Source organism: Halomonas sp. DP1Y21-3 (genome assembly GCF_019801245.1).
Taxonomy (GTDB): Bacteria; Pseudomonadota; Gammaproteobacteria; order Pseudomonadales; family Halomonadaceae; genus Halomonas; species Halomonas litopenaei.
Window position 1 is genome coordinate 402,468 of sequence record NZ_JAHVJM010000005.1, and the last position, 47,400, is coordinate 449,867.

General features: G+C 63.9%; 29 protein-coding genes (1 of these 29 cut by a window edge). 19 read left to right on the forward strand and 10 right to left on the reverse strand.

The genetic code is table 11. The annotated features are described in order from the left end of the window. The 6 genes from xdhA to KUV74_RS16505 all read left to right on the forward strand — a co-directional run. A protein-coding gene (gene xdhA, locus KUV74_RS16480; protein WP_222516874.1) for a xanthine dehydrogenase small subunit crosses the window boundary here: on the forward strand, window positions 1-1,472 show its 3' portion. It extends 7 nt beyond the left edge of the window; the window shows 1,472 of its 1,479 coding nt (coding positions 8-1,479); its start codon lies off the left edge, out of view; it ends in the stop codon at window positions 1,470-1,472. After that, window positions 1,456-3,864 carry a xanthine dehydrogenase molybdopterin binding subunit gene (xdhB, locus tag KUV74_RS16485; protein WP_222516875.1) on the forward strand — a complete coding sequence of 803 codons (2,409 nt, stop codon included), beginning with the start codon at window positions 1,456-1,458 and terminating at the stop codon, window positions 3,862-3,864. The genes xdhA and xdhB overlap by 17 nt, the downstream gene beginning before the upstream one ends. Further along, window positions 3,861-4,700, forward strand: coding sequence for a xanthine dehydrogenase accessory protein XdhC (gene xdhC, locus KUV74_RS16490; RefSeq protein ID WP_222516876.1), 840 nt, complete (start codon window positions 3,861-3,863; stop codon window positions 4,698-4,700). Before xdhB ends, xdhC begins: the two co-directional genes overlap by 4 nt. A gap of 322 nt (window positions 4,701-5,022) precedes the next feature. Beyond that, complete coding sequence (gene guaD, locus KUV74_RS16495) at window positions 5,023-6,318, forward strand: guanine deaminase (protein ID WP_222516895.1); 1,296 nt, start codon at window positions 5,023-5,025, stop codon at window positions 6,316-6,318. Window positions 6,319-6,470: 152 nt separating this feature from the next. Then, window positions 6,471-7,517, forward strand: coding sequence for a rhodanese-related sulfurtransferase (locus KUV74_RS16500; RefSeq protein ID WP_222516877.1), 1,047 nt, complete (start codon window positions 6,471-6,473; stop codon window positions 7,515-7,517). Window positions 7,518-8,153: 636 nt separating this feature from the next. Beyond that, a complete protein-coding gene (locus tag KUV74_RS16505) occupies window positions 8,154-9,116 on the forward strand; it encodes a cytochrome-c peroxidase (protein WP_222516878.1) in 963 nt (320 codons plus the stop codon). Window positions 9,117-9,289: 173 nt separating this feature from the next. Here the strand turns inward: KUV74_RS16505 and KUV74_RS16510 are convergent, their stop codons facing one another. The 6 genes from KUV74_RS16510 to KUV74_RS16535 form a co-directional block, all read right to left on the reverse strand. Continuing rightward, entirely contained in the window at window positions 9,290-10,285 is a 996-nt protein-coding gene (locus KUV74_RS16510; protein WP_222516879.1) for an adenosine deaminase, read from the reverse strand. A gap of 47 nt (window positions 10,286-10,332) precedes the next feature. Further along, window positions 10,333-12,138: a thiol reductant ABC exporter subunit CydC gene (gene cydC, locus KUV74_RS16515; RefSeq protein ID WP_222516880.1), complete on the reverse strand. Its 1,806-nt coding sequence runs from the start codon at window positions 12,136-12,138 to the stop codon at window positions 10,333-10,335. Beyond that, window positions 12,122-13,894: a thiol reductant ABC exporter subunit CydD gene (cydD, locus tag KUV74_RS16520; protein WP_315900847.1), complete on the reverse strand. Its 1,773-nt coding sequence runs from the start codon at window positions 13,892-13,894 to the stop codon at window positions 12,122-12,124. Before cydD ends, cydC begins: the two co-directional genes overlap by 17 nt. Continuing rightward, window positions 13,887-14,885 carry a cytochrome d ubiquinol oxidase subunit II gene (cydB, locus tag KUV74_RS16525; RefSeq protein WP_108133771.1) on the reverse strand — a complete coding sequence of 333 codons (999 nt, stop codon included), beginning with the start codon at window positions 14,883-14,885 and terminating at the stop codon, window positions 13,887-13,889. Before cydB ends, cydD begins: the two co-directional genes overlap by 8 nt. A gap of 4 nt (window positions 14,886-14,889) precedes the next feature. Continuing rightward, a complete protein-coding gene (locus KUV74_RS16530; protein WP_108133772.1) occupies window positions 14,890-16,299 on the reverse strand; it encodes a cytochrome ubiquinol oxidase subunit I in 1,410 nt (469 codons plus the stop codon). A 306-nt stretch (window positions 16,300-16,605) separates the two neighbouring features. After that, entirely contained in the window at window positions 16,606-17,595 is a 990-nt protein-coding gene (locus tag KUV74_RS16535; protein ID WP_108133773.1) for a calcium/sodium antiporter, read from the reverse strand. A 170-nt stretch (window positions 17,596-17,765) separates the two neighbouring features. Between KUV74_RS16535 and KUV74_RS16540 the strand changes: the two genes are divergently transcribed. The 9 genes from KUV74_RS16540 (at window position 17,766) to KUV74_RS16580 (ending at window position 28,300) form a co-directional block, all read left to right on the forward strand. Then, window positions 17,766-19,205, forward strand: a complete 1,440-nt coding sequence (locus tag KUV74_RS16540; protein ID WP_409996591.1) for a PqiA/YebS family transporter subunit — start codon at window positions 17,766-17,768, stop codon at window positions 19,203-19,205. Further along, the gene (gene pqiB, locus KUV74_RS16545; protein ID WP_108133774.1) at window positions 19,202-20,890 is read left to right on the forward strand and encodes an intermembrane transport protein PqiB; all 1,689 of its coding nucleotides are present in this window, start codon (window positions 19,202-19,204) and stop codon (window positions 20,888-20,890) included. The genes KUV74_RS16540 and pqiB overlap by 4 nt, the downstream gene beginning before the upstream one ends. 82 nt (window positions 20,891-20,972) lie before the next feature. Continuing rightward, window positions 20,973-21,554 (forward strand): membrane integrity-associated transporter subunit PqiC, encoded by a 582-nt coding sequence (locus KUV74_RS16550; RefSeq protein ID WP_124804685.1) that lies wholly within the window; start codon window positions 20,973-20,975, stop codon window positions 21,552-21,554. 218 nt (window positions 21,555-21,772) lie between these two features. After that, complete coding sequence (locus KUV74_RS16555; RefSeq protein ID WP_108447837.1) at window positions 21,773-23,125, forward strand: DEAD/DEAH box helicase; 1,353 nt, start codon at window positions 21,773-21,775, stop codon at window positions 23,123-23,125. 121 nt (window positions 23,126-23,246) lie between these two features. Continuing rightward, window positions 23,247-23,747: a hypothetical protein gene (locus KUV74_RS16560; RefSeq protein WP_045994329.1), complete on the forward strand. Its 501-nt coding sequence runs from the start codon at window positions 23,247-23,249 to the stop codon at window positions 23,745-23,747. A gap of 82 nt (window positions 23,748-23,829) precedes the next feature. Next, window positions 23,830-25,059, forward strand: a complete 1,230-nt coding sequence (locus KUV74_RS16565) for an MFS transporter (RefSeq protein WP_261395495.1) — start codon at window positions 23,830-23,832, stop codon at window positions 25,057-25,059. Window positions 25,060-25,102: 43 nt separating this feature from the next. Then, entirely contained in the window at window positions 25,103-26,149 is a 1,047-nt protein-coding gene (locus tag KUV74_RS16570; RefSeq protein WP_222516881.1) for an asparaginase, read from the forward strand. A 98-nt stretch (window positions 26,150-26,247) separates the two neighbouring features. Next, the gene (locus KUV74_RS16575; RefSeq protein ID WP_045994332.1) at window positions 26,248-26,484 is read left to right on the forward strand and encodes a DUF2789 domain-containing protein; all 237 of its coding nucleotides are present in this window, start codon (window positions 26,248-26,250) and stop codon (window positions 26,482-26,484) included. Window positions 26,485-26,794: 310 nt separating this feature from the next. After that, window positions 26,795-28,300, forward strand: a complete 1,506-nt coding sequence (locus KUV74_RS16580) for a sensor domain-containing diguanylate cyclase (RefSeq protein WP_108133777.1) — start codon at window positions 26,795-26,797, stop codon at window positions 28,298-28,300. Between the two features lie 64 nt (window positions 28,301-28,364). Here the strand turns inward: KUV74_RS16580 and KUV74_RS16585 are convergent, their stop codons facing one another. Next, on the reverse strand, window positions 28,365-28,775 hold the full coding sequence (locus KUV74_RS16585; protein ID WP_045990888.1) for an SRPBCC family protein: 411 nt from the start codon (window positions 28,773-28,775) through the stop codon (window positions 28,365-28,367). A 98-nt stretch (window positions 28,776-28,873) separates the two neighbouring features. Continuing rightward, window positions 28,874-30,190, reverse strand: coding sequence for a tRNA 5-hydroxyuridine modification protein YegQ (gene yegQ / locus KUV74_RS16590; RefSeq protein WP_222516882.1), 1,317 nt, complete (start codon window positions 30,188-30,190; stop codon window positions 28,874-28,876). Between the two features lie 235 nt (window positions 30,191-30,425). Between yegQ and queC the strand changes: the two genes are divergently transcribed. The 4 genes from queC to KUV74_RS16610 all read left to right on the forward strand — a co-directional run bounded on the left by queC (window position 30,426) and on the right by KUV74_RS16610 (window position 33,076). After that, a complete protein-coding gene (gene queC / locus KUV74_RS16595; protein ID WP_108133779.1) occupies window positions 30,426-31,157 on the forward strand; it encodes a 7-cyano-7-deazaguanine synthase QueC in 732 nt (243 codons plus the stop codon). Then, complete coding sequence (gene queE / locus KUV74_RS16600; protein ID WP_222516883.1) at window positions 31,150-31,803, forward strand: 7-carboxy-7-deazaguanine synthase; 654 nt, start codon at window positions 31,150-31,152, stop codon at window positions 31,801-31,803. Before queC ends, queE begins: the two co-directional genes overlap by 8 nt. Beyond that, window positions 31,803-32,648: a 6-carboxytetrahydropterin synthase gene (locus KUV74_RS16605; protein ID WP_124804678.1), complete on the forward strand. Its 846-nt coding sequence runs from the start codon at window positions 31,803-31,805 to the stop codon at window positions 32,646-32,648. Before queE ends, KUV74_RS16605 begins: the two co-directional genes overlap by 1 nt. 122 nt (window positions 32,649-32,770) lie before the next feature. Further along, the gene (locus KUV74_RS16610; protein WP_124804677.1) at window positions 32,771-33,076 is read left to right on the forward strand and encodes a YkgJ family cysteine cluster protein; all 306 of its coding nucleotides are present in this window, start codon (window positions 32,771-32,773) and stop codon (window positions 33,074-33,076) included. A 209-nt stretch (window positions 33,077-33,285) separates the two neighbouring features. On the opposite strand, the gene KUV74_RS16615 is transcribed toward KUV74_RS16610, so the two are convergent. Further along, window positions 33,286-38,847 carry a retention module-containing protein gene (locus KUV74_RS16615; protein WP_222516884.1) on the reverse strand — a complete coding sequence of 1,854 codons (5,562 nt, stop codon included), beginning with the start codon at window positions 38,845-38,847 and terminating at the stop codon, window positions 33,286-33,288. Window positions 38,848-39,481: 634 nt separating this feature from the next. After that, window positions 39,482-47,365, reverse strand: coding sequence for an Ig-like domain-containing protein (locus tag KUV74_RS16620; protein WP_409996592.1), 7,884 nt, complete (start codon window positions 47,363-47,365; stop codon window positions 39,482-39,484). Between the last annotated feature and the right edge of the window lie 35 nt (window positions 47,366-47,400).

Below are 47,400 nucleotides of genomic sequence, written 5' to 3' on the forward strand. Positions count from 1 at the left end.
AGTTCTTCCTCAACGGGCGGCCACGGCGCGTCGACGCCGAGGCCCACCTCAGCGTGCTCGACCTGCTGCGCGAGCGCCTCAACCAGACCGGCACCAAGGAAGGCTGCGCCTCCGGCGACTGCGGTGCCTGCACCGTGGCGATCGGCGAGCCCGATGCCGACGGCAACCTGCGCTATCACAGCGCCAACGCCTGCATCATGCCGGCCCACCAGCTCAATGGATGCCACCTGGTCACCGTCGAGGGGTTGTCCCGGGGGGACGAGCTGCATCCTTGCCAGGCCGCCATGGTGGAACACCACGGCAGCCAATGCGGCTTCTGCACCCCGGGTATCGTCATGTCGCTGTTCACCCTTCATGAAGATGACCGCGCGCGGCCCGCGCCACTGACGCCTGAGCGACTGGAAGCGGCGCTGGGCGGCAACCTGTGTCGCTGCACCGGCTATCGCCCGATCCGCGACGCCGCCCTGGCCATGGGCGACACCCCGGGCTTCCGGCCCGAATGGCTCGACGATGACGCCCTTGCCCAAACGCTTGCCACCAATGTGGGTGAGCCTGCTACCCACAGCGGCTTTTACCAGCCGCGCCGCCTCGATGAGCTGGTCGAACTGCGCGCCCGCCACCCCGACGCCCGCCTGGTGGCCGGCGGCACCGATCTCTGGCTCGAAGTCACCCAGAATCTGGCGGACTTCGCCGAGGTCATCGATGTCACCCGGGTAGAACAGCTCAAGGTGCTGGAAGCGGGCCACGACGCCAGCGGTCGACCAGGGATGTGGGTCGGTGCTGCCGTCACCTACACGCAACTGGAACCGCTGTTTGCCGAGCGCTATCCCGCCTTCCATCACCTCCTGCATCGACTGGGCTCTGGTCAGGTGCGCAACCGCGGCACCCTGGGTGGCAACGTGGCCAACGCCTCGCCCATCGGCGACACCCCACCGGTACTGCTGGCACTCGACGCCTGCCTGCGCCTGACCGGACCCGGCGGCAGTCGCGAACTCGCCGCGGCGGACTTCTTCATCGACTACAAGAAGACCGCCCTGGCGCCGGACGAGTGCCTGGAAGCGATCTTCCTGCCGACGCTGGCAGCTGACCGCCAGCTCAAGGTCTGGAAACTGTCAAAACGGCGTGAGGACGACATCTCGGCGGTACTCGGTGCCTTTAGCTGGGCCCTGAAGGACGGCGCCCTGGCCGAGGTCCGCCTGGCCTTCGGCGGCATGGCTGCGATCCCGGCCCGGGCAACCGGCGCCGAGGCGGCACTGGAAGGCCATGCCCCTTCACCCGAGCGGTTCGCCGCCGCCATCGATGCGCTGGCCGAAGACTTTCAGCCCATGAGCGATGTGCGTGGCAGCAGCGACTATCGTCGGCACGCCGCCGCTGCACTGATCGAACGCCTGCGCCTGGTCGTCGCCGACGCGGCATCCCAGGACTCTCAGCACCCGACCCAGGAGGTGATGCTCCATGCGTACGCTCACTGATCTGACCACACCTGCCTCCGCGGCCAGCGATACTGCCGATACTCCCCGCCACGCGCCGGCGGCCAAGGGCTTCTCGGGCAGCGCCGCTCGCCACGAAAGCGCGGTCAAGCACGTCACCGGGCGCGCCGCCTACATCGACGACCTGGCGCTGCCGGCGGACGCGCTGCACCTGGCGGTGGGACTCTCGCCGGTCGCCAGCGGACGCATCACCGGGCTGGACCTGTCCGCCGTGCGCAGCGCCCCGGGCGTGGTCGACGTGATCAGCGTCGCCGACGTCCCGGGCCACACCGATATCGGCCCGGTCTTTCCCGGCGATCCGATCATGGCCGACGGCGAGGTACTCTACGCCGGCCAGGTGATCTTCTGCGTCGCCGCCACCAGCCATCGTGCGGCGCGTCAGGCGGTCAAGAAGGCGCGCCTGGAGATCGATGAGGTCGAGGCGAGCCTCGACCCAGTGGCCGCCGCCGAGGCCGGCGACGTGGTGCGCCCGACCCACCGCCAGCAGAGCGGTGACTGGGAGGCCGCCCTGGCCGGGGCGACACACGTCATCGAGGACGAGCAGTTCGTCGGTGGCCAGGAGCACTTCTATCTGGAGGGGCAGGCCTGCGTGGTCCACCCCACCGAAGACGAAGGCGTGATGGTCCACACCTCCAATCAGCATCCCAGCGAGACCCAGAAGCTGATCGCCGAGGTGCTGGGCATCCCCTTCCACGCGGTCACCGTGGAGGTACGCCGCATGGGCGGCGGCTTCGGCGGCAAGGAAACCCAGGCCTCGCCCTGGGCCTGCCTGGCGGCGCTGATCGCCCGCCGCACCGGCAAGAGCTGCCGTGTTCGCCTGCCCCGGGCCGAGGACATGAAGGTCACCGGCAAGCGCCACCCCTTCCACAACCGCTATCGGCTCGGTGTCGATGAACAGGGCGTGATCCAGGGCGGTGACATCACCGTCATCGGCGACTGCGGATACTCGCCGGATCTGTCCGAAGCCATCGTCGACCGCGCCATGTTCCACGCCGACAACGCCTATTCACTGGGCCAGGCTCGGGTCACCGGTCATCGCGCCCGTACCAGCACCGCGTCAAACACCGCCTTTCGTGGCTTCGGTGGTCCCCAGGGCATGATGGTGATCGAAGCCGCCATGGAGGACATCGCCCGCCGCGTGGGCGAGGATCCCCTGACGGTGCGCAAACGCAACCTGTATCGCCAAGGCCGCGACCAGACCCACTATGGCCAGACGGTGGACCAGATCACGCTGCTGCATGACCTGATCGAGCGGCTCGAGACCTCGAGCGACTACTGGTCCCGGCGCCAGGCAATCACCGAGTTCAACGCCGACAGCCCGGTCATCCGCAGGGGCCTGGCGCTGACCCCGGTGAAGTTCGGCATCTCCTTCACCGCCCAGCACCTCAACCAGGCCGGTGCCCTGCTGCACGTCTACACCGACGGCAGCGTGATGATCAATCACGGCGGCATCGAGATGGGCCAGGGCCTGCACACCAAGGTGTGCCAGGTGGTCGCCCGCGAGCTGGGGCTCGACCTCGAAGCGGTACGCATCAGCGCCAGCCGTACCGACAAGGTACCCAACACCTCACCCACGGCGGCCTCCAGCGGGGCCGACCTGAACGGCCAGGCGGCACGCGACGCGGCCAGCAAGCTGAAATCGCGGCTGTTCGACTTCGCCGCCGAACGCTACCAGCTCGACCGTCAGGACATGCGTCTGGAACAGGGCGAGCTGATCGCCGGCATCGGTGGCAGCGAACGACGTATCGCCTGGGGCGAGCTCATCCAGGACGCCTACCTCGGTCGGGTGTCGCTGTCCGAGAAAGGCTTCTACGCAACGCCGTTGATCCACTACGATCGGGCCAGCGGCAGCGGACGCCCCTTCTACTACTTCGCCTATGGCGCCGCCGTCGCCGAGGTGGCACTGGACACCCTCACCGGTGAGTACCAGGTGGATCGGGTCGACATCCTCCACGACGTGGGCGACTCGCTCAATCCGGCCATCGACGTGGGCCAGGTGGAAGGCGGCTTTATCCAGGGCATGGGGTGGCTGACCAGCGAGGAACTGAAGTGGAACGAGCGGGGCCAGTTGACCTCGTTCGGCCCGGCCACCTACAAGATCCCCGCCTACGGCGATCTGCCGGCCACCTTCAACGTCGAGCTGATGCAGGGCCACCCCAACTCCATGGCCAGCATCTACCGCTCCAAGGCGGTGGGTGAGCCGCCCTTCATGCTGGGGATGTCGGTGTGGTGCGCGCTGCGCGACGCCCTGGCGAGCCTCACCGACTACCGCCAGGCGGTACGGCTGGACACCCCGGCAACACCTGAGCGGGTCATGGCGGCGGCACGCCTGGCACGCCGGGTGAATGAGAGTCGTGCAGGAGGCACCCCATGAGCGGCGAGCGCTGGTACGACGCCCTGGCCCGCCTCCGACGCGCCGGCCTGCCCCATGTGCTGGCCACCCAGGTGACCAGCCAGGGGTCGACCCCACGTGAGCCTGGCGCCAGGATGGTGATCACCGCCGACGCCATCATCGACACCCTGGGCGGCGGCACCTTCGAATGGCAACTGATCGCCTGCGCCCGGGAACGCCTCGAGCGCGGTGAGGCCGGCCTCAGCCTGGAGGCCTTTTCGCTGGGTGGCCGCAGTGGCCAGTGCTGCGGCGGCTTCGTCAACGTGCTGCTCGAAACGGATCTCGGTACGGCCACGCGCCTGGCGCTGTTCGGCGCCGGCCACGTGGGCCGCGCGGTGGCCTCATTGGCGGCGCCGCTTGGCTGGCGACTCGACTGGTACGATAGCCGCGAGGACGCCTTCAGCGGGCTCAACCCGGCACCAGGCCAGCACCACCACCGGCTGGACGACTGCAACACCAGCGCCGAGTCGCTGCCTGGCGGCAGCCACGTGCTGGTGCTGACCCACGACCACGCCGAGGACTACGCCCTGGTGGAGGCACTGCTCAGGCGCGGCGACATGGCCTCGATCGGGCTGATCGGCTCGCGCAGCAAGTGGGCCAGCTTCCGCGGGCGACTGGAGCGTGCCGGCATCCCGCAAGATCGCATCGACGCCGTGCGCTGCCCGATCGGCGACTCCGGCGGCGACAAGACGCCCTACGCCGTCGCCCTGGCCGCCCTGGCCGAGCTGCTGCCACTGGCAAGCCCCAGGCCGGAGGGGGCACGTCGCGACGCGCTGCGCGGCCTGGAAAGCGCAGAAGTACGACGCCTGTTTTCCTGAACCTGTCCTGGCCCGACCGTTACCCGTCTGGCCGGGTAGCACCAGGCGTCTGCCTCCCTGGCCGCCGCGCCTGCCGCCTGATCAAGCCGCCTGATCAAGTCGCCAGGCCAGCCGTCAGGCCAGTCGCCACCCATGACCACAACGTCACCGCCATAGTGCGATGACGCGATGACCCTATAAGCGACGACCCGATAAAGAGTGCCCCATGACCGAGACCCGTAACGCCTCTGCCAGCACCGCGCCCAAGCCCGAGGCTTTCTCCGGAACTTCCGCCGGCGCCTCCACCAGCCCCGCTGGCAGCCCCTGCTCATCGAGCTGGGTCATGCGCGCGCGCATCCTCAGCTTCAATGCCGATCCCGGCGACGGCGACACCCCGCTCGAGGGCAGCGTCAGCTACTTCGCCGACGGCGTGCTGTGGTGGGCCGAGGGTGTCGTTCAGGCGGTGGGCGACTATACAGAGCTCGCCCCCCACCTGCCCGCCGACGCCAGCGTCATCGACCACCGCGACAAGCTGGTGATGCCAGGCTTCATCGACAGCCATGTGCACTATGTGCAGCTCGAGATCATGGCCTCCTACGGACGCCAGCTGCTCGACTGGCTCAACGAGTACACCTTCCCCGAGGAATGTCGCTTTGCCCAGCGCGAACACGCCGAGCAGATGGCCGACGTCTTCCTCGACGAACTAATGCGAGTAGGCACCACCACCGCCCAGGTGTTCTGCTCGAGCCACCCGGCCTCGACCGACGCCTTCTTCAGCGCGGCCCAACGCCGCGACCTGTGCATGCTGGCCGGCAAGGTACTGATGGACCGCCATGCCCCCGACGCGCTCACCGACGACACCTACGGCGGCATCCGCGACAGCGAGCGCCTGATCAGTGACTGGCACGGCACCGCGCGTCTCGGCTACAGCGTCACCCCACGCTTCGCGCCTACCTCCACCCGCGCCCAGCTCGACGCCGCCGGTGGCCTTCTGCGCAATGATCCGAGCCTGTGGCTGCAGACCCACCTGTCGGAGAACCTGGGTGAGCTCGACTGGGTGGCCGAGCTGTTTCCGGGCAGCCGCGACTACCTGGCGGTCTACGAGGAATCCGGGCTGGTGGGGCCGCGCAGCACCTTTGCCCACGGCATCCACCTGGACGACGAGATGCGTACCCGAATGGCCGAGCGCGGCGCCAACATCGCCTTCTGTCCCAGCTCCAACCTGTTTCTCGGCAGTGGCCTGTTCGACCGGGCCGGCGCCCGGGCCCAGGGGCTGAATCTGACGCTGGCCAGCGACATCGGCGCCGGTACCGACCTGTCGGGACTTGCCACCCTCAAGGCGGCCTATCAGGTCGGCCAGCTCAGGGGCACGCCACTGACCGCCTGGGCAGGCTTTCATGACCTGACCCGAGGCAACGCCGTATCGCTGTCACTGGACGATCGGATCGGCAGCCTGACCCCCGGGCGCGACGCCGACTTCGTGGTTATCGACCTGTTCGCTTCGCCGCTGCTGGCCCGACGCATGGGGCGCACCCAGTCGCTGGCGGAGGAGCTGTTTACCCTGATGATGCTGGGGGACGACCGCGCCATCTACGAGACCTGGGCGGGGGGACGCCTGCAGCACCGCCGCCAGACCTGAAGAACCCGACGACAGGCGCCGGCGACCGGCGCTTGCACGGGGTGATGGCTGGCCGGGAAATTCCTCGGCGAGTGCGCTAGAATGCGCGCCTTGAATACCACACGCTGCCAACGCTGCTCCGGATTTACGCTCCGGCTCGCACGAGGACAACCATGAGTCACGATACTTCACCCCCTGACACAGCCACCGAAACCGCCACTTCTGGTCCAGACACCCTGGTGGTGTGCGCCCTGTATAAGTTCGTCACCCTCGACGACTACGAGGCGCTGCGCGAGCCGCTGCTCGACACCCTGCTCGAGCATCAGGTGCGCGGCACCCTGCTGCTGGCCCGTGAAGGCATCAATGGCACCGTCGCCGGCACCCGCCAGGGCATCGACGCGGTGCTCGCCTGGCTACGCGCCGACCCGCGCCTGGCCGAGCTCGACACCAAGGAGTCACTGACCCGTCGTGCGCCCTTCATGCGTACCAAGGTCAAGCTCAAGCGCGAGATCGTGACCATGGGCGTCGAGGGCATCGACCCGCGCCATACCGTCGGCACCTACGTGGACCCCAAGGACTGGAACGAGCTGATCCAGGACCCCGAGGTGCTGCTGATCGACACCCGCAACGACTACGAAGTCGAGGTAGGCACCTTCGAGGGCGCGGTCAACCCGGCCACCAGCGCCTTTCGCGATTTCCCCGAGTACGTGAAGAAGACCCTGGACCCGAGTCGCCACAAGAAGGTGGCGATGTTCTGTACCGGCGGCATCCGTTGCGAGAAGTCCACCGCCTATCTCAAGGAGCAGGGATTCGAGGACGTCTACCACCTCAAGGGCGGCATCCTGAAGTACCTGGAGGACGTACCGAGGGACAAGACCCTGTGGCGTGGCGAGTGCTTCGTGTTCGACGACAGGGTGACCGTCGACCATGATCTCAAGCCCGGGCGCTATGACCAGTGCCACGCCTGCCGCATGCCGATCACCGAGCAGGACAAGCAGAGCGAGTACTACCAGAAAGGCGTCTGTTGCCCGCGCTGCTACGACCGCCTGAGCGACGAGCAGAAGGCCCGCTTCGCCGAGCGCGAGCGCCAGATGCGCCTCGCCCGGGAGCGCGGCGAAGCCCATCTGGGTGCCGACGCGGTGGCACGCATGGAAGAGCGTCGCGAGGCCAAGCGACGCGCCAGGGAAGCGGCGCGCGAGGCCAATCGCCAACAGGGCTGATGCACGGCTTCTGGTGTTGCACGCCCGTTGATGCATGCCGGCTCATGCACGCCGGCCCTCCAGCCACAACACCTGCCAGACCAACCGCCAGACCAAAAAAGAGGCGCCCTGGGATTTATACCAGAGACGGGCGCCTCTTTTGCGTGTCACCGAGGACTTCGCCGGTAGCGAAGGGCGCGCCGAAGCGCCCCCAGGTGTGCTGAAAGAAAGGACGACCGCCTGCTCGATATCTTCCTCGACTCGGTCGGCGATCACGCCGAAAACACCTTAGATTCCGACGTTTTCGCTTCGACATCATGCCTCAGCAATCTTCCACACAGCCCGTTGCCCGAAAAGCGGCCGCTGCACACACAGGATCACCTATTACTAACACCAGCGCGGGCAAGCCTCAGTGCCATCTGGTGACATGAAGCACGCCTTGAGCATCAGGGTTCGCCATCAACCTGTGCCGCTACTGATTCCCGCTGTCGCTCGCCGGACAGCGGCAGGCTCAGATCGCCCGCCTGGACGGCAAACCGTGACGTGACGCAACGAAGGGAATACATGATGCGACCTTGGCCCAACTACCTTCCCCCTGTTCTGGCCGGCACTTTCTTGGCCAGCACTTTTTTGACCGGCACTTTTTTGGCCTGCAGCATGGCCGTCGCCTCCCAGGCGTCGGCGGCAACCACATCAGACACCGAATCCGACGAGCAACAGGACTATCGACAGTATTTCACCCCTCTGCCTTCGCTTCCCCCCATCCCCGCCGACAACAGCCTCACCGCTGAGAAGGTAGCGCTTGGCAAGATGCTGTTCTTCGAACCCCGGCTGTCAAAGAGCAGCAACATCAGCTGCGCTTCCTGTCACAACCCGGCCCTGGCCTGGACGGACCGGCTGCCGACGGCGGTCGGCCACGATGGCCAGGTGGGAGAACGAAACTCCCCCACCGCGCTCAACTCGGGTTTTCTTGGCTCACAGTTCTGGGACGGTCGCGAACCCGACCTGGAAGGCCAGGCGTTGGGTCCTATCCAGAACAGCATCGAGATGGCCCACGACCTGGACGGCGCCCTTGCCCGCCTTTCCGCCGTCGACGGCTATTCCGATCACTTCCAGACGGCATTTCCCGATGACGAGGCTCCGCTGTCCTCCGGCAACCTGGCCGACGCCATCGCCAGCTTCGAGCGCACGCTGAATACGCCGAACGCCCCGCTCGATCGCTACCTGCTCGGTGACGAGGATGCCCTCACCGATCAGCAGAAGGCTGGCATGAAGGACTTCGTGGACGTCGGGTGCATCAGCTGTCACCGCGGTGCCAACTTCAGCGACAGCCTGTTCCATCCGATTCAGGTGCCGGGATCGGATGATCCCGGGCGCTTCGCGGTCACCAACAAGGAAAGCGATCGACAGGCCTTCAGGACGGCATCACTGCGCAATGTCGCCCTCACCTACCCCTACTTTCACGACGGCTCGGCCGAGACGCTTGAAGACGTCGTGCCCATCATGGGCGAGCAGATGCTCAAGCGGGAGCTTGATGAAGCGACCGTCGAACGTCTGGTCAGCTTCCTGCATGCCCTGACAGGAGAGCAACCGGTGGTCACGGTGCCTGCTCTGCCCTGATCCAGTCCTGATCCAGCCCCGGGCCAGGCCTGACCCGGTACTATCACCAATTGCCCCCTGCAAACGCCAGCGCCGCCTCCCCCGACAAGGGGCAAGGCGGCGCTTGACGTGCCAATCCCGGCGTCCGGCATTGTCTGAAACGTCGACGTATGCAGGCACTTTTACGGCAAGGCCTAGGATTCCACCAGCCGCTGTCTCAGCGCCTGCCTCCTGTCCTCATCCATGAAGGCCGCCTCGATGGCGTTGCCGGCCAGCCACTTGAGGGTCTCGTTGGACCAGCCGAAGGCCCGCTGACAGGCGGCGAAGTTGTCGCGCATGCCACCGCCGAAGTAGGCCGGGTCATCGGAGTTGATGGTTACCACCAGTCCTGCGTCGATCAGCGTCGGCAGGCCATGATCTTCGAGCCGTTCCACCACTTTCAGGCGCACATTGGACAGCGGACACACCGTCAGCACGGTGCCTTCGTCGGCCAGCCGCTCCATCAGCTCGATGTCCTCGATCGCCCTTACGCCATGGTCGATGCGACACACCTGAAGCTCATCCAGTGCCTCGCGGATATAGCTCGGTGGCCCCTCCTCACCTGCGTGGGCCACGCGCTCGAGGCCCAGCTCCCGCGCCCGGGCAAAGACCTCCTGGAATTTGCTCGGCGGATTGCCTCGCTCAGCGCTGTCCAGCCCCACGGCACTGAAGTGGTCATGCCAGGGCGTGCTGTCCTCGAGCAGCTGCATGGCATCGGCGGCGGGCTGATCACGCAGAAAGGCGAGGATCATGGCGGTGGAAATATCCAGCTCGGAGCGGGCCTTGGCGCAGGCGGCCGTCAGGCCTTCCATCACCTCGGACAGCGCCACGCCACGGGACAGGTGGGCCTGGGGGTCCACGTGCATCTCGATATGCACCACCCCCTCGGCGGCGGCGCGCCGGAAGTAGTCCATCGCCAGGTCCTCGAAGTCCCGGGCGCGGACCAGCACGCTCATGCCCTGATAGTAAAGATCGAGAAAGGACTGCAGGTCGCTGAAGTCGTAAGCCTGTCGGGCCGCCTCGATATCGGCGTAAGGCAGGCTGACCCCGTTACGCTCGGCCAGCGCAAACATCAGCTCCGGCTCCAGCGTACCCTCGATGTGCAGATGCAGTTCCGCCTTGGGCAGGCGGGTCAGAAAGTCGTCGGTCATGGTGTCTGGCCCTGTGGCATCGAACCGTAGAAATCAGGTGTCGTCGTTTACATGGTGACGCATTCGCCCCGGGCTTGCCATGGCGTACCGGCCGCCATGTCGATGACCCTGGGGATGTGCTCCATGCCGGGCGACGGCGAGTCGGGATCATGATGGTGCAACAGCATGAGCACCGTGCGTCCGGCCAGCCAGGGGCCGATGCCCTCGGCCACCCGCCGCGCGGTGGCCGCATCCAGCGAGGCAAAAGGCTCATCGAGCACTACCAGGGCGGGATCGGTCAGCCACAGACGCGCCAGACCCAGACGTCGCGCCTGGCCGCCGGAAAGCTGTCGCCCCCCTTCCCCCACGCGTGTCTCGAGCCCGCCGGGCAGACCCTGCGCCCAGTCGGCCAGGTCTACCGCAACAAGCGCCTGCCACAGCCGCTCCGGGCTCGCCTCGGGGGCGCCCAGACGCAGATTCTCGGCAAGGCTTGCGTCAAACAGCTCCACCCGCTGGGTCAGACAGCCCACTTTGCAGCTCAACCACTGCGGGTCCAGGGCTTCCACCGCCTGGCCGTCCAGGGTCAAGCGACCATGGTGGCCTCGCAGCTCCCCGGCAAGCAGCGCCAGCAGCGTCGACTTGCCACTGCCGGAGGGGCCACAGATCGCGGCCCTCTCCCCCGGCGCCAGCCGGAAGCTCAGGGGCGACAGCGCCTGATCGAGCGCCTGCGGATAACGAAAACTCAGCGACGTTGCGCAGACCTCCAGCCCTCCACACTCGGCAGTCCCGCTTCGAGGCGCAGCGTGCACTGCAACAGCTCGGGTGGTGTCTGATGAGACATTTGCAGGCGCTGCACGCTGCTGGTCGATGGCATTGAGCCGCTCGGCGGCGGCGAGGCTTGCGCCGGCCTGGGTGAAGGCGGCGGGCAGACTTGCCAACCCCTCGGCCAGGGCCAGCGAGGCCAACGGCAGCATCACCAGCACGGCGGCGCCCAACTGGCCGCCACCGAAGGCGGCGAGGCCACCGATCAATACAAGCCACCAGGCGCCCCCCATCACCAGCGTCGTCAGAACATTGCCAAACCCGGTGATCAGTGACAGTCGCCACTGAGCCGCCAGCAGCTCGTCCTCGAGGGCTTCAAGCTCGCCACGGCGGCGCGCCAATGCGCCGTAGGATTCGAGTTCACTCAGACCGCCAAGGGTTTCGATCATGGCCGAGCGCAGTCGCTCCAGCCCGACGACGCGGCGACGACAGGCCGCAAGACCCAGGCGGGCCTGTCCGAGGGTCAGCCAGCTCCAGCCGAACAGCAGCAAGACACCCAGCACCAGCGCGGCCTGGGGCAGCCACACCGCTACCAACGCTACCAGCGCCGCCCCCAGCACCAGCGCCATCGCCGCCGGCGCCAGCAGCCGCAGGTAAAGCGCGTCCAGGGTATCGATATCGGCGGTCAGACGGTTGAGCCAGTCGCCGGATCGCCTTGCCCCGAGGCTGGCGCCGTCCATCGCCACCAGGCCCGAGAAGCAGCGCGCCCTCAGGCGAGCCAGCAGTCGCAGGATGGTGTCGTGGTTGTAGAGGCGTTCGACGTAGCGTGACACGGTACGGGACACCGCAAACAGACGAATGCCCGCCCCTGGGGTGTAGACGTCCAGGGTCGCCGCCATACCCGCGGCCAAGGCCGCGCCGGTCAGCGCGCTGGCGGTGATGAACCAACCCGACACCGCCAGCAGCCCCAGCGCCGACAGCGCGGTCAGCACCATCAGCACCACGCCAAGCACCAGGCGCCGACGAAACGACGCATGCACCTCGATCCACGGACGCAGACTGGCAATCCCCGCAGCGAATCCCGTATCCGTGCGCTCAGTCGACGACGCCATGGGCCACCTCTTGCTGTTCTCTTCCACTCGCGGTGACTCGCCCATCGAGCAGCTCCACACGCCGGTCCCCCATGGCCAGGATGGCCGGGTGATGGCTGGCGATGACCAGCGCCCGGCCCTGGCCGGCCAGACGCCGAAAGCCGCGAATCAGTACCGCTTCGGTCTCTCGATCCAGACTCGCCGTCGGCTCGTCCAGCAGCACCAGCGCGGCATCACTCAGGAACACCCGCGCCAGCGCCAGGCGCTGGGCCTGCCCGCCGGACAGGCCCAGGCCATTTTCGCCGATCCGGGTATCGAGTCCCTCGGGCAGAGCCGCGACCAGCGGCTCAAGGCCCGCCTGCTCGAGCGCAGTGCGCAGGTCGTCATCGCCAGCGTTCGGCGCCGTCAGGCGAAGATTGTCGGCGAGGCTGCCCTGGATCAGCAGCGGGCGCTGGTCCATCCAGGCAAAGGCGATGCCCGGTGCCGATCGGCGCGTCCCCTCGCCAGGCCCGACAAACCCCGCCAGCATCGCCAGCAGGCTCGACTTGCCGGCACCCGATGGGCCGCTGATCACCACCACTTCACCGGCGTCCACCCGGAAGTCCAGCGGACCCAGCACGCGGCCACGCCCAGGGTGATCCAGGCAGGCGCCTTCGAGCCGCGCAAGCTGGCCACCGGACAACACTGAAGAAGCGGGACTTTCCGCAGTGCCAGGCGACGAGACGGGCGACACTCGCGACGGATCGATGGGTTCATCGAGCAGTTCCGTCAGGGCCCGGGCGGCGGCCAGCGCCGAGGCACGATCGTGGTAGTGCTGGGACAGTGTGCGCAGCGGCTGAAAGAACTCCGGGGCCAGCAGCAGGATGGCCAGGCCACTGCCCAGCGTCAGCGAATCGGCCACCTCCAGCGGCAGATCCCCGAGCAGGCCAAAGCCGATGTAGATGGCCAGCACCGCAATCGCCACCGAGGAGAAGAATTCGAGCACTGCCGATGACAGAAAGGCCAGTCGCAAGGGCTTCAGGGTGCGCCGGCGATAGTCGTCGGCGACCTGGGCAACCTCGTCGGTGACCCTGTCGCCGGCACCGAACAGTCGAATGGTGGCGATGCCACGCACCCGATCGACGAAGTGCCCGGACAGTCGCGTCACCGCCGCGAACTGGTCGCGATTGAGCGATTCGGCACCCATGCCCACCAGCGCCATGAACAAGGGAATCAGCGGCGCGGTGATCGCCAGCAGCAGCGCCGCCAGCCAGTTGTGCCAGGCGATGATGGCGAAGATGACCAGCGGCACCACCATCACCACTCGAAGCTGCACCCAGAAGCGTGAGGTGTAGCCGTCCAGTGCCTCGACCTGCTCGACAAGGCGATGGGCCAGCCCGGCACTGTGATGGCGACCGGCACGCACCGGTCCCAGCGCAAACAGATGCTCGAGCAACTCGTGGCGTACCGCGCGGCGAAGGCGCTGGCTGGCTCGCTGGGCCAGACACTCCTGAGCAAAGCCAGCCCCGGCACGCAGGGCCAGAAGCCCCAGTAGAGAGACAAGCCAGGGCCATAGCTGGCTCAGGGAACGGTCACCCTCGATCGCCAGTACCAGCACCTTGGCCAGCAGTACCCATTGGACCACACCCGCGAGTCCTGCCAGCACCGCGAAGGCCGCGGCCAGGGTCAGCGGACGACGCTGAGCCCCGGTGTGCTGGTTGAGCCACCGCCGCGCCCTGGTGGCCTCGCCGCGAGACGACTCAGAACGAGGCGACTCAGCACCAGACGACTTAGTGATAGCCGCCCCCTCTTACCTTGCCGCGGAACACCCAGTAGGACCAGGCGGTGTAGCCCAGTACCACCGGGATCACGAACAGCACCCCGAGCAGCAGAAACAGCTGGCTCTCCGGAGCCGAGGCGGCGTCCCACAGGGTGATGTCCGGCGGGATCAGGTAGGGCCACTTGCTGGCCACCAGCCCCAGGTAGGTGAAGAAGAACAGTCCCAGGGTAGCCACGAACGGCTGGCCCTCACGGCGACGGGCCACCGAACGCCACACCATGGCGGCGCACAGCAACGCCAGTGCCGGGAACACCCAGAACAGGGTCAGGTGGCCGAACCAGCGCTCACGCACGAAGTCGTCGACGAACGGCGTCCAGATACTGATCACGGCAAAGCCCGCCAGCACCAGTCCCAGCAGCCTGGGCGTGATGCGGTAGGCCCATTCCTGCACCTGCCCCTCGGACTTCAAAATCGTCCAGGTCGCCCCCAGCAGCGCATAGCCCGCCATCAGTGCAAGGCCGGTGATCACGGTGAAAGGCGTCAGCCAGTCGAAAGGACCGCCTACGTAGACATTGTTGGCGACCTCGAAGCCCTCGATGTAGGCGCCGACCACGACCCCCTGACAGAAGGTGGCGACCATCGAGCCCCAGCAGAAGGCACGGTTCCACCAGTGGCGATTACGTACCGACTTGAAGCGGAACTCGAAGGCGATGCCACGGAAAATCAGGCCGGCCAACATCAGGAAGACCCCAAGATAGAGCGCCGGCAGCAGGATGGTGTAGACCAGCGGAAAGGCCGCCAGAAGTCCCGCCCCGCCGAGCACCAGCCAGGTCTCGTTGCCGTCCCATATCGGCGCTACCGAGTTCATCATCACATCCCGGGCGTGCTCGTCCGGAGCGAAGGGGTAGAGGATACCCACCCCGAGATCGAAGCCATCCATCAGGATGTACATCATCACGCCGAACCCGATGATCAGCGCCCAGATGGCAGAAAGGTTGATCAATTCCATGTCATCAACTCCCGAACTGGCGGCCGGCGTCGGCCTCGAGGGTGGCGTGGGCGGCGGACAGCGGGCGCTTGGCCGTCTCGACCTCGTCGTCGTGGGGCTCCTCGGCCAGCATGCCCTGGCGCACCACCCGGGTGAGGTAGTAGCCCCCGGTCAGGAACACCACCGCGTAGACCAGCACATAGCCGATCAGGGTAGCGAGCACCATCCAGCCACTGAGCGACGGCGTCACCCCCTCGGCCTGGGTCATCATGCCGTACACCAGCCAGGGCGCGCGGCCCGCTTCGGTGACAAACCAGCCACCCAGCACCGCGATAAAGGGCGCCACACTCATCAGCCTCAGCGTCTGCAGGAAGGGACGACTCTTGTACAGACGACCGCCACGGCGCAACCACAGGCCGGTGAAGGCCACCGCGATCATCAGCATGCCCATGCCGACCATGGCGCGGAATGACCAGAACACGAACCACACCGGAGGTTGCTCCTCTACCGGGACCTCCTTGAGCCCGGGTACCTCACCGTCCAGGTCATGGGTCAGGATCAGGCTGGCCAGGCGCGGAATGCCGATCTCGAAGTGATTTTCCTGGGCCTCCTTGTCCGGCCAGGCGAACAACAGCAGCGGCACCCCGGACTGGGTCTCCCAGTTGGCCTCCATCGCCGCCACCTTGGTCGGCTGATGCTCAAGCGTATTGAGACCGTGGGCGTCGCCGACCACCGCCTGTACCGGCGCCAGCACCAGCAACAGCCACATGCACATGGACAGGGCCTTGCGGTTGGCCTCGACGTCGCGACCGATCAGCAGATACCAGGCGCTGACGCCGGCCACCACGAAGCCGCCGGTCAGGAAGGAAGCCAGCGCCATGTGGGCAAAGCGATAAGGGAAGGAGGCATTGAACATGGCCTCGCCCCAACTGGTGACGCTGAAGTGGCCGTCGATCATTTCCACCCCGGCGGGGGTCTGCATCCAGCTATTGGTGGACAGGATCCAGAAGGCCGAGATGAAGGTGCCCACCGCGACCATGATGGCGGCGAACAGGTGAACCCCCTCGGCCACCTTGCCACGCCCAAACAGCAGCACCCCGAGGAAGCCGGCTTCCAGGAAGAAGGCGGTGACCACCTCATAACTCAGCATGGGGCCGAGGAAGTTGGACGTCGCCTGACTGAAGTTGCTCCAGTTGGTTCCGAACTGGAAGGCCATGACGATCCCGGAGACCACGCCCATGCCGAAGACCACGGCGAAGACCTTGACCCAGAAGGCGGCCAGTCGATCCCAGGCGGGATTGCCGGTCTTGTAGAAGAGTCCATGCAGGACAGCGACATAGGACGCCAGCCCTATGGTAAAGACGGGGAAGATGGCGTGGAAGGATACGACGAAGGCGAACTGTATACGTGACAGAAGCACGGGATCCAGTTCCATGAGCGACTCCTCGAGGCAGGGATGACCGACGGCACCGCCCTGCCTCGGGAACACAACCCGACCCTGGCAGGACAGCATCGAACCCGAGCGGAATCGAATCGATAGAGCGCAGCCTTGCTCGGCTAGCCTGGCAATCTATCTATGCACAATCATGCATCTTCGATCCCGCTTGCCCCCAGCATAGAGGTCCCGCAGGCCTCTGTCCCATGGCCAATTGTCGCACGCACCCATGGCCGATCACCTACCCGCTTGTGCGCCCACCAGCCTTGCCTTTGCCGTGGCAAGGGAACGCAGCCAGGTGTCAGGTCAGGACTGCCCCAGCACCAGCGATACCAGATAGGCGGTGTAGGCCAGGTAGACGGCAACCAGGACGCCACCCTCGAACCGATTGATGCGCCCCGCCCGGCCCTTCCAGCCCAACGCGAACACCGCCATCATCAGGGTCATGGCGGTCATCAGCGACCAGTCTCGCATCAGCACCTCACGCCCGGCCTCGATCGGCGCGATGACGGCGGCCAGCCCCACCACCCCCAGGGTGTTGAACAGGTTGGAGCCGACCACGTTGCCCAGCACCAGATCATGCTCCTTGCGACGCAGGGCACTGATGGACGAGGCCAGTTCCGGCAGCGATGTGCCGATGGCGACCACGGTCAGCCCGATGATGACGTCGGACACCCCGAGACCCTGGGCGATATCCACCGCGCCCCACACCAGCAGCCGGGAACTGACGACCAGCAGGGCCAGGCCCAGCACGGTAAGGAAGATGCCCTTGCCCAGCGACATGGGATGAGCATCGAGTTCCTGCACGGTATCGGTGGCCAGGGCGTCCGCCCTGGCGGCGGCTTCCTCGCGCCGGCTCTGGATCACGCTTGCGACCATGAACACCAGCAGCGCCAGCAGCAGCAGCGCGCCCTCCAGCCGGGAGATAAGCCCGCCCCACATCATCAACGCCGACACCAGGGTGGCGGCACCGAGCACCGGCAATTCGCGCCGAATCACCGATGAATGCACCGCCAGCGGGGAGATCAGCGCCACCAGCCCCAGGATGAGGCCGATGTTGGCGATATTCGAGCCATAGGCGTTACCGAGTGCCAGCCCCGGGTTGCCCTGTGCCGCAGACAGCGCCGACACCGTCAATTCCGGTGCCGAGGTGCCGAAGCCGATCACCAGCATGCCCACCAGCAAGGGCGACAGTCCCAGCCGCGCAGCGGTGGCCGCGGCGCCCTCGACAAAGCGTTCGGCGCTCCACACCAGCACCACCAGGCCACCCAGAACCGCCAAAACGGGAAGCAACATGTCAACTCCTCACCCATGATATCGGTCGCATCTTTGTCTATGGTGTCACCCACGTCAACGTGCCACACTATTTAATTCGCAGGATCAGCTTGTTAAGCCATCAGCGCCTGATTCGCGACGAAATGCAGACGAACAGAACCCTCTTTCAAGACCGGAGTCCCCCTACCACTGTGACGACCCCCGTACGTGGCCCCCTGGAACGGATCCGCAACGCCTCCGTCACCCAGCATCCTCCCCCCGAGGTGCGCATCAGGTCGCGCCGGCGCCTGCGTGCCTGTCACGAGTGCGACTGGATCATGGCGCTGCCGCCGCTGCGTCCCGGTGAAGAAGCGGACTGCGTCCGCTGTGGTCACGACCTGGTCAAGCGTCACGCCTTTCCCGCCCAGCGCAGCCTGGCGCTGTCGCTGGCAGCGCTGGTGGCATTGGCGCTGGCCCTGTCCTTTCCGTTTATCGGCTTCAGTACGCGTGGCGTCGGCAACGAAATAGAAGTGGCCCAGACCGCCACCCAGATGCTCGAGCATCACCAGCCCATCGTCGCCATGGTGGTGCTGATGTCGATCATCGTGTTGCCGGCGATCTATCTGCTGACGGTGGTGTGGCTGCAGATCAGCTTGATGCTGCCCCGCCGTCTGCCCTATAGCCGCACCCTGGCCCGCGGACTTTCCCATATCGCGCCATGGCTGATGGCCGACGTCTTTATCGTCGGCACCATGGTGGCGCTGATCAAGGTGGCGGGACTTGCCGAAATTTCTCTCGGACCGTCGTTCTGGGCCTTTATCGCCTACGCCATCCTGCTGCTGGCGACGACCCTGTCACTGGACAAGGACTGGCTGTGGTTCTCGCTCAGCGGGGAGCCTTTGGCACCGGAGGGCACGCGTACCGGCGAGACCGCTGCCTCCCAGGGGCTCACCGGCTGCCCCACCTGCGGGCTGATCAACTGCCTGGACAGCGAGGGCCATGGCCGTTGCGTGCGCTGCAGCGAGAAGCTGCACGCCCGCCGCCCGCGCAGCCTTCAGACCACCTGGGCGCTGCTGTTCACCGCCGCAGTGCTCTATATCCCCGCCAATGTCTATCCCATCATGTACACCACCAGCCTCGGCAGCTCGGACCCGCAGACCATCATCGGCGGTGTCATCTACCTGGTCAGCCACGGTTCCTGGCCGGTGGCGCTGGTGATCTTCGTGGCCAGCGTCATCGTGCCCATCGGTAAGCTGCTGGCGCTGGTCTGGCTGTGCCTGGTGGCGCCGCGGGCACCGGGCATGCGCTCGGTGGTGCGAGCGCGGCTCTACCGATTGACCGAGCTGATCGGACGCTGGTCGATGGTCGACGTCTTCGTGGTAGCCATCCTGGTGGCCCTGATCCGCGCCGGTGCGCTGATGTCGATCGATCCTGGCCCCGCTGCGCTGGCCTTCGGTGGCGTGGTGATCATCACCATGCTGGCGGCCATGAGTTTTGAGCCTCGCCTGCTGTGGGACGGCAGCGAGGATCCCTGCAACCCGATGGACTCCCCGGATGATGACGGGTTGCACGGCGACCACTCGGGCCTGGCGTCCGACGCCGCCCCTTCACCCCATCGCACTGCGCCGGATGAACAAGGAAGCACACCATGAGTGACGCCGATAAGCGCCACCCCGACAACCCGCCAGCGCCGTCCAGCAAGGACATGCACCGCGCCGCGCCGACCCAGCAGAAACGGCTGTCGCCGGTGTGGATCGTGCCCTTTGTGGCACTGCTGATCGGCGCCTGGCTGGTCTACGACAACTACGCCAGCCGCGGCCCCCAGATCGCGCTGCACCTGCCATCCGCCGACGGCATCGAGGCCGGCAAGACGTTGATCAAGACCCGTAACGTGGAGGTCGGCAAGGTCACCTCGGTAGCGCTCAGCGACGATCTCTCCGGCGTCGAGATCACCGCTCAGATGGAACCCCAGGCCGAGAAGATGCTGGTCGAGGACACCCATTTCTGGGTGGTCAAGCCGCGCATCGGGCGCGAGGGTATCAGCGGACTCGGCACCGTTCTCTCCGGTGCCTATATCCAGCTCGAGCCGGGTCAGAGCGAGGTGGATGCCCGCGAATTCGACGTCAGCGACCAGCCTCCGGTGGCACCACCTGGCGCCCAGGGACTGCGCCTCAACCTGGTCAGCCAGGTCGGCAACTCGCTCAGCGTCGGCGACGCCGTCACCTTCCAGGGGGTCAGCGTCGGACGCGTCGAGGAGGCCGACTTCGATGTCTCCACCCAGAGCATGCACCACCGCATCTTCATCGAGAGCCCCTACGACACCCTGGTCACCGAGAACACCCGTTTCTGGGCTACCAGCGGCATCGACGTGCGCTTCGGTTCCGACGGCTTCCAGGTGCAGGTCGAGTCGCTGGAAGCGCTGCTCGGCGGCGGCGTCACCTTTGGCGTGCCCGACGATGTTCCCGCCGGCAAGGAGGCGGAAGAGGACGCCTCCTACGAACTCTATGCCGATGAGGAGGCCGCCCGCCAGGGTACCTTCAATCGCTATCTCGAGTACGTGCTGCTCAACGAAGATACGGTACGCGGCCTGTCCCGCGGAGCCCCGGTGGAATTCCGTGGCGTGCGCATCGGTACCGTTGCAGCCGTCCCCTGGAACTTCACCTCGCCCCAGCCGGAAAACCGCGACAAGCTGGCCATCCCGGTACTGATCCGCATCGAACCCCAGCGTCTGGGCATCGGCGCCAATGAGCTGGATCTGCAGGAGTGGCGTGAGCGCTTCGACCGGCTGTTCGAGCGTGGCCTGCGCGCGACCCTCAAGAGCGGCAGCCTGTTGACCGGGGCGCTGTTCGTCGACCTCAAGATCGACGAAGAGCTGCAGGGCCAGTATCTGGCCGAGACCTTCGCCGACCGCCCGGTGTTCCCCACCGCCTCGGCTGGCCTTGCCCAGATCCAGGCCCAGGTCACCGCCCTGCTCGACAAGCTCAACCGCCTCGAGATCGAGCCTATCCTGTCGGGACTCGACCGCAACCTTCAGGTCTCAGAGGCGATGCTGACTCAGGCCCGCTCCCTGGTGCAGAGCATGAACAGTCTGCTCGACAACCCCGAGACCCAGGGCTTGCCCGGCAACCTCAACCAGACCCTGGTCGAGCTGCGCCGCACCCTCGACGGGCTGTCGCCGGAATCCAGCGTCTACCAGGACCTGACCCGCACCCTGAACGAGGTCGAACGTCTGGTGCGTGACCTGCAGCCGGCCGCTCGCAAGATCAGCGACGATCCCCGCGCGCTGCTGTTCGACAGCATCCAGACCGAGGACCCGATCCCGCGGGCACCGCGCTGATCGCCTCCAGCCCGAGTCTGCGGACTCGGGCTGGATAGACGGAAGCATCGACAACACTGACCTCACCGGAAAGGAGTTCTCCATGAGGCCGATACATCGCCTGTGTGTTCCCCTGCTGGCGCTGTGGCTGGGCGGCTGCGCCAGCGGCACCGCCCCCATGAACCACTATGTGCTGCCCTCGGATGCAGGCAGCAGCGATGCCCGGGTCCCCAGCGCCGACGAAACGCCGTTGCTGGTGTCCACACCCAGGCTCGCCAACTACCTCGAGGCCGAAGGCATCGTCCTTCAACTCGACGACATCTCGCTGAACGAGGCCAAGTCCCACCAATGGGCGGCACCGCTGGCACAGCAACTCGAACGCGGCCTACGCGACCGCCTGGAGGCCAGACTGCCTGGACGCCGGGTGCTCCTGTCCGGCGACAGCGGCAACGCCCTGACCCTGGAATTGAGCGTCGACCGCTTCCAGGGCCACTACGACGGCTACGCCGTGGCCTCGGGCCAGTGGCTGTTGCGTGACAGCCAGCGCCAGGTGGTGGACAGCGACAGCTTCGAGGCCACCGAGTCGCTGGACAGCGACGGCTATTCGGCACTGGTACGGGCGCTGGGGCGCACCTGGGATCAGGTGGCCGATGATATCGCTGCCCGGGTCCGTGTCGCCCCCTGAGCGTCTCGACAACGCCTCCCCGCCCCTCATCAAGGTTCTGCCGGCCCGACTTCTTTTCACCCCCGCCGATGCGCCGGGCCGGCAAATCTGGCATCATGCCCGCAACGGTGACGGGGGTCCCCCGCTAGAGCGGTCACCGAATTTTTCCCCACGCCTTGTCCGGGACCGACGCCATCAGAACGGTGGCGTCCAGCGAGTGCGTGCGTGCTGGAGTTTGCATGAGTTTTTCCGATCTCGGCCTGCGTGCCGAATTGCTTCGCGCCGTCACGGCGCAAGGCTATGACACCCCGACTCCGATTCAGCGTCAGGCCATCCCCGCGGTACTCAAGGGTGGTGACCTGCTGGCCAGTGCCCAGACCGGCACCGGCAAGACAGCGGGCTTTACCCTGCCGATGCTGCAGCGCCTGGCCGATGGCCCTCGCCCCTCCAAGCGCCAGGTCCGCGCCCTGGTGCTCACGCCCACCCGTGAACTCGCCGCCCAGGTCGGCGAGAGCGTGCGCGACTACGGTCAGCACCTGTCACTGCGTCACCACGTGATCTTCGGTGGCGTCGGCCAGCAGCCCCAGATCGACGCCCTGCGGCCCGGTCTCGATGTGCTGGTGGCAACGCCTGGCCGCCTGCTCGACCTGCACCAGCAGGGCCACGTGGATCTGTCGAGCGTCGAGATCCTGGTGCTCGACGAAGCCGACCGCATGCTCGACATGGGCTTTATCCACGACATCCGCCGTGTGCTGAAGCTGTTGCCCGAGAAACGTCAGAACCTGCTGTTCTCGGCGACCTTCTCCAGCGAGATCCAGGCGCTGGCCGACAAGCTGCTCGACCGCCCGGAGATGATCGAGGTCGCACGCCGCAATACCACCGCCGAGACCGTCGACCAGGCCGTCTACCGAGTGGACCGGGAACGCAAGCGCGAGCTGCTGTCACACCTGATCACCAGCCAGCGCTGGTTCCAGGTGCTGGTGTTCACCCGCACCAAGCACGGCGCCAACCGCCTGGCCGAGCACCTCGACAAGCGCGACATCTCTGCCATGGCGATCCACGGCAACAAGAGCCAGTCAGCCCGTACCCGTGCCCTGGCGGCGTTCAAGGCCGGCGAGCTGCAGGTTCTGGTGGCCACCGACATCGCCGCCCGTGGTCTCGACATCGACGAACTGCCCCACGTGGTCAACTTCGAGCTGCCCAACGTCGCCGAGGACTACGTCCACCGCATCGGTCGTACCGGCCGTGCCGGCAACGAAGGCCAGGCCATCTCGCTGGTGTGCGTCGATGAGCATGGCCTTCTGAAGAACATCGAGCGCATGATCAAGCGTGACCTCGAGAAGCGCATCGAGCCGGGCTTCGAGCCCGACCCCAACGCCAAGCCGGAGCCCATCGAGAACGGCCGCAACAAGCGCGGTGGTGGTCAGCGCCGCAGCCAGGGTGGCAACAATAGCTCCCAGCGCGGCAACGGACGACGTGGTGACGGTGGCGGTGCCGGTGGCGGCGGTAATGCCCGCAACGGCAATGGCGAGCAGCCTGCACGTCGCAGGCGCAGGCGCTCCGGCCAGGGCAACCGCCAGGGACAGGCATAAGCTCGAGCATCGGCTCAGGCATAGCCCTGAGCGTCGGTGCAGGCAGAGCCCCGAGCGGCTGGACAAGAGCAATCCAGGGGGCGGGGCTTGCCGCCCCCTTCCATCTCAGCAGGATAGCGATATGGCATCTCCAGAACTCATCAAGGAATATCGCCGCTTCCGGGCCTTCCAGAAGCAGGCGCAACTCGACAACGAGCATCGCGGCGCCCAGACCAAGATCGACGAGGCGCGGGTCAGTGCCGCTCGCATGACCGAGGCCTACCGCAGCATGGCAGAGAAAGGCGCCGAGCAGGGGGCCTGCTATCGCACCCTCTACCTGCGCGACCATGACGGCGTGGCGCTGACCTGCGAAGGCTGGATGTTCGTGCGTCGCGTGCTGGCCGAAGGCGGTGCCACTCGCGTACGCGCCAGCCTGCTCGAGACCTTCCGCCTGGAGAATGGCCAGTGCGCCCCCGGCGACACCCCGGTCGAAAAGATCACCCTGGAGATCTACGACCAGCTACTGGTCGACAAGGGCATGGCCACCGCCGTGCGCATCGATGGCGTCGACGGCGATCGCCACAGCCAGTTCCTGACCTTCAATGATCAGGTGCGTGGCGATCTGCGTCGCTTCCTGAAATAACCGTATCGGCCGCCGTCCGCGGGGCCTGCGCCTCCGGCGGCGCGCCTTCCCCGCTGCGGTGGTCCACCCGCTGGAGCCCCCGATGAAGGTCACGTCCCTGCCCTGGCGCTTTCTGGTGCTGATGGTACTGGTCGGCCTCAACCTGAGACCGGCACTCTCTTCGCTTGCCCCGCTGCTCGCCCGTGTGCAGCAGGATACCGGCCTGTCCCCCAGCGCCATTGGTGCCCTGACCACCCTGCCGGTGCTGTGCCTGGGGCTGTTCGCTCCGCTGGCGCCCCGCTTGTCGCGCCAGTACGGCCCGGAACGCGCCTTGTCGCTGGGTCTGGTGGTCATCACCAGCGGTCTGCTGCTGCGCTGGCAGGGAAGTCCCCTCGCGCTCTACGCAGGCACCCTGCTTGTGGGTGCCGGTATCGGTGTGTCGGGCGCCCTGCTACCGGCTCTGGTCAAGCGCGAGCTGCCCCGGGGCGCCGACCTGATGACCGGGGTCTACACCATGGCCCTGTGTCTGGGTGGCGCCCTGGGCGCCGGTCTGGCGATTCCCCTGAGCGATCTGCTGGGTGGCTGGACACGCAGTCTGGCGGCCTGGTCGCTGCTGGCCATGGCGGCGCTGATCGCCTGGGAGCTTTACATGCCACGCACCGCCGCTACCCCGCGGATGGCGGGTGACCCCGGCACCGGCATGACCCGTGGCCTGCTGCGCCAGCCCCTGGCCTGGCAGGTGGCGCTATTGATGGGCAGCCAATCGTCGCTGGCCTACATCGTCTTCGGCTGGCTGCCGACGCTGTTGATGCAGCGCGGCATCGGCGAGGCAGAGGCCGGCCTGTTGATGGGCATGTCGGTGATGGTCCAGCTGATTTCTGCGCTGCTGGCTCCCTGGCTGGCCCGCTTCGGTCGCGATCAGCGCCCGGCGCTGCTGCTGGTCCTCGCCAGCACCGCCAGTGGCCTGTGGATCCTGTTGATGGCCGACACCTCCCTGCGCTACCTCGGCGCACTGCTGCTGGGGCTCGGCCAGGGCGGCAACTTCTCCCTGGCGCTGACCCTGATCGTGCTGCGCAGCGCAGATTCGCGTCTGGCAGGCCGCCTGTCCGGACTGGCCCAGGGTGGCGGCTATGCCCTGGCCGCCCTGGGCCCCTTGAGCGTCGGCATCATGCTTGACCTGCAGGCACCGATCACCGCCATCGCCTGGCTGTTGATGGGGATCGCCGCTGCCGCCGCCAGCTTCGCCTGGTTCGCCGGTCGTCAGCGTCAGCTCTGCTTCGACGCCGACGATAACGTCATCACCCGCTGCGCGCCTCGCCGAGGCTCACGCTGATACTGTCACTCGTGTCTTCACTCCTTGTGCAGGAAGCCCACCCATGACCCACTCACCCCTGGACCCGGTGCTGGTGATCTACGCCGGCGGCACCATCGGCATGATCGAGACCCCCTCAGGCCTCGCCCCCGGCCCCGACATGGAAGCCCGGGTGCACGACGCCCTGGCCACACTACCCGACGATCGCCGGACTGCTCTGCCACCCTTTACCTGGATCGAGGTCGACCAACCCATCGACTCCAGCGGCGCCCGTCCCGAGGACTGGGCCCGGCTGGCCGCGCTTGTCGCCGAGCAGGCCAATCGCCATCGCGGCGTGGTCGTGCTGCACGGCACCGACACCCTGGCCTGGACCGCCTCGAGCCTGGCCTACCAGCTTCAGGGCATCGATCGCCCGGTGGTGGTGACCGGCTCCATGGCGCCGCTGGCCCAGCAGCACAGTGACGCCCTGTACAATCTCGAGAGCGCGCTGCGCTACGCCGCCATGCCTGAATTGCAGGAAGTGGCGGTGAGCTTTGGTGACAAGCTGCTGCGGGGCAGCCGGGCTCGCAAGTGGCACACTCGCGAGCCGGATGCCTTCGAAAGCCCCAACCTTGACCTGCTGGGGAAGCGCCACGGCAACGACTTCCGGCTGCATCGCGAGCACAGCCTCGAGGCTACGCAGCGCGGCGCACCCCGCTACGAGCTCGGCGACTATCATGGCCTGGGGGAGCAGGTGGTGCGGGTGGTCCTGTGGCCGGGCATTCAACCCTGGCAGCTGGCGGCCTGGCTGGGTGATGACCGCGTCAAGGGCGCCCTGATCGAGGTGTGGGGCGGCGGCAATGTACCTGACGACCCCGAGCTTGGCGCCGTGCTGGCGGAGGCCAGCGGCCAGGGCAAGCTACTGGTCGCGATCAGCCAATGTCCACACGGCACCATCGACATCGGACACTACGCTGCCGGCAAGATGCTGGCCGACGCCGAGGTGGTATCCGGCGACGACATGACCCCTGAGTCGGCCTATACCAAACTGGTGCATCTGCTGTCGCTGCCCCTCTCGCTGGAACAGAGACGTCGGCTGTTTCGAACTCCGCTGGTCGGAGAACGAGGTTGACATCACACAGGTCACAGAGCAATTTTATGCTCTATTGACACTCAAGGGGCGATGATGGAGTAAGGTTAGGGAGTCCCCGTCATGACAAGGAGTTGCTCATGGAACACCCGGATCATCCCTTCAGCGAGTTGTTTGAACAGCTGGGCCTGGCATCCGAGCCGGAAGCCATCAAACGATTCATCGATCGCAACTCGCCGATTCCGGAAGGGGTCGAACTGCCCGATGCGGCCTGCTGGAACGAGGGACAGTCGGAATTTCTGCGCGAAGCCATCGAGGCCGATGCCGACTGGGCCGAGGTAGTCGATCATCTGGACGCTTCACTGCGCAAACCCTAGGGCTTGTGTGAAAAGGGCTTGTGCGAAAAGTGCCTGCGCTCGGGAATACGGCGTTAAAAATCGGGTCAAGACGCTCATTTACACCTCGTAAACTGCGCTTTCTCACCGATTTTTGCCTTGTCTAACCATCGCTCGTCGACTTTTCGCATAAAGCCTGGGGCTCGTCTGAAAAGTAGCTGCGCTCGTCGACTCTTCGGACAAGTCCTTTACAAGCTGCGCGAGCCGCTGATGTCGGCGGCTCGCGCCACTATCAGGCCGATGGATCGGCCCTGACACCAATCGCACAACGACAATCGATGGCCTTTTCGACGTGACCTGTCTTCCCCCTGATATCGAAGCGCGGCTCGAGCCCGCCACGCGTCTTCCCTCTCTGCCTGCCGTGGTATCCGAGCTGCTGGTACTGGCGAGCAATCACGACGCACCGCTGACCGACTTCGCGACCCTGCTGTCCCGTGACCCGGCCCTGTGCCTGCAGCTGCTGCGGCTGGCCAACAGCCCCTACTATCGCCGCGGTTGCGATCCCGTCATCTGCTGCGAGCACGCGGTGACACGCCTCGGTATCGATGGCACCCTCACCGCGCTTTTGGGTTTCACCCTGGTGCGCGACGCGACCCGCGGCCCCCTGGCCGACTATTGGCGACGCACCCTCGCAGCCGCGCACTTGATTCCGGCCATCGCCAAGGTGGTAAATCCCCGCCATCCGGGCGAATTGTCGACGCGCGCCCTGCTACGCGAGGTCGGGGTACTGCTGCTGTACGCATTGGACCCGAACTACTTCGAGCTGACCGCCCAGGCCGCCACCCGCGAACAGCGCCTGGCTCTGGAACACCGGCATCTTGGCTGCGACCGCGACCAGGCGTCGAGCTGGCTGGCACGGCGCTGGCAGCTGCCCACCAACCTGTTCCTTCAGCGCCCTCTCGAGCCGGAAGGCCAGCGTCACCACGAATGGCTCGACGGCCTTTGCCTGGAGCTCGCCGACGAACTGGCCGGATGCTGTCTGGACGACGACAGCGACGCCATCCCCGCCGTGCTTCATCGTTTTCAGCAACGCATGAACATGGACGGCAATGCCCAGGCACGTCTTGTCGATGAACTCGCGAGTCGCCTGGAGACCTTGCCGGATTTTCTCGCCACCACGCTGTCGGCAGATGAGGATATCGAACGCCTGCTGGTCGCCGGCAAGCAGCGCCTGCACGGGCTGACCATGAGCCTGGCCGAGCGGTTGCACCATCGAGAGGACCAGCTGATTTCGCTCCAACGCGACAACGAGGCGCTGGATGTGCGCGCCAGCACCGATGCCCTCACCGGTCTTGCCAATCGCTCCGCGCTGGAACGGCGCCTCGAGGAGATGCTCGAGGACGCCCATGCCCGAGACAAGCCGCTGTCGGTGCTGTTTCTCGATCTGGATCACTTCAAGCCGCTCAACGACCGCTACGGCCACCGACTCGGCGACATCGTGCTGGTCAATGTCGCCGCTACCCTGCGTGACGCCATCCGTGAGTCGGACCTGGCGGCCCGCTACGGCGGAGAGGAGTTCGTCATCGCCCTGCGGAACACGCCGGAGCCAGGAGCTTTGCGGGTCGCGCAGCGGCTACAGCAGTGGCTTGCCGAGCAACCCATGGCCCAGGTCGACCAGCGCCCCCTTTACGTCAGCGCCTCCATCGGCATCGCCCAATGGCAGCCCGGCATGGACAGCATCGACGCAGCGTCGCTGGTGGAAAAGGCGGACCTGCAGATGTACCAGGCCAAGCAGGCCGGCCGTGCCCGCATCAGTAAAGCTGAACAACTGCAGGAGCGCGCCGGGGAAACATCCTGAAGCAGCACTTGATCAGAACAAGATCTATGCCTGGCGTGGACGTCAGTGGACATCAAGGCACTCGCTAGAGACGCGCCTCGACCCGCTCCAGGATCTGGGCGCTGACCTTGGCAACCAGCGGGCGAGCCGCGCGATTGACCGCCTTGGCGACCAGCCGATTGCGGATCTGGTAGTCGACGATCAGGCTGACCGCGGTACCTTCATCGACCGCTTCGAGTTCATAGCGGCCCTGATTGCGCACACCGTCGATCGACTCCCAGGCCAGTCGGCTGGGCGGCGACTTCTCGGTTACCTGCACCTCGAAGGTCCAGTCCATGCCGACCGCGTGGACATGCCAGCGATAGCGATCGTCCCCGAGCGGCTCGATCTCGGTGATCAGATCCGAATAGTCGGCGAAATCCTCGACCTTTTCGAGCAGGGCGAAGACGCGCTCGGGAGGCGCGGGAAGCGTGGCGCTGTGTTCGATGGTGGGCATGGCCAGACCGACTCCTTGCCTGAGGGATGCTCCAAGGTAAGGCTGCTACGGAGCCTAGCATCCCGGTTCCCCAGGCCCTTGTAAAGCCGTGCCTATCATCAGGCTGCCGGCAGGTCCCGCAGCAACAGAGCGAACTCGAATTCATCAGGCGACAGCGCCTTCCCCGGCAGCTTGAGCCTTACCCGGTGACCATCCCCGGGCGCCACCTTCAGCGCGCTGCCGTTGCCCGCCTCCATCGCCTCAAGGGTGAAACGACGGTTGCCGGAGGGCAGCATCAGCTCGAGGCGATCACCGACCTCGAAGCGGTTCTTGACCTCGATGTCCAGCCAATCTGGTCGCGACTGCCTCACTACCTGGCCGACGAACTGCTGGTGGACTCCCACCGAGTGCCCACGCTCGTAATTCTGGTACTCGTTGTGGACGTGGCGTCGGTAGAAGCCTTCGGTATACCCCCGGTTGGCCAGGTTTTCGAGCTCATCCATCAGCTCCATGTCGAAGGGCCTCCCGGCCACGGCGTCATCGATGGCACGACGATAGACCTGGGCGGTACGTGCCACATAGTAGGGCGACTTGGTCCGCCCTTCGATCTTCAGCGAACTGACCCCCATCTCGGCGAGCCTCGCCACGTGCTGAACGGCGCGCAGATCCTTTGAATTCATGATGTAGCTTCCGTGCTCGTCCTCGAACACCGGCATCAGTTCGCCAGGCCGCTGTGGGTCCTCGATCAGCGCCGAGCTCTCCTCCCGGCCCTGTGCCACGTCCTGCGCAGGGATCAGATCGCCACAGGCGTCAGTGCCGGCCGGGTGGGTCCGGTAGTTCCAGCGACAGGCGTTGGTGCAGGTGCCCTGATTGGGGTCGCGCCGGTTGAAGTAGCCCGACAGCAGACAGCGTCCGGAATAGGCGATGCACAGGGCACCGTGAACGAAGGTCTCGATCTCCAGGGTCGGGCACTCGGCACGGATCTCGGCGATTTCCTCAAGCGACAGCTCACGCGACAGGATCACCCGAGAGATACCCTGGGACTGCCAGAAGCGAGCCGCCGCGTGATTGACCACATTGGCCTGCACCGACAGATGGATCACCTGGTCAGGCCAACGCTCTCGCACCATCATGATCAAGCCAGGGTCGGACATGATCAGCGCATCCGGCCCCGCCTCGACGATCGGTGCCATGTCCTTAAGGTAGGTCCTGAGCTTGGCATTGTGCGGAGCGATATTGGAGGCCACGTAGAAGCGCTTGCCACGCGCCTGGGCCTCAGCGATGCCTCGGGTCAGGTTGTCGAGGCCGAAGTCATTGTTGCGTACACGCAGTGAGTAGCGCGGCTGACCGGCATAGACCGCATCGGCGCCATAGGCGAAGGCGAAGTGCATATGCCGGTAGGTGCCGGCCGGTGACAGTAGTTCAGGGGCATTCATCCAGGCGTCTCTCTCGTGGGCCGGGCTTTGGCCAGGGTTAAGCCGGGCAGACAGCAGTAAACCGCGCAGCCTGCCACAACCGCGAGCAATGCACGTTGACAAGGAGCAAGTCGCCGGCATCAACGCCGCACTGGTGTTGCCGTCCGGCTTTCGTTACCCTTGTCGCGCCGGACCGGACCCCGGCCGCTGGCGATCCTTGTCGCCACCCCAAATTCTCCGAATCGAGACCCCCTTCATGAGCACGACTTCCCGCTCCACCGTGGTGATCTACTCCGGTGGCATGGACTCTTTCACCGTACTTCATCGCGCCTTGCACGAAGGCCTCGAAGTTCACGCCCTGTCATTCGACTATGGCCAGCGCCACGCCCGCGAACTCGAGGTGGCCCGCCATGTCTGTCAGGAGTTGAAGATCCCTCATCAGGTCGTCGACATCACCGCCATCCATGGCTTGATCGACAACTCTGCGCTGACCGACGCCAATCGCAAGATCCCTGGCGGTGACTACGCCGAAGACAACCTCGCCGCCACGGTGGTCCCCAATCGCAACATGGTGCTGCTGTCGCTGGCCATCGCCAAGGCGGTGAATATCGGCGCCAGTCGCGTCGACTACGGCGCCCACGGCGGTGACCACGTGCTCTATCCGGATTGTCGTCCCGAGTTTGTCGAGCAGATGAATGCGGTGGCCGCCATCGCCAATTTCTCGCCGGTAGAGATCCACGCACCCTATCTACGGTCCAGCAAGAGCGAGATCCTGGCCGACGGACTGTCCATGGGACTGAACTACCGCGACACCTGGACCTGTTACGAGGGCCGGCGCCTGGCCTGTGGCCGCTGCGGCAGCTGTCTGGAGCGGCTCGCCGCCTTCGCCGACCAGGGTGTCGAAGATCCGTTGGCCTACGCCGCCAATACCCGGCAGGAGCCGGCGATTGCACAGGCAGACCAGGGCGGAGCGCACCAGGATGTATAGCGTCAAGGAAGCCTTCTATACCCTTCAGGGAGAAGGCGTACAGGCCGGCCGCGCCAGCGTCTTCTGTCGCTTTGCCGGCTGCAATCTCTGGTCGGGCCGTGAGCAGGACCGCGCCAGCGCCCAGTGTCGCTTCTGTGACACCGACTTCGTCGGCACCGATGGTCAGAACGGCGGACGCTTTGCCACCGCCGAGTCCCTGGCCGAGCACATCACCCGCTTGTGGCCACACCCCCACGAGGGTGTCACGCCCTACGTCGTGTTCACCGGTGGCGAACCCTTGCTGCAGCTGGATGCCGCCTTGATCGAGGCGGTGCACGCTGCCGGCTTCGAGATTGGCGTGGAAACCAACGGTACTCTGGCTGCGCCGGACGGCATCGACTGGCTATGTGTCAGCCCCAAGGGCAATGCGCCGCTGGTGCAGACCCGCGGTGACGAGCTGAAGCTCGTCCATCCCCAGATCGACGCCCCGCCTGAGCGTTTCGAGGGCCTGGACTTCGACCATTTTCTGCTGCAGCCGATGGACACCTCCGGGCTGATGGCCAGCGACGCTCGCAAGGAGCCACTCTGTGCCACGGTAGAGCACTGCATGGCGCATCCACGCTGGCGGCTGTCGCTGCAGACCCACAAGATCGCGGGAATCGACTGATGGCACTCTTTGTACGACGACTGACACATCTCGACGTGTCGCTTTGGTGTCCCGATCGTGGACTGATCGGCGCGAGCTGGCTGGTCGACGTCGAACTCGATGGAGAGCTCGGTGAAGACGGCATGCTATTCGACTTCGGCGAGGTCAAACCCTGGATCAAGGCACGTCTCGACGGCGGCGCCGATCACACCCTGCTGGTGCCTACCGAAGCCCCTGGCGTCAGCGTCAGCGAATGTCGCGAAGGTATCTGCGTACGCACCACGACGCCATACGCGATGGAGGTGCGCGGGCCCCGCCAGGCCTTTACCCTGCTACCCTGGCGCAGAATCACCCCCGAGGCCATGGCCGAGCACCTGTCACGCCAGTTGATGCGCCAACCGCCCGAGCGGGTATCCAGCATCGAACTCAGCCTCGCCGATGAGTCCATCGATGGCGCCGCCTACACATACAGCCACGGCCTTCGCCGCCACGCCGGCAACTGCCAGCGTATCGCCCACGGCCACCGCTCGCGGCTGGAAATCGTTCAGCGCGGCGTGCGACAGCCGGAGCTCGAGCGCCGCTACGCCCGCTGGCTCGACGATACCTACCTGGTGGACGAACACGACCTGGAACAGCACCAGGGCGACATGCTGCAGTGCGGCTACCGCTCGCCCCAGGGCCTGTTTCACCTGCGCCTGCCCCGCGAGCGCTGTCATGTCCTGCCCGGCGCCACCACGGTGGAACGCATCGCCCAGTGGCTGGCGGCGACCGTCGCCCGAGACACCGGAGAGGACACCGCGGTGCGCGCCTATGAAGGCGTCGACAAGGGCGCCACGGCAAGAAGCCCCGGTGAACGATCTCGATAACGTCTCGATAACTTCTCGATAACTTCTCGATAACTTCTCGATAGCATCTCGAGATCCGCAAGAGAGACCGACCACCGAGACAACCAAGCGCATTTGAAGAATGCCATGAGCCAACCAACGTCATGAGCGAACTGATCACCTCCTCCTCGCCGCAAGAGACCCGCACAGCGACCGGCGAACAGGGCTGCCGCCCCGGCTGCGGCGCCTGCTGCATTGCGCCGTCGATCAGCTCCCCGATTCCCGGCATGCCGGCGGGCAAGCCCGCCGGCATCCGCTGCGTGCAGCTCGACGACGACAACCTGTGCCGCCTGTTCGGCCGACCCGAGCGTCCGGCGGTGTGCGAGCGCTTCGACTACGACGCCGATATCTGCGGCAGCCACAGAGACCAGGCGCTGGCCAATATTGACGAACTCGAACGCCTGACCTGAGTCTGGCTTACTTGCGCCGAGTAGCCGTCGCTCAGCATCATCTGCACCTGGTGTGCTCAGCTCGACCCCTTCTTGCTGCGCCCCCTACTGATGCCCTCTCGACCGACGCCCCATCCGTGACCCTCCAACTAGAAAAGACCGGGCCACCCAAAGGTGGCCCGGTCTTCCTTGTGACGACCTTCATGACGACCAAGGCCGTTCCCCATGCTCTACTCCACGTCGAGCTGCCCGTTATTTCGCAGCATCGTCAGGAAGGCCTCCGACGACTGACCCTCCATGCTGACACCGTCCAGGGTAATCTTCTGGTCGGCGTTGCTGTGCTGGACGTCGAGCCCGCCATCGCTCTTGATGTAGAGCACGGTGTCTCCGTTCTCCTCCTGGGCAAAGATAAAGCTGTCCAGCGCCGACTGGTCGGGGTCAGTGCTCGTGGAGTCAAAGTCGTTGAGCAGATCCCCCAAAGCCAGCTTATCGGCGTCTGGATCCATGCTCAGAGCCGCATCCTTGATGTGGAAATCACCTACCGTATCGTGGGCGGGGTCAGTCGTACTACCGACATCACCCAGACTCCACTGGAAGGTGTCGGAACCGAGCCCACCCAGCAGCAGGTCATCGCCAGCACCGCCAATCAGCACGTCGTCCCCGCTGCCCGCGAAGAGCTGATCGTTGCCTTTTCCACCAGCGATGCGATCCTGACCACCGTCGTTACGGCTGTCACCCGACAGGGCTTCATAGTTATCCTTGATAAAGGCCAAGATCTCTTTCTGGGTCGGCTCTGTCCCGCTGTTCTGAGTGGTCAAGTAATCGACGAGCCCAGCATAGCCACTACCCGCCTCACCACCGACACCCGCAGGATCGATCTGATCACCGAACAGCACGTCATCACCCGCGCCACCGTCCAGGGTGTCACCGCCAAGGTCCGCTGGCTGATCGAAGGACGCCCCCCCCTCCAGCGCCGTTGCAAACTCCTCGGCAGAATTGACGATGGCCACCTCACCGGCCGGTACAAGCTGGTCGTCCGTATAGCTGTAAAGATCGAGTGAAATGTCATGAATAAGCAGTGAGAAGAAGTTCCCAGCAGCGTTTTCTACTTCGAACTGCAGCCTGTATGTTCCTCCTTTCAACCCATTTGCCATAAACTGAGTCGAGCTACTATTGATACTGCCCGACGGCGATATTGGCAGCGAGGTGGCAACAACATCCCAGTCGCCTTCCTCATTTTGCATTTCCAGCGACCAAGAGAATCTGTCGCTTGGATTCCCTTCCTTTTCGAAGTCGTTTGGGGTGTCGGTCACGTAGTCAAATGACAAGGTATAGAACTGGTTGGCACCAGCAGGCTCATCCAGGACGATAGCATCGCTGGTGGCGACAGTACTGCCATCGCCAGCACCACTGTCTCGAACGCGCAGATAGGTGCCGACCGGGGTTCTATCAATGGCTATGTGGCCATTGGTTGTCTCCACCGCCCAATTATCGATGGAAGCGAGTCTTCCCGTGTCCCCCGTGTCAAAAGTGGCAAGCATTTCGGTACTGCCTACCGAAGCCCCGGATTCCAGAGGAATCGGCACCATCTCCAACTCACCATCTGCCGTGTTGTCGAAAATCTTCAGAAAATCGCGACCTACATCATCACCTATCCCGATCGCTTCCACCCGACTGATGGCGGCCAGCGGTTTGTATCCTTCAAGCGCATTGGTAACATCCTTATAGGTGGTAATATTCCCCGCATCACTGACACCAACTTGACCGTTGTCATTGTGAGAATTAGGCTGACCATCCGTCATGAAGTAGGCAACGTTATTGAAACCGCTCCGACTAACATCCGTCATCCACTCAGTAGCGGTAACAAAGGCTTGCTCGAAATTGGTTCCAGAAATAATCGCTCTACTATCCAGAAAGTCATTGACGTCACCCAGATCTTCAGATGAGAAATCGTTGAATGCGATCGAAGGCGAATACTTCCCGCCGAACGCCACGATCTGGACATGGATTGTCCCCTCAAAATCGGCAAGTTCGGTAAGCTTGGCACGTATCGCCTCGATCGCCACCTTGAAGCGTGAATTGCCGTTTTCCAACACGGCGCCCATACTCGGCGAAACATCAACAATAAAGGAAAGGTTGTAGTCCTTGGCAGGTTCAAGCACGGAATGCTTCCCGCCAGCGTCACCTAGAACCACATCATTACCACTCCCACCGGTGATGCTGTCATCGCCACCGCCTCCGACGAGTAGCTGGTCATCATCCGGCAGTGACAGGGTCAGGGAGCCATCGGCAGTATCGCCGTCACCATCCGTTCCGGCCAGTGACAAGGACAGCGCAGGATCTTTCTCCGCCTCGGAATAGGCGAAGTCGCCGACCGAAAATGGCCTCGTGCCGTCCAAGCCACGAAACTCGATCGCTTCAAAGGCCTCGCCGGTTGTAAGCACCAGCTGGGCATCGGCGGGAATGTTTCTCACATTGAGGGTGCCATCGGCGTTTTCCTCAATCGTCACCAACGAGGTGATATCCTTGCCGGCACCATTCACGAGGCGAACATCACTTTTCGCAAGTTCCAGCACGTGGCCGCTGACGGCAACCGGATGGCCACTGGTATCGGTACCATCTGGAGCCGAGGCAATCGCTTTGATCCCGACATCCGTCAACGTCCCGTTTTCCGCATTGATAAACTGGCTGAAGTGCGTAATGCCTCGGTGGTTATCCCAGCTTGGTGCGGTGTCAGAAAAACGCAGGTTATCAACGAAATCCAGGCGCACAGCTTCGTCGAGTCCCGTCAGGTCGTCGTGACCCGCGGCTAGTTGCGTATCCCCATCAGTTCGCAACCAGGACGCCCAGGGTCCTCTATAGGTCCAGGCGGACGCCACGACATCGGCTGCTCCATCGGCACCATCAAAGGCGATAAAACGATGGCCCGACCCGGACCCATCGGTGCCATACTCACGCACTACGTGCTTGCTGCCTTCACTGATTTCCTTGCTGGCATCATCAAATACCCTGAGCCCCTCATCGATGACCTCTACCTCGTAGGTAGAGCCATCCGCCGACAGGCTCACCTTGAAGGCCACGCCGCCACTCGCGGCCTTCGCCTCCAACGTCTTGCCGTCGTCACTCAATTGGTAAGTCAGAACCTCGCCGTTCGACGTGAGCAGCGTCCCGCCATTGACACTCGTGACCTCGGTACCGTTCATTACGTCGCTGAATGTCACTTGACCAATGTCATCGGCACCCGCCTCGAAGCGAACCTCACCCGTCTGGCCAGATTTTAACTGCGCTTGCTCCGCCTCCCAGACAACAGGCGTATCATCGTCAATCACCACCGACAGCTTGCCCTGGACCTCGCTGCCGTCGGCATCCTTCACGGTGTAGCCGATGTCAAACGTCAGGTCGTTCTCGTCATCGCCCGCCGCATGCTCAAGCGCCTGGTGCAGCGTCACCTTGTACTTGCCCTCGGCCTGATCAGCCATGGTGATGGTGATCACCGGTTCTTTTTCGGAGTTGCTATCGGTCACCGTTCCGGTGAGTGTGTGGCCATCAGTACTGCGCTCAAAGCTCACCTCACGACCGTCCGCCGTCTTGAGGTCGTCGGGCAGACCAGCCAGGTTCCACTGGAAGGCGTTGCTATCGGCGGCGCCATCGTCGCCAAAGCGGTAGCCCAGCTCGCCTTTCACGACGGAGGCCTCTCCTGCCACATCGCCGGTACCTCCGGCGTTGCCACCAGCCAGTCCGTCTTCGTCGACGGTCGCCTTCGGGCTCTGGGTAGTCGGGTTGTCGCCATCTCCGGGAACGCTGGGGGTGGAGTCTTGCGCCACCTTCACCGTCAATGTCGAAGACGACTTGTCTCCGTCACCATCGGTGATGGTGTAGTCGATCACGGCGTCGCCTTCGAAGGCCCCTGCCGGAGTAAAGGTGATCTCACCGTTGGACGCGATGGCCACCGTACCGACGCCTTCCCCACCCCGGACCGAGGCCTTGGTCAGGATTGCGCCATCATCGCCCTGGGTGTCGCTTGTGCCGTCATTATTGGTCAACACGTTGTAAGTTTTCGCCGTGTTTTCCGCCGTCTCGGTGGTGTCGGCGACCGCCGCTGGTGAGGTATCGAGGATGTTGATCTCCAGGTTGGCGCTCGTGCTATCGCCCTCGTTGTCGGTCACCGTCAGCGCAAAGCTGTCCAGCACCGTGGCGTCATCGCTGTGATCTGCCCTCTCGCCATTCTCGGTGTAGGAGTAGGTGATCTTGCCGCTGGCCGCATCGTAGTCGGTCACCGTGACGCTGCCGTGCTTGCCTTCCACCACAACGCTCTTGGGTGCCCCCGGACCAGTGCTCGCCCCAGTGATATCGACGGTCTTGCCACTCTGGTCGGTCAGGGTCACCTGCTTGATGCCGGCATCCGCCGCCACCGTCATGCTGCCAGTGACCGTGGCTCCGCTACCTTCCACCACGCTGTGATCGCCGGCCACCACCTCTGGATCGTTCGGATCACTGCCGTCCGGCTCGTTGCCATCAGGCTCGTTGCCATCAGGCTCGTTGCCATCAGGCTCATTGCCGTCGGGAATCTCGATCGTCGGCACGTCGTCGTCGCTGCCGTTGATGGTGATCGTCAGCGTCGCGCTGCTGGTATCACCGTCGGCATCGGTGAGGGTGTAGCTGAAGGTTTCTTTCAGCGTCTGGTTGTCCTTCAACGCTTGAACGTCGGCGTTGTCAGGATCCACGCGGTAGCTCCAGCTACCGTCGTCATTGTGGATGAAGCTGCCATAGCTGGCGGAGGCGTTGCCGGTAAAACCATCAAAGGTCATGCTGTCAGCGCCGGCGCTGTCATTGTCGAGCACATTACCGCTGATCGCCGTCACCGCCTCTTCACCCAGTGCCGCGCTGTCATCCTTGGCCTCGGGGGCGGTATCGAGGATGTTGATGTCCAAACTCTCGCTGACAGTTTCACCGGTAGAATCGGTCACCACGATGTCAAAACGATCAACCACGCTACCGTCACCAGCCGCGTGGTTGGCAGCCAGTCCATTCTCGGTGTACTGGTAGGTAACGACTCCGCTTTCCGGATTAAAACCGGTAATGGTTAACGTACCGTGCTCCCCTTCAAGCACCAGTGGATTCTCGTCGGAAGTACCTGCGATGTCTCGCCTACCAACACTGATCGATGCGACTCCAGCCGGCGCCGACACAGTAAAACGGCCTGCCACAAACGCCTGACTGCCCTCCACGGCACTGTGGAACCCGGCAGTTGCCCCTCCATCACCGTCTTCAAACTCTATTGACGGAGCGCCCGAGTCGGCATCGTTATCATCCATGTCATCAGCTATACCACCCACCTCCCCGTGCCCAGCCGATTCGACAATGAAAGGATCACCGAAGGAATAGGACTGTGAGCCAGAGGTTTCGGTAATTCTCATCAAACGTACAAAGTCAAACCCATCATGGCTTGCCCCCGCCACACCACCCGCACTGGGCTCCTCGAGCGCTTCGAGAATGTCGGTGGAACCCTCAGCGATCAATTCCAACAGTTGCGAAACATCCTCCCGGCCCAGAAAGTCAACGGAGCTTGCATCGCCCTGTCCCTGTTCTTCGGGCAACGAAACCTGTTGGGCTCCTACGATGAGGGCCGCGGGTCTACCATCATCGAACTGAAGAGCCACACGCGAACCCTCGGCAGTGACAATGATATCGCCGGCGTTCAGGCTATCTCCTTCTTCCAGAGCGATAACTTCACCATCCGGGCGTTTAGCCCAGGCCTTACCTTGCAGAGAAGTGACGACGACGTTTGTCACAGGCACATGGACCTCGCAATATTCGTATATAAAAGTAAGAATATAACCACAAACTAATACGAATCATGCTATCCGTGTAACAGGAGGTTACACAGTGTACCAATGGACAATAGGACATCAGACCTTGAAATGTTTCGCCCTGATTTTTCCTTTTTTCTTTGCAGTTACGGTATTTTTTACTCTCCGCTGTAAACGGATATGCTTGTTATTGCAGATTTTGTAGGATATTTCTTTCTGTTTCGCCCGATCTAGAACAGCGTGTCGCTAGATACTCCGTTGCAAGAGACCGCCGGCTGGAGAACATACAGGAAAGGCGAATCTTTAGTAGGCAATTAAAGGCGAAAGGAAAAGGGGCAAAGAACTAGGCGCTGTCCGAAAAGTCGACGAGCGAAGGTTAGACAAGGCAAAAATTGGTGAGAAAGCGCAGTTTACGGGGTGTAAATGAGCATTTTGATCCGATTTTTAACGCCGTATTACCGAGCGCAGGCACTTTTCAGACAAGCCCTAAGGAATCGAGCAGAAATAAACGTTGCCTTTTAACATCCTGTTCGCAATCCAAGAACAAGAAAATGCCGGGCCACCCAAAGGTGGCCCGGCTCTCTCTTATGGCAACTCTGGTCATGATGACCCAGGCCTACTCCACGTCGAGCTGCCCGTTATTACGCAGCATCGTCAGGAAGGCCTCCGACGACTGACCGTCCATGCTGACACCGCTCAGGGTGATCTTCTGATCGGCGTTGCCATGCTGGTCATCGAGCCCGCCATCGCTCTTGATGTAGAGCACGGTGTCTCCGTTCTCTTCCTGGGCAAAGACAAAGCTATCCAGCGCCGACTGGTCAGGGTCAGTGCTCGAGGAGTCAAAGTCGTTGAGCAGATCCCCCAGGGACAGCTTGTCGGCATTCGGATCCATGCTCAGGGCCTGGTCTTTGAGGTGGAAATCGCTGACCACGTCGAGGGCCGGGTCGGTAGCACTGCCGGCGTCTCCAAGATTCCACTGGAAGGTGTCGGACCCCAGTCCACCCAGCAGGAAGTCGTCACCAGTGCCGCCGATCAAGATGTCATCGTTGGCACTGGCAAACAGTTGATCGTCTCCCTGGCCGCCTTCCAGAAGGTCCTGGCCGCCATCGGCACGGGTCTTATCGATCAACTTGTCGTAGTTGGCCTTGATGAAGTCGAGCGTCTCTTCCTGGGTCGGCTCCGCACCGTTCTGGCGGGTCAGATGATCGACCAGACCGTCGTAGCCACTACCGGCCTCACCACCGACGCCTGCGGGTTCGATCTGATCGCCGAACAGGATGTCGTCCCCAGCGCCCCCAATCAGATGGTCGTTACCCACCTCCTGCGGCACATCGGAAGACGAGCCACCATCGAGCGCGGTCTCGAACTCCTCGGCGGAATTGACGATGACTTCTTCACCGGCTGGCACCAGTTCGTCGTCGGTGTAGCGATAAAGACTGCGTGAAACGCCTCCCACCGCTAATACGAAGTCGGACGAACCGGTTCCGTTATCCACATCGAAAGCGAGCCGGTACGTCCCCCCTTTCAGACTATTGGCCATGATCTGGGTAGTGGTGGTGGTACCTACCGCATTCTCGAAATTGTTTGACACGACTTCCCAGGTGCCATCATCGTTCAGCTTTTCCACTCGCCAGACAAAGTGGTCCCGAACAATTCCGTTGGAACTTTCTCTGTCACTTGTCTGGTAAGTAAAGGCAAGACTGTAGAAGTCATTGGCGTTAACCGGCTCAGACATTGTGATGCTGTCGCTGACCACCGTGGTAGCTCCATCATTGGTGCCGCTGTCAGCGATACGTAGATACGTCCTGCTGCCATTTCTCACGACGCTGACCGACCCGCTGCCACCTGTCTGGTGCCAGTTCTCCAGTTGTCCCAGGCTGCCCGTGTCACCGGCATCGAAGGTTGCTGGATAATCGACCGATTGCGTCTCACCTGACGCATAGGGTAACGGCACCATTGTCAAGCCACCGTCAGCGGTGTTATCAACCACCTTGAGTATCTCGCGATTGACATCGTTGCCGATACCAATGGCTTCCACTTGACTAATCTGGGCAAGTGTCTCGTACGCCTTGACAGCCTGCGAGACGTCCAGCGCAGTGGAATCGTTGGGCGAAGCGGTCACACCAGTGCCCGCAGTGGTGTTATGAAGTGTCGGGCTACCGTCACTCAGGAAGTAAGCCACATTGTTGTAGCCATTGGAGCTGGTTTCCGTCATCCAGTCGCTGGCGACGTTAAAGGCTTCTTGGTAGTTGGTGCCATCTTTCGCCTCTAAAGAATCCAGAAAGTCCTTGGCATCCTGGACATTGTCCTGTGACAAGTTCAAGAACGGTTCCGACTTCGCGGCCTGGGCAAAACCGACAAGTTGTACATTAATGATGCCCTCAAACGTCGCGAGCTCATCAAGCTTGGCCTTGAGCGCCTCTACCGCGACCTCAAGCCGCGTCTTGCCGGTATCGCCAAGCTTAAACGCCATGCTGCCCGACGTATCCAGGATAAAGGACAAGTTATAGTTCTGCGCCGGCTCCACCACGGTGTACTTGCCGCCGGTGTCGCCGATCAGGACGTCATTGCCACCACCACCCTGGACGGTATCGTCGCTGTTGGTTCCAACCACCAGGGCGTCGTTGTCGGTGGCGGTCACGGTAATGGTCAGGCTGGCGTCACTGGCATCGCCGTCCCCATCGGTCAGCGTATAGGTAAAGCTCTCATCGACGGTCTGGCCCTTGTCGAGCGCCGCGACCTCGGCATTGTCACTATCAAGCGCGTAGCTATAGCCGCCCTGGGCGTCGAGGGTCAGGGTGCCGTACTGCCCCTTGATCACCAGCTTGCCGTCGGCATTCAACGAGGACACCGTGGTAGAACCCACGCTGACGGCGGTGACGCTGGCCCCGTCAGCACCGGGGGCATCGGCCTGATCACCGCTGGATGCCCCCGGACCACCGATCACGTTGCCGGAGACCGGCGCCATGTTCTCGATGATGGCGTTGGTGTCGCTCGTCGCCACCGGGGCATCGTCATCGATGACCACTGACAGGGCACCATCGGCCTGGCTGCCATCGGCGTCGACGATGGTATAGGTGGCATCGAACACCAGATCGTTTTCGTCGTTGCCGGCCGCATGAGCGAGCGCCTGGTGCAGCGTCACCTGATAGGCTCCACTGCTCTGATCGGTCAAGGCGATGGTGACCACGTCTTCGCTGCCGCCACTGCCATCGCTCGCCGTGCCGGTCAGGGTGTGGCCATCGCTGCTCAACTGGAAACTTACCGCTCGACCATCTGCCGTCTTCAGATCGCCCGGCAGGCTCGCGACATTCCAGGTAAAGGCCCCGCTCGCCGCAGCGCCATCGTTGCCAAAGCTGTAGCCCAGTTTACCGGTCGTGACCGTGTCCTCACCCGCCACATCGCCGCTGCCGCCAGCGTTGCCACCGGCCAGGCCATCCTCGTCGAGGGTGGCCGTCGGGTTCAGGGTGCTCGGATCGCCATCGCTTTCCGGCGTTGACGGGATCGCTGCCTCCCTGTTTTCCAGCGTCAAGGTACCGCTGGCGGCATCCCCGTCGTTGTCGGTCGCACTCAGGGCGATGTCGATGCTGCCGGCCTCGGTCAAGGCCGAGTTCGACGTGCGCGTCAGATAGAAGGCACTGGCATTACTGACGCCATACAAGTTGATGGCCTCGAACGGCTCATCGGTGTTTAGATGCACGTATCCGCCACTGGGGACGCCACTGATCCTCAGACTACCGTCAGCCAGCACCGTCACGTTGCCACCCGACGGCAATCTCACATCGTCTGGCGAAAGCGCAAGCACCCTGCCTTGCTGCTCGAAGGGTATCCCTGAACCGCCCCCATCACCGTCATAGACGATAGCCTGCAAGATATGGGTAGAGGTTGCCTGACTGGAAGGACCGCCGGCCGCGCCGGGGTTGATACCGTAGCTGAAGCGAACGACCTCTTGATGCTCCCCCCAGGATAGGCCTTGGCCGCCATAGGTGGCTGAATCGACAAAATCGAAGCGCATCACCTCGTTGGCACCGGTCTTCTGCGTTCCCGCATCATTGCCGTTGAACCCGCCAACAAAGAGCCGATCCGCACTACTGGCACTGTTGAAATTCGCACCAATCGCACTGTTGGCATTGGTGTTATAGCCGGTAAACAACACGACCGGGGCTTCGTCATCAGCGGAGTTGGTAAAGGTACGAGCGCTATTTCCTCCCCCGAAGGTCTTGGCATCCCGTTGAACGAAACCAGATTGTACCTGGCCAGCGTTGATACGCTCGAAGCTGGTCACATCGTACTGTGAGCCGTCTCCTGCCAGGCCCACCTCAAAGGCCACTGTGTCGCCAGCGACCGCTTGAAGGGTCAAGCCGTCGGCACTCAACTTCCAGAGTAGCGGCCGAGTCACCAGAAAAAGCGCGTTACCATCTTGATCAAACACTCGCTGTCCATCGAGCGAGGCGTCGAAGCCGATATCGCGAAGACCGTCTGCGCCGGCCTCTTCGAAGTTGATATGGCCGCTGGAGCCCGTCACCAGGAGCCCGGTGTCTGCCACAAAATCAGAGGGAGTATCATCGATGATGGCGACATCCAGTTCGCCAGACGCCGTATTGCCCCGGACATCAACCACCTCAACAGCGAAGGTATCCGCGAATTCCGTATCCGTGGCCCCGCTCTGACTGTCGTTGTCGACCTTACGCTCCAGCAGATACTCGTAGCTGAGCGTACCTCCGCTCGCATCACCGCTGTATCCCGTCAAGGTCAGAGTGCCGTACGGGGTATCCAGGGCGACGGGATCGCCGGACAAGGCTTGCAGGTCGGCAAGCGTCAGGCTTCGACCTCCGATGCTCAGCGTCTCGAGTCCATCCGGCGTATCGACATCGAAGCTGCCGGCGCGTGTCAGTTCGCTGCTATTGCGCTGACTACCATCGGCCAGGTTGGCCTCGCTGACGACCAGTTCGGAAGCGAAAGGGTCGAGTCCGGCCAACTGAGCCCTGCCCGGCAGCGTAAGCTCCAGAGTCCCCTCGGCGGTGTCACCATCCCCGTCGGTTCCCTGCAGCGCCAGGGACAATGCGTCGTCAGCATCGAAGGTCCCGTTCAGCCAGGTGTACTCGAAATCCCCCAGGGTAAAACCGACTCGCGTATTGGTATTCGTGGCGCGGATTTCGATCGCCTCGAACGCACTCTCGGTCTCGAGGACGAGTCGAGCGCCATCGGGAACCCCAGACACCGAAAGAGTTCCATCAGAATTCTCCACGATCGTCACGGACGCGGTAATGCCGTTTCCTGAGCCATCCAGAAAACGGAGCTCATCAACATCCAGGGCAAGCGCATCGCCGCTGACCTCGTGCGGATGACCGCTGGTGTTGTCACCGTCAGGGGCCAAGGCAATGGCGGTTACCTTGAACGATGCGGGTGTTGTCCGCCCATCCAGGTTGGCGAGGTCGACTACCTGTTCAAAACGAGTAACGCCCCGGTGTTGCTCCCAATTGGGCTCCTCGTCGGAAAAGCTCAGATTATCGACGAAGTCGAAACGTGCCACTTCGTTGTACGTGGTCCTGTCGTCACCGCCTGGTGCCAATTGGGTGCCGCCATCCGTTCTCAACCAGGACTCGCCCGGAAAATTGAAAGACCAGGCGGACACCACCACATCGGGGCCGCCATCGCTACCGTCAAACGCCACAAACCGATGGCCTTGAGTAGAGGTATTGTGCCCTTCATAAAAGACTTCTGTTCTGCCATCACTGATAGCCTGGCCTGAGTCCGCCAGCGTCATGATGGCATCATCAAGGACATTCACCTCGTAGCTGGAGCCATCCGCCGCCAGAGCTATTTCGAAGGCCACGTCGCCACCGGCCGTCGTCGCCTCAAGCGTCTTTCCTCCATCGTTCAGCCGGTAGGTGAGACGTTCGCCATTTGAGGTCACCAGGGTCGCGCCGTTCAGGCTCAGCACAGCGCTGCCATCCAACGCCGAGGAAAACTGCATGGCGCCGATACCGTCGGCTCCCGCTGCATCTGCGAAGTTGATATCGCCAACGGTGCCTGAAGACAACACGCCATCGACGGTATCGAAGGCCACCGGCGTATCGTCATCGATCACTACCGTCAACTTGCCTATCGCCTTGCTACCATCGCCATCGGTGATGGTATAGCCGACGTCAAATGACACATCATTCTCGTCTTCGCGCTCGGCGTGCTCGAGCGCCTGATGCAGCGTCACCTGGTAATCGCCGGCGGCCTCATCTGTCAGCTTTATGGTGATGACTGACTCGGCGCCGCTGGCACCGGCTACGCTGCCGGCCACGGTATGTCCACCGTCGACAAGTGAGAACGCGACCTTGCGCCCGTCTGCTGTATAGAGCTCGGGCAGATCCGTCAGATTCCATTGGAAAGCCTTGGTGCTAGCCGCACCATCGTCGCCAAAGCGGTAACCCAGATCTCCAGTGGCGACAGTGAACTGTCCGTCCACATCGCCAGTACCGCCCTTGTTGCCACCGGACAAACCATCCTCATCGACGATCGCCACGGGGCTCTGGGTGGTCGGATCGGTGTCGGTCGACGGTGTGGTTGGCGTGGCGTCGGGCTCCACCGTCACGGTCAGGGTCGAGGACGCGGTGTCACCGTCGCCGTCGGTGAGAGTGTAGTCGATGACCGCCTTGCCTTCGAAGCCCGCCGCCGGGGTAAAGGTGACGTTACCGTCGCTGGTGAAGGTTACGCGACCGACGCTATCGCCGCCCTGCACCCTGGCCTCGGTCAGGATCGCGCCATCGGCGCCCGGGGTGTCGCTGGTGCCGTCATCATTCTTCAGCACGTTGTAGGATTTCGACGTACCTTTATCGGTGCTGGTGGTGTCGGCTACCGCACTCGGGCCATCGTCACCGATGGCGATGCTCAGGGTGCCATCAGCGGAGGTATCGCCATCGCTGTCCACTACCCGCACACCGAAGGTCTCGGGCACGCTGTCATCCAGACCCGTTTTGTCCTTGTCGTCCTGACTCGCGCTGCTTGTCAGGGTGTACGACCAGTTGCCGTCGGTGTTCACCGTCAGACTACCGTAATCACCGGTGACCGTGGTGCCATCGGCGGTGATCTCGACCCAGTCGCCATCGCTGTTCTGGACCTCGTAGCGCGCAAGGTCATCGTTGCCGGTGCTGCTCTTGAACTGGCCGTCGGTGGTCTCGCTGTTGCTGGCGGCGTTACTGCCCGGGGACTGACCTGCACCACCATCCAGTCCTGCTTCCTGCACGCTGTAGGCGCCATCGGCGGTCGTCGGATCGCCGTCCGGGCCGCTCGGGTCGATGGTCGGTGTGGAGTCGGCCGCCACCGTCACGGTCAGGGTCGAGGACGCGGTATCACCGTCGCCATCGGTGAGGGTGTAGTCGATGACCGCCTTGCCTTCGAAGCCCGCCGCCGGGGTAAAGGTGATCTCGCCATTGGACGCGAAGCTCACCGAACCCACACTGGCCCCGCCCTGCACGCTGGCCGCGGTCAGGGTCGCGCCATCGGCGCCCTGGGTATCGCTGGTGTCATCACTGTTGTTGAGCACGTTGTAGCTGACCGCCGAGTCCTCGGCGGTGCTGGTAGTGTCGGCCACCGCACTCGGGCCATCGTCACCGATGGCGATGCTCAGGGTGCCATCAGCGGAGGTATCACCGTCGCTGTCCACCACCCGCACACCGAAGGTCTCGGCCAGGCTATCGTCCAGGCCGGTCTGATTGGTGCCGCTGTGGGTGACGTTGTCGGTCAAGGTGTACGACCAGCTGCCGTCGGTGTTCACCGTCAGGGTGCCGTAGTCACCGGCGACCGTGGTGCCATCGGCGTTGATCTCGACCCAGTCGCCGTCGCTGTTCTTTACCTCATAGCGCGCCAGGTCATCGTTGCCGGTGCTGCTCTGGAACTGGCCGCTGGTGGTCTCGCTGTTGCTGGCGGCGTTACTGCCGGCAGGCTGATTCGTTCCGCCATCCAGCCCCGCTTCCTGCACGCTATAGGCGCCATCGGCGGTCGTCGGATCACCGTCCGGGCCGCTCGGGTCGATGGTCGGCGTGGAGTCCGCCGCCACCGTCACGGTCAGGGTCGAGGACGCGGTATCACCGTCACCGTCGGTGAGGGTGTAGTCGATCACCGCCTGGCCTTCGAAGCCATCCGCAGGGGTAAAGGTGACGTTGCCATCGCTGGTAAAGCTCACGCTGCCCTGGCTCGTATTGCGCAGAGCGGCGGTGGTCAGGGTGGCACCATCGGCACCCTGGGTGTCGCTGGTGTCATCACTGTTGCTGAGCACGTTGTAGCTGACCGCCGTGTCCTCGGCGGTGCTGGTAGTGTCGGCCACCGCACTCGGGCCATCGTCACCGATGGCGATGGTGAGGTCGGCCGGGGCGGAGGTATCGCCATCGCTGTCCACCACCCGCACGCCGAAGGTCTCGGCCAGGCTATCGTCCAGACCCGTTTTGTCCTTGTCGTCCTGACTCGCGCTGCTTGTCAGGGTGTACGACCAGCTGCCGTCGGTGTTCACCGTCAGGCTGCCGTAATCGCCGGTGACCGTGGTGC

Excerpts from the sequence above, each read along its gene's own strand:
- xdhB (WP_222516875.1), top strand. The coding sequence starts at position 1,456 with ATGCGTACGCTCACTGATCTGACCACACCTGCCTCCGCGGCCAGCGAT.
- xdhC (WP_222516876.1), top strand. The coding sequence starts at position 3,861 with ATGAGCGGCGAGCGCTGGTACGACGCCCTGGCCCGCCTCCGACGCGCC.
- guaD (WP_222516895.1), top strand. The coding sequence starts at position 5,023 with ATGCGCGCGCGCATCCTCAGCTTCAATGCCGATCCCGGCGACGGCGAC.
- KUV74_RS16500 (WP_222516877.1), top strand. The coding sequence starts at position 6,471 with ATGAGTCACGATACTTCACCCCCTGACACAGCCACCGAAACCGCCACT.
- KUV74_RS16505 (WP_222516878.1), top strand. The coding sequence starts at position 8,154 with ATGGCCGTCGCCTCCCAGGCGTCGGCGGCAACCACATCAGACACCGAA.
- KUV74_RS16510 (WP_222516879.1), bottom strand. The coding sequence starts at position 10,285 with ATGACCGACGACTTTCTGACCCGCCTGCCCAAGGCGGAACTGCATCTG.
- cydC (WP_222516880.1), bottom strand. The coding sequence starts at position 12,138 with ATGGCGTCGTCGACTGAGCGCACGGATACGGGATTCGCTGCGGGGATT.
- cydB (WP_108133771.1), bottom strand. The coding sequence starts at position 14,885 with ATGGAATTGATCAACCTTTCTGCCATCTGGGCGCTGATCATCGGGTTC.
- KUV74_RS16530 (WP_108133772.1), bottom strand. The coding sequence starts at position 16,299 with ATGGAACTGGATCCCGTGCTTCTGTCACGTATACAGTTCGCCTTCGTC.
- KUV74_RS16535 (WP_108133773.1), bottom strand. The coding sequence starts at position 17,595 with ATGTTGCTTCCCGTTTTGGCGGTTCTGGGTGGCCTGGTGGTGCTGGTG.
- pqiB (WP_108133774.1), top strand. The coding sequence starts at position 19,202 with ATGAGTGACGCCGATAAGCGCCACCCCGACAACCCGCCAGCGCCGTCC.
- KUV74_RS16550 (WP_124804685.1), top strand. The coding sequence starts at position 20,973 with ATGAGGCCGATACATCGCCTGTGTGTTCCCCTGCTGGCGCTGTGGCTG.
- KUV74_RS16555 (WP_108447837.1), top strand. The coding sequence starts at position 21,773 with ATGAGTTTTTCCGATCTCGGCCTGCGTGCCGAATTGCTTCGCGCCGTC.
- KUV74_RS16560 (WP_045994329.1), top strand. The coding sequence starts at position 23,247 with ATGGCATCTCCAGAACTCATCAAGGAATATCGCCGCTTCCGGGCCTTC.
- KUV74_RS16565 (WP_261395495.1), top strand. The coding sequence starts at position 23,830 with ATGAAGGTCACGTCCCTGCCCTGGCGCTTTCTGGTGCTGATGGTACTG.
- KUV74_RS16570 (WP_222516881.1), top strand. The coding sequence starts at position 25,103 with ATGACCCACTCACCCCTGGACCCGGTGCTGGTGATCTACGCCGGCGGC.
- KUV74_RS16575 (WP_045994332.1), top strand. The coding sequence starts at position 26,248 with ATGGAACACCCGGATCATCCCTTCAGCGAGTTGTTTGAACAGCTGGGC.
- KUV74_RS16585 (WP_045990888.1), bottom strand. The coding sequence starts at position 28,775 with ATGCCCACCATCGAACACAGCGCCACGCTTCCCGCGCCTCCCGAGCGC.
- yegQ (WP_222516882.1), bottom strand. The coding sequence starts at position 30,190 with ATGAATGCCCCTGAACTACTGTCACCGGCCGGCACCTACCGGCATATG.
- queC (WP_108133779.1), top strand. The coding sequence starts at position 30,426 with ATGAGCACGACTTCCCGCTCCACCGTGGTGATCTACTCCGGTGGCATG.
- queE (WP_222516883.1), top strand. The coding sequence starts at position 31,150 with ATGTATAGCGTCAAGGAAGCCTTCTATACCCTTCAGGGAGAAGGCGTA.
- KUV74_RS16605 (WP_124804678.1), top strand. The coding sequence starts at position 31,803 with ATGGCACTCTTTGTACGACGACTGACACATCTCGACGTGTCGCTTTGG.
- KUV74_RS16610 (WP_124804677.1), top strand. The coding sequence starts at position 32,771 with ATGAGCGAACTGATCACCTCCTCCTCGCCGCAAGAGACCCGCACAGCG.